46 protein-coding genes (2 of these 46 cut by a window edge) are annotated in these 57,134 nt (G+C 73.1%); 22 read left to right on the top strand and 24 right to left on the bottom strand.

The annotated features are described in order from the left end of the window. Positions 1–3,121: the 3' portion of a DNA-binding protein gene (locus tag Sco07f_RS20310; RefSeq protein ID WP_108988675.1), read on the top strand. The gene continues 1,946 nt to the left of window position 1, outside the view; 3,121 of the gene's 5,067 nt are visible here — the last part of the coding sequence; its start codon lies beyond the left edge, outside the window; it ends in the stop codon at positions 3,119–3,121. Between the two features lie 89 nt (positions 3,122–3,210). On the opposite strand, the gene Sco07f_RS20305 is transcribed toward Sco07f_RS20310, so the two are convergent. After that, a complete protein-coding gene (locus Sco07f_RS20305; RefSeq protein WP_042822628.1) occupies positions 3,211–4,512 on the bottom strand; it encodes an MFS transporter in 1,302 nt (433 codons plus the stop codon). A gap of 171 nt (positions 4,513–4,683) precedes the next feature. Here Sco07f_RS20305 and Sco07f_RS20300 point away from each other — a divergent pair, with 171 nt between their 5' ends. Next, positions 4,684–6,747 (top strand): phosphocholine-specific phospholipase C, encoded by a 2,064-nt coding sequence (locus Sco07f_RS20300; RefSeq protein ID WP_108988674.1) that lies wholly within the window; start codon positions 4,684–4,686, stop codon positions 6,745–6,747. A gap of 68 nt (positions 6,748–6,815) precedes the next feature. On the opposite strand, the gene Sco07f_RS20295 is transcribed toward Sco07f_RS20300, so the two are convergent. Continuing rightward, positions 6,816–7,781, bottom strand: coding sequence for a DMT family protein (locus Sco07f_RS20295; protein ID WP_108988673.1), 966 nt, complete (start codon positions 7,779–7,781; stop codon positions 6,816–6,818). Continuing rightward, positions 7,778–8,593, bottom strand: coding sequence for a phosphatase PAP2 family protein (locus Sco07f_RS20290; RefSeq protein WP_108988672.1), 816 nt, complete (start codon positions 8,591–8,593; stop codon positions 7,778–7,780). Before Sco07f_RS20290 ends, Sco07f_RS20295 begins: the two co-directional genes overlap by 4 nt. A gap of 174 nt (positions 8,594–8,767) precedes the next feature. On the opposite strand from Sco07f_RS20290, the gene Sco07f_RS20285 reads away from it, so the two are divergent. Next, positions 8,768–9,382 carry a TetR/AcrR family transcriptional regulator gene (locus Sco07f_RS20285; RefSeq protein WP_007387310.1) on the top strand — a complete coding sequence of 205 codons (615 nt, stop codon included), beginning with the start codon at positions 8,768–8,770 and terminating at the stop codon, positions 9,380–9,382. Between the two features lie 180 nt (positions 9,383–9,562). Here Sco07f_RS20285 and Sco07f_RS20280 read toward each other — a convergent pair whose 3' ends face one another. Continuing rightward, a complete protein-coding gene (locus Sco07f_RS20280; RefSeq protein WP_108988671.1) occupies positions 9,563–10,615 on the bottom strand; it encodes a DUF2510 domain-containing protein in 1,053 nt (350 codons plus the stop codon). 262 nt (positions 10,616–10,877) lie between these two features. On the opposite strand from Sco07f_RS20280, the gene Sco07f_RS20275 reads away from it, so the two are divergent. Continuing rightward, complete coding sequence (locus tag Sco07f_RS20275; RefSeq protein ID WP_108988670.1) at positions 10,878–13,553, top strand: ATP-binding protein; 2,676 nt, start codon at positions 10,878–10,880, stop codon at positions 13,551–13,553. A gap of 35 nt (positions 13,554–13,588) precedes the next feature. On the opposite strand, the gene pcaDC is transcribed toward Sco07f_RS20275, so the two are convergent. The 7 genes from pcaDC to Sco07f_RS20240 are packed head-to-tail and all read right to left on the bottom strand — an operon-like array spanning position 13,589 to position 20,081. Continuing rightward, positions 13,589–14,719: a bifunctional 3-oxoadipate enol-lactonase/4-carboxymuconolactone decarboxylase PcaDC gene (gene pcaDC / locus Sco07f_RS20270; RefSeq protein WP_108988669.1), complete on the bottom strand. Its 1,131-nt coding sequence runs from the start codon at positions 14,717–14,719 to the stop codon at positions 13,589–13,591. Beyond that, on the bottom strand, positions 14,716–16,074 hold the full coding sequence (pcaB, locus tag Sco07f_RS20265; RefSeq protein WP_108988668.1) for a 3-carboxy-cis,cis-muconate cycloisomerase: 1,359 nt from the start codon (positions 16,072–16,074) through the stop codon (positions 14,716–14,718). Before pcaB ends, pcaDC begins: the two co-directional genes overlap by 4 nt. Further along, positions 16,071–16,676, bottom strand: a complete 606-nt coding sequence (pcaG, locus tag Sco07f_RS20260; RefSeq protein ID WP_007389030.1) for a protocatechuate 3,4-dioxygenase subunit alpha — start codon at positions 16,674–16,676, stop codon at positions 16,071–16,073. The genes pcaB and pcaG overlap by 4 nt, the downstream gene beginning before the upstream one ends. A gap of 6 nt (positions 16,677–16,682) precedes the next feature. Then, positions 16,683–17,456 carry a protocatechuate 3,4-dioxygenase subunit beta gene (gene pcaH, locus Sco07f_RS20255; RefSeq protein ID WP_108988667.1) on the bottom strand — a complete coding sequence of 258 codons (774 nt, stop codon included), beginning with the start codon at positions 17,454–17,456 and terminating at the stop codon, positions 16,683–16,685. Positions 17,457–17,473: 17 nt separating this feature from the next. Further along, positions 17,474–18,676: a thiolase family protein gene (locus tag Sco07f_RS20250; RefSeq protein WP_108988666.1), complete on the bottom strand. Its 1,203-nt coding sequence runs from the start codon at positions 18,674–18,676 to the stop codon at positions 17,474–17,476. After that, positions 18,673–19,326, bottom strand: coding sequence for a CoA transferase subunit B (locus Sco07f_RS20245; RefSeq protein ID WP_108988665.1), 654 nt, complete (start codon positions 19,324–19,326; stop codon positions 18,673–18,675). The genes Sco07f_RS20250 and Sco07f_RS20245 overlap by 4 nt, the downstream gene beginning before the upstream one ends. Next, on the bottom strand, positions 19,326–20,081 hold the full coding sequence (locus Sco07f_RS20240; protein ID WP_108988664.1) for a CoA transferase subunit A: 756 nt from the start codon (positions 20,079–20,081) through the stop codon (positions 19,326–19,328). The genes Sco07f_RS20245 and Sco07f_RS20240 overlap by 1 nt, the downstream gene beginning before the upstream one ends. Positions 20,082–20,305: 224 nt before the next feature. Between Sco07f_RS20240 and Sco07f_RS20235 the strand changes: the two genes are divergently transcribed. Next, positions 20,306–20,770 (top strand): MarR family winged helix-turn-helix transcriptional regulator, encoded by a 465-nt coding sequence (locus tag Sco07f_RS20235; protein WP_007389039.1) that lies wholly within the window; start codon positions 20,306–20,308, stop codon positions 20,768–20,770. A gap of 46 nt (positions 20,771–20,816) precedes the next feature. Here the strand turns inward: Sco07f_RS20235 and Sco07f_RS20230 are convergent, their stop codons facing one another. Continuing rightward, positions 20,817–21,794, bottom strand: a complete 978-nt coding sequence (locus tag Sco07f_RS20230; RefSeq protein ID WP_108988851.1) for a DUF3048 domain-containing protein — start codon at positions 21,792–21,794, stop codon at positions 20,817–20,819. Positions 21,795–22,004: 210 nt separating this feature from the next. Between Sco07f_RS20230 and Sco07f_RS20225 the strand changes: the two genes are divergently transcribed. Next, positions 22,005–23,195, top strand: coding sequence for a zinc-dependent alcohol dehydrogenase (locus Sco07f_RS20225; RefSeq protein WP_087788728.1), 1,191 nt, complete (start codon positions 22,005–22,007; stop codon positions 23,193–23,195). 19 nt (positions 23,196–23,214) lie between these two features. Here Sco07f_RS20225 and Sco07f_RS20220 read toward each other — a convergent pair whose 3' ends face one another. After that, entirely contained in the window at positions 23,215–24,282 is a 1,068-nt protein-coding gene (locus tag Sco07f_RS20220; RefSeq protein WP_042822634.1) for an ATP-dependent DNA ligase, read from the bottom strand. A gap of 74 nt (positions 24,283–24,356) precedes the next feature. On the opposite strand from Sco07f_RS20220, the gene ligD reads away from it, so the two are divergent. Continuing rightward, positions 24,357–25,382 (top strand): non-homologous end-joining DNA ligase, encoded by a 1,026-nt coding sequence (gene ligD, locus Sco07f_RS20215; RefSeq protein ID WP_007389041.1) that lies wholly within the window; start codon positions 24,357–24,359, stop codon positions 25,380–25,382. Positions 25,383–25,397: 15 nt separating this feature from the next. Here ligD and Sco07f_RS20210 read toward each other — a convergent pair whose 3' ends face one another. Together Sco07f_RS20210 and Sco07f_RS20205 are read right to left on the bottom strand one after the other, a co-directional pair. After that, positions 25,398–27,587 (bottom strand): OmpL47-type beta-barrel domain-containing protein, encoded by a 2,190-nt coding sequence (locus tag Sco07f_RS20210; RefSeq protein WP_108988663.1) that lies wholly within the window; start codon positions 27,585–27,587, stop codon positions 25,398–25,400. Positions 27,588–27,601: 14 nt separating this feature from the next. Continuing rightward, positions 27,602–30,079 (bottom strand): ThuA domain-containing protein, encoded by a 2,478-nt coding sequence (locus Sco07f_RS20205; protein ID WP_174855395.1) that lies wholly within the window; start codon positions 30,077–30,079, stop codon positions 27,602–27,604. 200 nt (positions 30,080–30,279) lie between these two features. Here Sco07f_RS20205 and Sco07f_RS20200 point away from each other — a divergent pair, with 200 nt between their 5' ends. Then, a complete protein-coding gene (locus tag Sco07f_RS20200) occupies positions 30,280–31,326 on the top strand; it encodes a multicopper oxidase domain-containing protein (protein WP_108988662.1) in 1,047 nt (348 codons plus the stop codon). Positions 31,327–31,485: 159 nt separating this feature from the next. Continuing rightward, positions 31,486–32,532, top strand: a complete 1,047-nt coding sequence (locus tag Sco07f_RS20195) for a LacI family DNA-binding transcriptional regulator (protein ID WP_087788724.1) — start codon at positions 31,486–31,488, stop codon at positions 32,530–32,532. 152 nt (positions 32,533–32,684) lie between these two features. On the opposite strand, the gene Sco07f_RS20190 is transcribed toward Sco07f_RS20195, so the two are convergent. Then, entirely contained in the window at positions 32,685–33,470 is a 786-nt protein-coding gene (locus tag Sco07f_RS20190) for a VOC family protein (RefSeq protein ID WP_087788723.1), read from the bottom strand. Positions 33,471–33,661: 191 nt separating this feature from the next. Here Sco07f_RS20190 and Sco07f_RS20185 point away from each other — a divergent pair, with 191 nt between their 5' ends. Further along, positions 33,662–33,922 carry a WhiB family transcriptional regulator gene (locus tag Sco07f_RS20185; RefSeq protein ID WP_007442770.1) on the top strand — a complete coding sequence of 87 codons (261 nt, stop codon included), beginning with the start codon at positions 33,662–33,664 and terminating at the stop codon, positions 33,920–33,922. Between the two features lie 40 nt (positions 33,923–33,962). Then, positions 33,963–37,325, top strand: a complete 3,363-nt coding sequence (locus Sco07f_RS20180) for a hypothetical protein (RefSeq protein ID WP_087788722.1) — start codon at positions 33,963–33,965, stop codon at positions 37,323–37,325. A gap of 70 nt (positions 37,326–37,395) precedes the next feature. Here the strand turns inward: Sco07f_RS20180 and Sco07f_RS20175 are convergent, their stop codons facing one another. The 3 genes from Sco07f_RS20175 to Sco07f_RS20165 all read right to left on the bottom strand — a co-directional run bounded on the left by Sco07f_RS20175 (position 37,396) and on the right by Sco07f_RS20165 (position 41,142). After that, positions 37,396–38,370, bottom strand: a complete 975-nt coding sequence (locus Sco07f_RS20175; protein WP_007389046.1) for an acyl-ACP desaturase — start codon at positions 38,368–38,370, stop codon at positions 37,396–37,398. Between the two features lie 205 nt (positions 38,371–38,575). Then, positions 38,576–39,352 (bottom strand): dimethylargininase, encoded by a 777-nt coding sequence (ddaH, locus tag Sco07f_RS20170; RefSeq protein WP_007389047.1) that lies wholly within the window; start codon positions 39,350–39,352, stop codon positions 38,576–38,578. A 155-nt stretch (positions 39,353–39,507) separates the two neighbouring features. After that, a complete protein-coding gene (locus Sco07f_RS20165) occupies positions 39,508–41,142 on the bottom strand; it encodes an ABC-F family ATP-binding cassette domain-containing protein (RefSeq protein WP_108988661.1) in 1,635 nt (544 codons plus the stop codon). 298 nt (positions 41,143–41,440) lie between these two features. Between Sco07f_RS20165 and Sco07f_RS20160 the strand changes: the two genes are divergently transcribed. Next, positions 41,441–42,112: a GOLPH3/VPS74 family protein gene (locus Sco07f_RS20160; protein ID WP_167468162.1), complete on the top strand. Its 672-nt coding sequence runs from the start codon at positions 41,441–41,443 to the stop codon at positions 42,110–42,112. 31 nt (positions 42,113–42,143) lie between these two features. Here Sco07f_RS20160 and ssgD read toward each other — a convergent pair whose 3' ends face one another. Continuing rightward, on the bottom strand, positions 42,144–42,560 hold the full coding sequence (gene ssgD / locus Sco07f_RS20155) for a spore wall synthesis regulator SsgD (protein WP_007390087.1): 417 nt from the start codon (positions 42,558–42,560) through the stop codon (positions 42,144–42,146). A gap of 328 nt (positions 42,561–42,888) precedes the next feature. Between ssgD and Sco07f_RS20150 the strand changes: the two genes are divergently transcribed. The 3 genes from Sco07f_RS20150 to Sco07f_RS20140 all read left to right on the top strand — a co-directional run bounded on the left by Sco07f_RS20150 (position 42,889) and on the right by Sco07f_RS20140 (position 45,169). Further along, positions 42,889–43,935, top strand: a complete 1,047-nt coding sequence (locus Sco07f_RS20150) for a WD40/YVTN/BNR-like repeat-containing protein (protein WP_108988660.1) — start codon at positions 42,889–42,891, stop codon at positions 43,933–43,935. A gap of 83 nt (positions 43,936–44,018) precedes the next feature. Next, positions 44,019–44,348 carry a hypothetical protein gene (locus tag Sco07f_RS20145; protein WP_007389900.1) on the top strand — a complete coding sequence of 110 codons (330 nt, stop codon included), beginning with the start codon at positions 44,019–44,021 and terminating at the stop codon, positions 44,346–44,348. 128 nt (positions 44,349–44,476) lie between these two features. Further along, positions 44,477–45,169, top strand: coding sequence for an endonuclease V (locus Sco07f_RS20140; protein ID WP_007389901.1), 693 nt, complete (start codon positions 44,477–44,479; stop codon positions 45,167–45,169). Here Sco07f_RS20140 and Sco07f_RS20135 read toward each other — a convergent pair. Further along, positions 45,166–45,360 (bottom strand): hypothetical protein, encoded by a 195-nt coding sequence (locus Sco07f_RS20135; protein ID WP_108988659.1) that lies wholly within the window; start codon positions 45,358–45,360, stop codon positions 45,166–45,168. The genes Sco07f_RS20140 and Sco07f_RS20135 overlap by 4 nt on opposite strands. Before the next feature lie 168 nt (positions 45,361–45,528). On the opposite strand from Sco07f_RS20135, the gene mmpA reads away from it, so the two are divergent. Beyond that, positions 45,529–45,675, top strand: a complete 147-nt coding sequence (gene mmpA / locus Sco07f_RS20130) for a morphogenic membrane protein MmpA (protein ID WP_007389902.1) — start codon at positions 45,529–45,531, stop codon at positions 45,673–45,675. Between the two features lie 43 nt (positions 45,676–45,718). Here mmpA and Sco07f_RS20125 read toward each other — a convergent pair whose 3' ends face one another. Next, entirely contained in the window at positions 45,719–46,906 is a 1,188-nt protein-coding gene (locus tag Sco07f_RS20125) for a saccharopine dehydrogenase family protein (protein ID WP_108988658.1), read from the bottom strand. A 207-nt stretch (positions 46,907–47,113) separates the two neighbouring features. On the opposite strand from Sco07f_RS20125, the gene Sco07f_RS20120 reads away from it, so the two are divergent. The 3 genes from Sco07f_RS20120 (at position 47,114) to Sco07f_RS20110 (ending at position 51,787) form a co-directional block, all read left to right on the top strand. Then, complete coding sequence (locus Sco07f_RS20120) at positions 47,114–48,301, top strand: CaiB/BaiF CoA transferase family protein (RefSeq protein ID WP_108988657.1); 1,188 nt, start codon at positions 47,114–47,116, stop codon at positions 48,299–48,301. Between the two features lie 11 nt (positions 48,302–48,312). After that, positions 48,313–49,527, top strand: a complete 1,215-nt coding sequence (locus tag Sco07f_RS20115; RefSeq protein ID WP_108988656.1) for an acetyl-CoA C-acetyltransferase — start codon at positions 48,313–48,315, stop codon at positions 49,525–49,527. A 79-nt stretch (positions 49,528–49,606) separates the two neighbouring features. Beyond that, positions 49,607–51,787: a 3-hydroxyacyl-CoA dehydrogenase NAD-binding domain-containing protein gene (locus tag Sco07f_RS20110; protein WP_007389061.1), complete on the top strand. Its 2,181-nt coding sequence runs from the start codon at positions 49,607–49,609 to the stop codon at positions 51,785–51,787. Between the two features lie 9 nt (positions 51,788–51,796). Here the strand turns inward: Sco07f_RS20110 and Sco07f_RS20105 are convergent, their stop codons facing one another. Beyond that, the gene (locus tag Sco07f_RS20105) at positions 51,797–52,504 is read right to left on the bottom strand and encodes a MerR family transcriptional regulator (protein ID WP_244942079.1); all 708 of its coding nucleotides are present in this window, start codon (positions 52,502–52,504) and stop codon (positions 51,797–51,799) included. Positions 52,505–52,763: 259 nt separating this feature from the next. Here Sco07f_RS20105 and Sco07f_RS20100 point away from each other — a divergent pair, with 259 nt between their 5' ends. The 3 genes from Sco07f_RS20100 to Sco07f_RS20090 all read left to right on the top strand — a co-directional run bounded on the left by Sco07f_RS20100 (position 52,764) and on the right by Sco07f_RS20090 (position 56,752). After that, the gene (locus Sco07f_RS20100; RefSeq protein WP_054101869.1) at positions 52,764–54,233 is read left to right on the top strand and encodes an amino acid permease; all 1,470 of its coding nucleotides are present in this window, start codon (positions 52,764–52,766) and stop codon (positions 54,231–54,233) included. A 42-nt stretch (positions 54,234–54,275) separates the two neighbouring features. Next, positions 54,276–54,761, top strand: a complete 486-nt coding sequence (locus Sco07f_RS20095; protein WP_108988654.1) for a macro domain-containing protein — start codon at positions 54,276–54,278, stop codon at positions 54,759–54,761. 251 nt (positions 54,762–55,012) lie between these two features. Beyond that, the gene (locus Sco07f_RS20090; RefSeq protein ID WP_007389064.1) at positions 55,013–56,752 is read left to right on the top strand and encodes a BCCT family transporter; all 1,740 of its coding nucleotides are present in this window, start codon (positions 55,013–55,015) and stop codon (positions 56,750–56,752) included. Positions 56,753–56,785: 33 nt separating this feature from the next. On the opposite strand, the gene Sco07f_RS20085 is transcribed toward Sco07f_RS20090, so the two are convergent. After that, positions 56,786–57,134: the 3' end of an FAD-dependent oxidoreductase gene (locus Sco07f_RS20085; RefSeq protein ID WP_108988653.1), read on the bottom strand. The gene runs 614 nt beyond the window's last position; 349 of the gene's 963 nt are visible here — the last part of the coding sequence; its start codon lies off the right edge, out of view; it ends in the stop codon at positions 56,786–56,788.

Raw genomic sequence — 57,134 nt, 5'->3', positions numbered from 1 at the left:
CGACGCCACCGACGCGCCGCACATGACGGTCGAGGGCGACATCCACACCTGGTGGCCGAGCGAGACGGACGGGAGCGGAGGAGTCGACGGAGGCATGGCCCCCGCCTCCCTGCTCCTGCCCGGAGGCGGCCGGGCCACCGGATGCGGCGTGCTGCGCCGCGGGGACGCCGTCGTCCCGGGCCGGGAACGGGTGATCGGAGACGGCACGTCGTACTGGGTGTGGGCCGAGGAGGACGGTGCGAACGGCCGGTACACCTGGCACGCGTACGACCCGTTCGACGACACGACGGGCGGGCCCGCGGCTCCGGAGTGGATCGACGGCGCCCTGCGCGCCGCTCCGGAGGGCAGCACCCTGCGCCACGCCTGGCTGCTGCCCGACCCCACCGCCGCACCGGGCCCGATGTCCGCGCCGGTGGACGGGGTGCTCGGCTGGCGGGTCCTGGAGCTCCCCGACGGCTCGCGCCGGGGCGAGGACCTGGCCGGACGCTCGGTCGTCGTGCCGCCCGAGGTGGACGGGGACCCGGAGCACGCGCTGGTGTTCCCCGGCACCGACCGGCCGGTGGCCGTGGTCCACAGGTACCAGACGGTCCAACTGCGCGACGCCGACGGCTCCCTGGTCGGCGAGAGCGCGCACGGCTACAAGGCCGGCCCCTTCACCGCCGGTACGGCCCTGCTTCCGCACCTGCGCTACTGGCACCACCTCCGGCCGCGCGACCCGCAGGGGTCGGCCGCACTCCGCCGGATCGGCGAGGACACCGCGGCGGCACTCCTGGCGGGGGCCGTGGCGACACCGGTCGCCGAGAAGGACGACCAGCCGGGGAAGGAGCGGGCGGAGGCGGAAGCCCGGAACGTGGTGACCGGCCTGGTCCGCACCCTCCTGCCGGAGATCGGCCACGAGGCGCTGCGCGCGGGCGTCACCGGGGTGGTGCGGTACGCCGCCGAGCAGCAGCGCACCCTGGACGCGGCACTGTCCCGGCTCGACTCGGCCGTCGCCGGAGTCGTCCCGCAGGAGCCGCGGCTCAAGGTGGGGGACGAACTGCTCGAGGCGGCGGTCAACGGCGTGGGACTGACCGGTCGCGGCTGGCGCTCCCGCTACTGGCGCAGTGACCACCACCTCTACAACCTGCCGCGGCTGCTCGGCCGGTCGGGGCGGGAGACGGCCGAGCCGGTCCCCCCGGGCCGGACCCACCTCGAACTGGCCGAGCAGGAGCCGCTGGAGAAGATCGACGCCCTGGCCCTGCCCGAGCTGCCCGCCATCGTGGCCCTGCGGGCCGGTTCGGCGCCCACCCCGGAAGAACACCGGCAGGCGCTGGACGCCTACCTCGCGGAATTCGACGCCCAGGGACTCACGGAACCGGACCCCGCCCACTGGCGCCGCGTTCGGCTGCGGCTGGACGAGAGCCTGTTCGAGGGGCCCGGCGCCATCCGGGGCTACCGGGTCGAGACCGTGCTGGACCTCGACGGCGGCGCGTTCCTGCTCTTCCCCCACGGCGCGTTCGACTTCCTCGGTGCGTGGGACTCCGAGGACGACACGGCGGGCAGGCGCTACGGAGCGGTCTTCCACGATCCGTCCGGCCGGTTCGAAGTACCCGCGCCGTACACGCTGATCGCCCAGGGACCGTTCGTGCCGGCACCGACGCGGGCGCCCGGCTGGGCGGCGGCGTTCCGCGCCCGACTGGCCGAGCGCGGCCCGGCACCCTGGTTCCCGGCGGCCGCCGAGGAGTTCGCGCGACTCACCGGAGTCACGCCGACCGCGGCCCGGCTGGTGGTCGCGGGCCTGCCCAGGATCGACGACCAGCGCGAACCGGTGCCCTCCGCGACGCTGAAGGCGATCGGAGTGAAGTCGGCCGACGCGCGCGTGGCCAAGGACGAACTGCGGAGTCTGGACGGGGGAGCCCGGCAGGCCGTCGTGGCGGCGCTGCTCCCCGACGACCCGTCCCGGCTGTGGACGGACGGCCCCGACGCGGCCCGCGCGGCCGAGGTCTGGAACGAGCGGCTGGGCCGGCGCACACCCCTCCCGGAGGAGGTGCTCCACGAAGCGGCCCGTACCGTGGTGTCCCAGGGATGGGCACCCGGCGCGGCGCTGCGGGGTTTCGTCGACAGAGCCACGGAGCCCCGCCTGACCCGCGACCTGACCTGGCAGTTCGGCACGTACCGTCTCGAATCCGCCGAGCGGACGCCCGGCTTCGACAACAGTGTGCTCAAGAGCGCGGTGGCACTGGCCGCGTGGCTCGCCCACCGGCTCCCGTCGGGCGACCCGATCCGCGCCGCACTGCCCGGGGTACTGAGCGCGCTGCGCGAGCGGCTGGCCCACCCCGGACTGTTGCTCGCTCTCGACCGGACGGTCGACCCGGAGGCGCTCGGACGGGCCGCCGGAGCCCCGACGCAGACCGGTGACGGCTTCGAGCGCTACGGCGCGGTGGTGCTGGGCACCACGACCTCCGAACCCGTCGCCGCCCTCCGGCCGGCGTTGCTGGACGCGGCCGGCCACGACCCCCACCTGACGGCCCTGTTCGGCGAAGAGCGGCCGAACGCCCAGGAGAGGGCGCTGCGCCTGGTCCACGACCGGCCGTTCGCCGAACTGCTCGCCGACCCCGGGAACCCGATCGGGGGCGAGCGTGACGCCGACGGGCTGTGGTGGCCCCAGGACCCGGCCCGCTCCGTGCCCGACCTGGTCGGCGAGGCCGCCAAGAGGTACGGGCTCGGCGAGGACGCCGCCGTCCTCTACCTGATGCTGCTCGCCATGCCGGACCCCACCGACCGCAACACAGCGCGCTGGACCGGCTGGGGCGGACAGCGCGGCGGCACCGCCCGGCTGCGGGCCGCCCGCGCCGAACTCGCCGCCACCGACCTCGTGGTCGAGGGCAGCCGCCCCAAGGCCGGCCGCACGCTGTTCCTGCCCGGCGGCTGGACCCAGCCGCCGAACCCGCACCTCCCGCTGGAACGGTGGAAGCTGCCGCTCTACGACCTGCTGGACGGCGAGGCGCCCGTTCTGGGCGTCGTCGTGCCCACCCGGCCCGCCGCCGCGCTCTACCGGGAGGCCTGGCAGCGCGTCCAGGACGGTCACGGTCCGCGCCTGGAGGAACTGGAGGTGCCGCGACCGCGCAAGCGCCGCCGCTGACGTCCACGCGCAACGCGGACGAGGGACGGCCGCCGCCCGCGGCCGTCCCGGACGTCGCGTCCTCCGAGCCGTCCGGGACGCCGTCCCCCTCAGCGCTCCAGTTCCTTGTGCGCCGTCTCCGGCAGCCGTAGGTACACCAGCGAGGACAGCAGGCACAGCACGGCGACGTACCAGGGGAAGAGCCCGGAATGCCCCAGGTCCTTGAAGAGCGTGCCCACGTACGGCGCCGTGCCGCCGAACAGCGCCACCGTGAGCGAGTAGGGGAAGCCGATCCCGGCCGCCCGCACCCGGGGCGGGAAGACCTCGGCGTTCACGGCGGCGCTGATGGAGGTGAAGCCGGTCAGCAGCACCATCCCGGCGCACTGCACGAGCAGCAGCACGACGAAGGAGTCGCGCAGGGAGTGCAGCAGCGGCACGCTCAGCAGCGCGAACCCCACGCCGAAGAAGAGCAGCAGGGGGCGGCGCCCGAACCGGTCGGAGAGCAGGCCGCCGAGCGGCTGGAGCAGCCCGAAGAAGGCCAGCGAGATCGTCCCCGCGAGCAGCGCGTCCGACTTGGCGACGCCCGCGTTGAGTTCGGCGTACGTCGGCAGGTAGGACGTCCAGGTGTAGTAGGCGATCGTGCCGCCCGCCGTGATGCCGCAGATCAGCAGGGACTCGCGCGGATGGCGGCGCAGCGCCTCGAACAGGGCCGGGCGCGGCGCCCGTTGCTGCTCGGCGCTGCGGGTCTCCTGGGCGCCCTGCCGGATCCAGAAGCCGACCAGGCTGAGTACGGCGCCGAAGACGAAGGGGATCCGCCACCCCCAGCCGTTCATCCGGTCCTCGCTCAGCGTGTCCACCAGCAGCGTGGCGAGCCCCGAGGCCACCAGCTGCCCCGCGGTGGTCGAGACGTACTGGAAGCTGGAGAAGAGGCCGCGCCGCCCCGGCCCCGCCGACTCCACCAGGAAGGTCGTCGACGCCGCGAACTCGCCGCCCACCGAAAGACCCTGGAGCAGCCGCGCCACGACCAGCACCACCGGGGCCAGCACACCGGCCGCCCCGTAGGTCGGGGTCAGTCCGACCAGCAGACTGCTGCCGCCCATCAGCAGAATGGTGACGGTCAGCGCGGCGCGCCGCCCCCGCCGGTCCGCGATCGCGCCCATCAGCAGCCCGCCGACGGGCCGCATGAAGAAGCCCACCGCGAACACGGCGAACGTCGACAGCAGCGGCACCAGCGAGTTGTCCGCGCTCTTCGGGAAGACCTGGTCCGCGATGTAGGTGGCCAAAAAGGTGTAGGCGTACCAGTCGTACCACTCCACGGCGTTGCCCACCGAGGCGGCGAGGAGCTGGCGTACGGGCCGTCGGGCCGTGGTCGCCGGTGCTTCCGTGTCCATGCCTGTCATGATCGCGACCATCCCCGTGCGGCGGGCCCGGCACACCTCACGTACCGGTGACTTTCACACGAGAGCCACCGGACCCTTCCCTGACGTTTGCTGCTCCTGGAACACTCCTTTCGCGCGCATTCCGTCATCACCCGGCACCGTCCGGCCGGCTGAACCCCCCCAAGGCGAGAGGTCCCTCACCCCATGGCCGAAGTGAACCGGCGCAGATTCCTCCAACTCGCGGGCGCCACAACGGCGTTCAGCGCCCTCTCCGCGAGCATCGACCGGGCGGCGGCGCTCCCGGCGAACCACCGCTCGGGGTCGATCGAGGACGTCGAGCACATCGTCGTGCTGATGCAGGAGAACCGTTCGTTCGACCACTACTTCGGCAGCCTGCGCGGTGTCCGCGGCTTCGGCGACCCGCACCCGGTGGCACTGGACGGCGGCAGGTCGGTGTGGCACCAGCGCAAGGGCGACGGCACGGAGGTGCTGCCCTTCCGTCCGGAGGCCGACGACCTCGGCATGCAGTTCCTCGAAGGGCTCCCGCACGGCTGGTCCGACGGACAGGACGCGTACCACAACGCCAAGTACGACCGCTGGCTGCCCGCCAAGGGCACCACCACCATGGCGTACCTGACCCGCGAGGACATTCCCTTCCACTACGCCCTCGCCGACACCTTCACCGTCTGCGACGCCTACCACTGCTCCTTCATCGGCTCCACCGACCCCAACCGCTACTACCTGTGGTCGGGACACACCGGCAACGACGGCCGGGGCGGCGGCCCGGTCCTCGGCAACGACGAACTCGGCTACGACTGGACGACGTATCCCGAGCGCCTCGAGGCGGCCGGGATCTCCTGGAGGATCTACCAGGACGTCGGCGACGGCCTCGACGCGGCCGGCCACTGGGGCTGGATCGACGACGCCTACCGCGGCAACTACGGCGACAACTCCCTGCTGTACTTCAACAAGTACCGGAACGCACAGCCCGGCGACCCCCTGTACGACAAGGCCCGCACCGGCACCGACGCCAGGAGCGGCGAGGGCTACTTCGACCGGCTGCGCGCCGACGTCGCGGCGGACCGGCTGCCGAAGATCTCCTGGATAGCCTCCCCGGAGGCGTTCTCCGAGCACTCCAACTGGCCCTCGAACTACGGTGCCTGGTACATCTCCCAGGTCCTGGACGCACTCACCTCCAACCCGGCGGTGTGGGCGAAGACGGCCCTGTTCATCACGTACGACGAGAACGACGGCTTCTTCGACCACGTGGTGCCGCCGCTGCCGCCGAAGTCCGCCGCACAGGGCCGGTCCACCGTCGACGTCTCCCTGGACGTCTTCGAGGGCAGCGCCACCCACCGAGAGGGCTTCTACGGGCTGGGCCCGCGCGTGCCCATGCTGGTCGTCTCGCCGTGGAGCAAGGGCGGCTTCGTCTGCTCCGAGACCTTCGACCACACCTCGGTGATCCGTTTCATGGAGCGCCGCTTCGGCGTCCGCGAACCGAACATCTCACCCTGGCGCCGCGCCGTCTGCGGCGACCTGACCTCCGCCTTCGACTTCTCCCGCAAGGACAGCCGCCCGGCCCGCCTGCCGGACACCGACGCCTACGAACCGCCGGACCGCGAACGCCACCCGGACTACCGTCCGACGCCGCCCGCGGAGCCCGGCATGCCCCGGCAGGAACGAGGGGCGCGTCCCTCCCGCCCGCTGCGGTACGACCCGCACGTGGACGGTGCCGTGGACACGGCGGCCGGGAAGTTCACGCTGGCCTTCGCCTCCGGGGCCCGGGCCGGCGCCGCCTTCCTCGTCACCTCGGGCAACCGCACCGACGGCCCCTGGACGTACACCACCGAGGCCGGCAAGGACATCGCGGACACCTGGAACTCGGCGTACTCCGCCGGCTCCTACGACCTGACCGTGCACGGACCGGCCGGCTTCCTGCGGGTCTTCCGGGGCCCGAACGAGCCCGCCGGTCCCGCGGGGCCCGAGGTCACCGCGCGGCACCGCGGCGACGACCTCCGGCTCACCCTCACCAACAGCGGAACCGGCACGGTCCGGCTCCGGATCGCCAACGCCTACGACGGACGCTCCCGGACCCTTGCCGTCCGCCCCGGCGCCACCGTGCACCACACCGTCGACCTCACGCGCAGCCGGCGCTGGTACGACGTGACGGTGACCTCCGAGGCCGAACCCGCCTTCCTGCGGCGCTTCGCCGGGCACGTGGAGAACGGCCGTCCGGGCGTCAGCGACCCGGCGATCGTCACGGACTGAGGGCGAGGGCGAGGGCGCTGAGGCCCTGAGGCCCTGAGGCCCTGAGACCCGGGGGCCCGGGTCGGGAGTCAGAGCCGGGTGAGGTGGTCCGGTCCCGGCTGCCGGGGCACCAGCCCGGGCCGCGCCGCACCGGGTCCCGCGGGCTCCGGTTCCGGACCCGGACCCGCGGGCACCGGACCCGGACCCGCGAGCGCCGGTGCGGCGGTCCCGGTCCGGCCCGGGGTCGCCCGGCTGAGCTGGAGCACCCCCCAGGCGGCCAACGTCGCACCCGTCAGCGCGAGGAGCACACCGCCCGCGCCGCCCCTGAGCCGCTCCCCGAGCAGGGACAGCCCGATCACGGCGGCGGCCACCGGATTGGCCAGCGTCACCACCGCCAGCGGGGCACCCAGACCGCCCCGGTACGCCGTCTGGGACAGGAGCAGTCCGCCCGCGGCGAAGGCGGCCACCAGCAGGGCCACGCCGACCACCTGGACGCTCAGCAGCGGGCCCGACCGGTCGGTGACGGCCACCGTCACGGTCTGGGTGAGCGCCGAGGCGACACCGGAGGCGATGCCGGACGCCGTCGCGTGCCGCAGTCCGGGCCGGGCGCCGGGCCGGGACAGCACGCCGATCAGCGCCGCCGTCGCGCCGGACACGGTCAGCGCCTCCGGCACGCTCAGCACGTCGTCCGGCGCGGGCCCGGACGCGGTGAGCAGCAGCGCGCCGAGCCCCAGCAGCGTCAGCCCGGTGCCCCGCCACTCCACCGCGCTCACCCTCCGGCCCGCCAGCCGCGCCCCCAGGGGCACCGCCGCGACCAGAGTGAGGGCGCCGAGCGGCTGGACCACGGTGAGGGGGCCGTACTTGAGCGCCACGACGTGCAGCAGCGCGGCCGAGGCGTTGAGCGCGACCGCCCACCACCAGGCGCTCGAGGCCAGCATCCGCAGCGCACCGGCGCCCGCGGCACGCGAGGCCAGCCGCTCCTGGGCGACGGCCGCGGCGGCGTAGGCGCAGGCGGAGACCAGGGACAGCAGTACGGCGACCAGGGCGGCGTTCATCGGCCCGCCCCGACCAGCTCGGGCCGCTCGGCCGGCGACCGGCGCCGGACCTCGGGCCGCCGGTGGGGCAGGGCGCACCGCGGACGCCGAGGCGACCGCGGCAGCCGCAGCACCGCCAGCGCGAGGCCGAGCAGGGCCGCGGCCACGACGACGTCGAGCCAGTAGTGGTTCGCGGTGCCCACGATCACCAGCAGCGTCACCAGCGGATGCAGCAGCCACAGCAGGCGCCACCGCGTGCGCGTCGCGACGATCAGGCCGATCGCCAGCATCAGGGCCCAGCCGAAGTGCAGCGAGGGCATCGCCGCGAACTGGTTCGACAACGAGTCCGTGCGCGGCGGGCCGTACACCGAAGGCCCGAAGACGTGGGCCGTGTCGATCAGGCCGGCGGCGCCCAGCATGCGCGGCGGGGCGAGCGGAAACAGGAGGTGCAGCACGAGTGCGGCGCCGGTCACGGCGGCCAGGACACGGCGGGCCCAGACGTAGTGCGCCGGCCGGCGCAGGTAGAGCCAGACCAGGAAGGCCAGGGTGGCCGGGAAGTGGACGACGGCGTAGTACGTGTTCGCCACGTGGACCAGCGTGTCGCCGTGCAGGAGCAGGGACTGCACCGCGCCCTCGTCGGGCAGCCGGAGCATCCGCTCCCAGTCCCACACGTGGTGTGCGTTGCGGAACGCCTCGGCGGTGTGTCCCGTCGCCAGTTGGCGGCCGAACTTGTACACGAGGAAGAGCCCGGCCACGAGCAGCAGCTCGCGGACGAGTGGTGGGCGCGCGGGCGCGTCCGGCCCCGCTGGTGCAGGCTCGCTGCGGGCGTTCATCCCCCGGCCCCTTCGCTGACGGTTGGTGCGTGTGGCTCGTCGGAGAAGGGCCGTGTGACGGTTCTCATCGATACGACCCCGTTCCGATACGCCAGTGTACCGATACGGTGGTGTACCGGTACACTGGCGTATCGATAGACATAGGACACACCGGAGAGAGAAGGAGCAGGGCCGATGACGTCGCAGGACGCGGACCGACCGGAAACGGTCGGCACCTCGCGCCGCTCCAAGATCACGCCGGAGCGTGAGCAGGAGTTCTACGACGCCGTGCTCGACCAGCTCCGCTCCTGCGGCTACGACGCCGTGACCATGGAGGGCATCGCCGCCAGCACCCGGTGCAGCAAGTCCACGCTCTACCGGCAGTGGAAGACCAAGCCGCAGTTCGTGGCGGCGGCGCTGCGCTCCAACAGCCGGGTGCGCTTCGCCGACATCGACACCGGGTCGCTCGCCGAGGACCTGCGCCGGGCGGCCGCCGCCGCGGGCGAGGGGGCGGGCAAGGACACCGGGCTGCTCCAGGCGCTCGGCCACGCGGTCATGGAGGACCCGGAGCTGAAGTGCGCGCTGCGCGAGGCGCTCGTCGAGCCGGAGATCGCCGCGCTCCGGGCGATCCTCGCGCGCGGCGTGGCGCGGGGCGAGGTTCCGGCCGGCCATCCCGCGCTGGAGTACGTGCCCGCGCAGCTCTTCGGCATGCTGCGGATGCGCCCCGTCCTGGAGGGCGAGCAGGCCGACGCGGCGTACCTCGTCCGGTTCGTGGAGGCCGTCGTGCTGCCGGCCCTCGGCCTCCCCTGAAGACCCAGGTCGCCGTCCACGGGATGACTGGACGGTGGCCTGCCCGCGCCGCACCGTGGGGACGGGGGCGGCGCGCACCCCCGGCCGGGTGGTGCGCCCTCTGAGCGGAAGGGCGCCCCACCCGGCCGACCGTTTTCCGGCCCGCCCCTCTGGACGGGGCTGAGGGCCGGGGCCGACGCGTCAGACGTCCTGGCCGCTGCCGCCCCCGCCGCCGGAGGTGTCCGCCTCGATGCCCTTGGTTATCTCGTCGATGACCGTCTGCTTCTGGTCGACGTCGACACCGAAACGGACGAGGACGATCTGCGAGGGCCGGGCGGGCGAGGGGAACGCCAGCGACTCGACGAAACCGTCGGAGCCCTTGGCGGTGACCACCTTCCAGCGGACCAGGTAGCCCTTCTGCCCGGCAACCGTGACCGCCTTGGAGGCCAGCACGTCGTGCGAGGTGATCTTGCCGTAGGAGTCCTGGCCGTAGGACTGCTCGGCGTTCGCCGCGATGTCGGCCTTCGCGACCTCCTCGGCGGTGTCGCCCTCGGACTGGAGCAGCCTCGCCGGAGCCGAGTAGGCGCCGCCCTTGGTGCAGGACTTGGAGGTGTCGCCGGGGCACTTGTAGGCGTCGTCCGACGTGATCTGCGCGCCGATCTCCAGCTCCTGCCCGTACCAGCCGTCCGGAATGGGCAGGCTGATCCCGCTGAGCGGGTCCGTCACCGAGCCGCTGTCCACCTCGGGCGGCTCCGAGGAGTCCGGGGACCCGGGCGAGGGCAACGGGCCGTCCTCGCCGCCGTCCTGGTCGTCCTTGCCGCCGCCCGAGTCGCCGAAGGGGTCGTTCCGGTCGCCGGGACCCGACCGGTCCTGCTGCGAGCCCGCCGCGCTGTTGCCGCCCGAACCGTCGTCGGTCAGCGCGTACACGCCGACCCCGATACCGGCCAGCACCGCCACGGCCGCCGCGACGGCTATGCCGGCCCGCAGGCGCCGCCGTCGCGCCGACGGCGGCGGCTGGACCGGAAAGCCCGCATAGCCCGGGTGCACGGGATACGGACCGGGTACGGCGCCGACCACCGGTGGCTGCACCGGCGGATGTCCCGGCGGCTGCGCGGGCGGGGCCCAGGCGGCGGCCGCTCCCGCCGGGCGCACCTCGCCGGTCCACGCCGTGCCGTCCCACCAGCGTTCGGTGGCGGGACCGTCATTCTTCTGTCCGGGGTCCGGGTACCACCCGGGAGGAGTCGCCTGCGTCATGTGCACACCGTATGAGGCGTCGGTGAAAGCCGGATGAGAGGCCCGGCCGTAGCACCGGACCGGCCGGTACGGCACCCCGGACCGCGAGAGGTTGACGGGCGCCCGGACGCACCGCCGCTGATGACGGGCCCGGCACGTCGTTCACGCTTTACCGCATGTCACCCGTCACGGCAACTGGTCGGCGGAGCGCCCACCACTTGCGCGATCGGAGGGCTAGGCTCAGGCTCTGTACGTCATTCGGGCGACTCGGGGAGGTAGCGGGATGACGGAGGTACGGCGGACGGGCGCCGCCTCGGCCTCCCTCTGGGAGCGGGACGAGGAGGTCGCGACCATCACGCGCGCGGTCGACACCCTGTGCGCGGACCGCTCGTCCCCCGGCACCCTGCTGGAGGCCCGCGGCGAGGCCGGGGTCGGCAAGACGGCACTGCTCGCCGAGACCCGCCGCATCGCCGAGGCCCGGGGCTGCACCGTCTGGTCGGCACGCGGCGGCGAGACCCTCAGGTCGGTCCCCTTCAACGTGGTGCGCCAACTCCTCCAACCCGCCCTGGTCTCCATGCTCCCCGAGGAGGCCCGCGAGTACCTCGGCGACTGGTACGACATCGCCGGCCCCGCCCTCGGCATAGCGGACCCCGGCGAGCGGCAGGCCGACCCGCAGGGCGTGTGCGACGGCCTCGTCGCCGCCGTGCGCCGGCTCGCGCGCCGGGAGTGGCCGCTGGTGCTGATGATCGACGACGCGCACTGGGCCGACCAGGAGACCCTGCGCTGGCTCGCCGCCCTCGCCGAACGGCTCGACGAGACCTCCGTCCTGGTCGTGATCGCCCGCCGCCCCGGCGACGTCAGCGGTGACAACGCCCGCCACCTGGAGGCGGCCGGCGCCATGGGCCGGCCCCTCGGCCCGCTGAACGCCCTCACCCCCGACGCGACGGCCGGACTCACCCGCGCCACGCTGGGCGCACACGCCGAGGCCTCGTTCTGCCGCGAGGTGTGGGCCGTCACCGGCGGCAACCCGTACGAGACCGTCGAACTCCTCGCCAAGGTCCAGGACAGCGAACTGCAGCCCGTCGAGGCGGAGGCCGCCGAACTGCGTGACCTGAACCGCTCGGCCCGCGGCGGCGGTCTCGTCGCGCGCCTGGAGCAACTCGGCGTGGACTCCACCCGGTTCGCCTGGGCGGCCGCCATCCTCGGCGGCGGCATCACCGTCGACATGGTGGCCAGGCTCGCCACCCTCGACCGCGCCGACGCCGCCCGCTGCGCCGAACGGCTCCGGGGCGCCCGGATCCTGTCCGTTCCGGACTCCGCCGGGAAACCGGGCGCGGACGACCTGGAGTTCGTCCACCCGCTGATCGCCACCGCCGTCTACAACTCCATCCCCGACGCCCTGCGCACCGCGATGCACGGCATAGCGGCCCAGCTCGTCACCGACTCCGGACTCGGTGCCGCGGCCGCCTCCCGGCATCTGCTCAAGGTGCACCCCGACGACGACCAGGAGGTCGTGTTCCAGCTGCGCGAGGCCGCCCGCGAGCACCTCGCCGTCGGCGCTCCCGACGCGGCCCGCCTCTGTCTCGAACGAGCCCTGCGGGAACCGCCGTTGCCCGAGTCCCACGCACGCGTGCTGTTCGAACTGGGCTGCGCCACGCTCCTCACCGCGCCCGCCACCACCATCGGCCACCTGCGCACCGCGCTCGCCATGCCCGGGCTGGACGGCGAACAGCGCGTGGACGCCGTCTTCCGGCTCTCCCAGGCCCTGCTCCACAACGACCAGCTGGAGGAGGCCGTCCGCACCGTCGAGGCGGAGGCCGCCCGCAACCCCGACCCCTCCGCGCGCCTGCGGCTCCAGGCGGCCCAGTACATGTGGGAGGGCATCCACGCGGGCGAGACCTCCTCGCCCCACCGCTCCGCCCGCCTGGCCGAACTGGCCGCCACCTGCACCGGCCGCGACAACGCCGAGCGCGCTCTGCTCATCCTGCGCGGCTTCGACGCCATGACCCACGGCGAGAGCGCCGAAGAGGTCGTCGAACTGTGCGACCGCGCCCTCGTCAACGGCCGCCTCGCCCCCGGACTCGGCTGGACCGACACCGAGTGGGGCCTGGAACTGCCCATGATGCTGGCCAGTTCCTACGCCTACGCCGACCGGCTGGACCGCGCCGAGGCACTGTTCACCGAGGCCCTGCGCGCCTACGAGAGCGCCGGCTGGAGCGGTGGCCACCTCGCCCTCGCGCACGCCTACGTCGGCCTCGGCCACCGCAGGAGGGGCCGCCTCAGGGAGGCCGAGGAATCCCTGCGCGAGTCCCTGCGCATCGCCGAACGCGTGGGCCGCGGGCTGCCGCTGTACTGGTCGGCGACCTGCAACCTGGTCGACACCCTGCTCGCCCGCGGCCATGTCGAGGAGGCCCGGACCGTCGCCGACCAGTACGGCTTCGCACCGCCGTACCCGTCGACGATCGTGCTGCCCGACCCGCGCCCGGTCCGCGGGCGCCTGCTGCTCGCCACCGGCCGCACCGAAGAGGGCGTCAACGAACTGGAGGCCGCCGAGAAGGCGGCGTCCGCCCGCGGCCGGCACAACCCGGTGGTAGTCCCCTGGGCGACCGAACTGGCCCGGGCACTGGCCGGCGAGGACCCCGGCCGCGCCGCCCGGCTGGCCGCCGACGCCCGCCGCCAGGCCGAGCGCTTCGGCACGGACACGGCGATAGGAGAGGCCCTGCGCTGCGCCGCCGCGCTCGAGACCGGTCAGCGCGCGGTCCGGCTCGCCGCCCAGGCCGTCACCTACCTGGAGGCATCGCCCCGCCAGTACGAACACGCCGCCGCCCGCGTGGAGTACGGCATCGCGGCCCGCTCGTCGGCCGAGCTGGAGCGGGGCCTGGCGCTGGCCGACTCGTGCGGCGCCGACGGACTCGTGGCCCGCGCCCGCGAGGCCCTCGCGGTGGGACTCGCGGGCTGAAGCCCCGTCGGGGCCCGCCGCGGGACCGTGCGACGTCACCCCGCGGCGGGGCCGTCCGCTTCCTCGGCCAGCACCCGCTGGGCCGTCGCGAACGCGGAGTTCGCGGCCGGCACCCCGCAGTACACCGCCGTCTGGAGCAGGACCGCGCCGATCTCGTCCGCCGTCAGCCCGTTGCGCCGCGCCGCCCGCACATGCATGGCGAGCTCCTCGTAGTGGCCGTGCGCGACCAGCGCCGTCAGCGTGACCATGCTGCGCTCACGGCGCGAGAGCGTCTCGTCGGTCCAGATCTCGCCCCACGCGTAGCGGGAGATGAAATCCTGGAAGCGGGCGGTGAACGGCGTCTGCCGCCCCTGCGCCCGGTCCACGTGCGCGTCGCCCAGCACCTCGCGCCGCACCGCCATGCCGCGCCCGGCATCGCCGTCGAAGTGGGCCCGCAGCGCCGTCAGCACCGGCTCGGGCCGCTCGGCCGGCGCCAGGTGCGACGCGCCCGGGATCTCCGTCAGCGTCGCGCCGGGCACCGCGTCGGCGAGCTCCCGCAGATGCGCGGGCGGCGTGGCCGGGTCCTCGCGCCCGGCGATCAGCAGCGTCGGCGCGGAGATCTCCCCGACCCGGTCCCGCAGGTCGAAGGCGGCCAGCGCGTCGCAGCAGGCGGCGTACGCCTCCGGGTCGGCGTCCCGGTGGTCCCGGACCAGCCGCGGCACCGTGAACCCCGGGGTGAACCACCGCGCGTCCGCGCTCTCGGCGAGCCGTGCCAGCCCCTCCTCGCGCACCCGCGTGGCCCGCTCCTGCCACGGCTTCGCACCGTTGAAGTGCGCCGACGAGCAGACGACCGCGAGGGACGACACCCGCTCCGGGCGGTGCACGGCCAGGTGCAGGCCCACCGCGCCGCCCAGGGACACCCCGGCGTAGGCGAACCGTTTCACCCCGAGCGAGTCGGCGAGCGCGAGCACCAGCTCGGCCAGGTCCGCGACGGTGGCGCCGGGCCCGATCAGGTCGGCCGGCGAGCCTCCGTGTCCCGGCAGGTCCCAGCGGATCACCCGGTGCGCCGCGGACAGTTCGGGCGCCACCGCGTCCCACAGGGCGTACGAGGTGCCCAGCGAGGGTCCGAGCAGCAGTGGGGGAGCGGAGGCGGGGCCTTCGGACAGATGGTTGAGCAGATTCGTCAACGTCGCTCCAGAGCACGGTCGGTGAGTGCGGCGGCGGCACCCGTGTAGCGGGCGGGGTCGGTCGGGGTGGCCAGGTCGACGCCCCGCAACTCCGGCACCTCGGCGAGCAGTTCGCCAAGGCTCCGCCCCTCGGCGTACGTACGGGCCGCCAGCTCGGTGAGCAGCTCCTTGGCGCGGGCCCGCCCGAGCGCCGGGGCCAGTTCTGCGGAGAGCCGCTCAGAGACGATCAGCCCGTGCGTCAGCCCGAGGTGCGCGCGCATCACGTCCGGGCGCACGCGCAGCCCCTCGGCCAGTTCGGCGGCGTCACGCACGGCGCCGCCGGTCAGGCGCAGCAGGTCCCGCAGCGGTTCCCACTCGGCGTGCCAGGCCCCGGCCGGCCGCTCGTCCTCGGCGACCAGCGAGCCGTACAGCGTGGCCGCGAGCTGCGGAGCGCGCCGGGCGGCCGCCGCGATCAGCGTGGACCGCACCGGGTTGGCCTTGTGCGGCATCGCCGAGGAACCGCCGCCACCGCCCTCGGCGACCTCGCCGATCTCGGTGCGGGACAGCGTCAGCACGTCCGCGGCGATCTTCCCGAGCGCCCCGGCGGTGAGGGCGAGGGCGCCGGCCAGGTCGGCGACCGGAGTGCGCAGGGTGTGCCAGGGCAGCTCGGGTGGCCGCAGGGCCAGTTCACGGGCGTACGCCGCCGGCAGCGCGGCCGGGTCCGTCGCGCCGTACGCCTCGAAGGCGGCCAGGGTGCCCGCCGCGCCGCCGAGCTGGGCGGGCAGCGCGGCACGCACCGTCGCGATCCGGTCCCGGGCGTCCAGCACCAGCGAGCGCCATCCGGCCGCCTTGAGCCCGAAGGACGTCGGCACGGCGTGCTGGGTGAGGGTCCGGCCCGGCATCGGCGTGTCCCGGTGCCCGGCGGCCAGCCGGGCGAGCGCCCGTTCCGTGCGGGCGAGGTCGGGCAGCAGCAGGTCCAGGGTGCGGGCGGCGACCAGCATCGTGGCCGTGTCCAGGATGTCCTGGCTGGTCGCGCCCCGGTGCACATACGGCCCGTAGGGCTCGCCGACCGCCTTCGTCAGGTCGGCCACCAGGGGAATGACCGGGTTCCCGCCGTCCCGGGCGCGCTCGGCGAGGGAACGCGCGTCGAAGGCGGCCGGATCGGCTGCGGCCGCGCCCACCGCGTGAGCCGCCTCGGCCGGGGCGAGCCCCAGCGCGGCCTGGGCACGCGTGAGCGCCACCTCCGCGTCCAGCAGGGCCCGCAGATACGCGCGGTCGGCGGTCGCGGACGCGGCCGGCGAGCCCGCCCACCCGGGGGCGAGCAGGCTCGCGCCGGCGGCGGTGCCGGCGTCGGCGGGTTCGGCGGATGATGTCACTGGAACTCCAGGAAGACCGTCTCGCCCTCGCCCTGAAGGCGGATGTCGAAACGGTACGTCCCGTGGCCCTCGTCCGCCGCGACCAGCGTGTCGCGGCGCCCGGCCGGCACCCGGGACAGCAGCGGGTCGGCGGCGAGCGCGGCCTCGTCGCCCGGCAGGTAGATCCGGGTGAACAGGTGTACGAGCAGCCCGCGCGCGAACACGCACACGCTCATGTACGGCGCGCCCCGCCCCCGCGCCCCCGGCCGCAGCGTCCGCGCGTACCAGTGGCCGTTCGCGTCGGTCTGGATGCGTCCGAAGCCGGTGAACTCCACGCCGTTGCGGCCCAGGAAGCCGCCGGAGGCCGGGTCGCGCCGCATCGAACCGTCGGCGGTCGGCACGTTGCCGTCGGGGTCGGGCCCCCACAGCTCCAGCAGGGCGTCGGGCAGCGGTTCGCCCTCGCCGTCGTACACGTACCCGTGCACGGTGACCGTGTCGGGGTGCCCGGCGGGCGCGATGTCCTCGCCGCCGCGGAAGGGCAGCGCGTACCCGTAGAACGGGCCGACCGTGTGCGACGGCGTGGGCAGCACCTGCTCCGGCGTGCTCGTGTCGATCTTCGTCATGGCGGGTCAGCGTCCTTCTTCGATCCAGGTGGCGTTGGGGCCGTCGAGCACGATGTCCCAGTGGTAGCCGAGCGAGAACTCGGGCACGGACAGGCTGTGGTCGTACGTCGCGATCAGCCGCTGCCGTGCCGAGTCGTCCGTCACCGACTGGAGGATCGGGTCGTACGCGAACAGGGGGTCGTTCGGGAAGTACATCTGCGTGACCAGGCGCTGCGTGAACGCCGAGCCGAACACGGAGAAGTGGATGTGCGCCGGACGCCAGGCGTTGACGTGGTTGCGCCACGGGTAGGGGCCGGGCTGCACGGTGGTGAAGCGGTAGAAGCCGTCGTCGTCGGAGAGGGTGCGGCCCACGCCGGTGAAGTTCGGGTCCAGCGGCGCGTCGTGCTGCTCGCGCTGGTGCGCGTACCGGCCGGCCGAGTTGGCCTGCCAGATCTCCACGAGCTGCCCGCGCACCGGCCTGCCGTTCCGGTCGAGCAGGCGCCCTGAGACGGTGATGCGCTCGCCGACCGGCTCCCCGGTGTGCTGCCGGGTCAGGTCGTTGTCGATCCCGGTGATGTCCCGCTCCCCGAAGGCGGGGGAGGACAGCTCCACCAGCTCCGGGTCCTTGGCCACGTCGATGGCGATCGGCGGCTGCTTGGGGTGGCGCAGCACCGAGGAGCGGTACGGGGCGTAGTCGCGGCGCGGGTGGTGCTCTACGGGCGCGCCGTCGGCGACCCGCTTCTCGTAGGCGGCGTGCTCGGCCGCGATCTCCGCGTCGATGTCGTGCTGGGTGAGAGTCATGGGGATTCCCTGGGTGACTAGCGGTCGAGGACCAGGGCGAGGCCCTGGCCGACACCGATGCAGAGGGTGGCGATGCCGGTGCCGCTCCCCTTGCGGGCGAGCTGGTGGGCGACGGTGCCGGCGAGGCGGGCGCCCGAGGCGCCGAGGGGGTGACCGAGGGCGATGGCGCCGCCCCGCGGGTTCAGGATCGCGGGGTCGAACTCGGGCCACTCGGCGACGCAGCCCAGCACCTGGGCGGCGAAGGCCTCGTTGAGTTCGAGCACGTCCAGGTCGGCGAAGCTCCGGCCGGCCTTGGCCAGCGCGCGGTTCACGGCCTCGACGGGGGCGAGTCCGAAGTACTGCGGGTCGGTCGCCGATACACCGGTCGCCGAGACCCGGGCGAGCGGCTCGCGGCCAGTGGCCCGCAGCCCCTCCTCGTCGACCAGGAGCAGCGCGGCGGCACCGTCGTTGAGCGGGGAGGCGTTCCCGGCGGTCACCGTGCCGTCGGTCTTCCGGAACGACGGCCGGAGCTTGGCCATCGCATCCAGTGACGCGTCCGGGCGTACGCACTCGTCGGCGGCGAAGTCCACCGGGTCGCCCTTGCGGCGCGGCACGGGCACGGGCACCAGCTCGGCGCCGAACAGGCCGTCCCCCTGCGCGCGGGCGGCCTTGTGGTGCGAGGCGAGGGCGTACTCGTCCTGCCGCTCGCGGGTGATCCCGTGCTTGTCCGCGATCAGCTCCGCCGACTCGCCGAGCGGGATCGTCCACCGCGGGTCCATCGCCGGGTTGACCATGCGCCAGCCCAGGGTGGTCGAGTACATCTCGGCGTGCCCGGCGGGGAAGGGCCGGTCCGACTTGGGCAGCACGTACGGCGCCCGGGTCATCGACTCCACGCCGCCCGCGAGCGCGACCGAGGCGTCGCCGACCGCGATGGCGCGGGCGGCCTGGATCACCGCTTCGAGGCCGGACGCGCACAGCCGGTTCACCGTGACGCCGGGGACGGTGGTGGGCAGGCCGGCCAGGAGGGCGGCCATACGGGCGACGTTGCGGTTCTCCTCGCCTGCGCCGTTGGCGTTGCCGAAGTACACGTCGTCGATCCGCGACGGGTCCAGGTCGGGGGTGCGGCCGAGGAGTTCACGGATCGCGTGCGCGGCCAGGTCGTCCGGCCGTACGCCCGCCAGGCCCCCGTTGTACCTGCCGAACGGGGTGCGCACCGCGTCGACGATGTAGACGTCCTTCACTTCAGTCCCTCCGCGCTGTTCGCAACGACGAGTCCGGCGCCGGTCCTGGCGACGACGTCGTCGACGCTCACGCCCGGGGCGGTCTCGACCAGGACCAGGCCGTCGTCGGTGACGTCGAGGACGCCGAGGTCGGTGATGACACGGTTCACGCACGCCTTGCCGGTGAGCGGCAGCGCGCACTCCTCGAGGATCTTGGGGGAGCCGTCCTTGGCGGTGTGGGTCATGACCACGATGACCGTGCGGGCGCCGTGGACGAGGTCCATCGCGCCGCCGATGCCGGTGATCATCTTTCCGGGGACGGCCCAGTTGGCCAGGTCGCCGCCCGCGGAGACCTGCATCGCGCCGAGCACCGCGACGTCGATGTGCCCGCCACGGATCATGCCGAAGGAGAGGGCCGAGTCGAAGAAGGCGGCGCCCGGCCGGACCGTGACCGTCTCCTTGCCCGCGTTGATCAGGTCGGGATCCACCTCGGCGTCGGTGGGGTACCGGCCGGTGCCCAGGATGCCGTTCTCCGACTCCAGGATGACCTCGACGCCCTGGGGGAGGTGGTTCGGGATCAGTGTGGGCAGACCGATGCCGAGGTTGACGTACTGGCCGTCCGCCAGCTCCAGCGCCGCCCGTGCGGCCATCTGTTCACGCGTCCACGCCATCAGGAACTCACCGTCCGCCGCTCGATCTTCTTGTCGGTGGCCTGCTCCGGGGTGAGTGCCACCACCCGCTGGACGAAGATCCCCGGCAGGTGCACCGCGTCCGGGTCGATCCCGCCCGGCTCGACCAGCTCCTCCACCTCGGCGATCGTCACCCGTCCGGCCATCGCGGCCAGCGGGTTGAAGTTCCGGGACGACTTCGCGAAGACCAGGTTCCCGTGCCGGTCGCCCTTCGCGGCGCGGACCAGGGCGAAGTCCGTGCGGATGCCGCGCTCCAGGACGTACTCCGTCCCGTCGAACTCGCGGACCTCCTTCGGCGGCGAGGCCAGCGCGACCCCGCCCGACCCGTCGTACCGCCACGGCAGCCCGCCGTCGGCGACCTGGGTGCCGACCCCGGCGGGGGTGTAGAAGGCGGGTATCCCCGAGCCGCCGGCCCGCAGCCGCTCGGCCAGGGTGCCCTGGGGGATCAACTCCACCTCCAGCTCCCCGCCGAGGTACTGGCGCGCGAACTCCTTGTTGGCGCCGATGTAGGACCCGGTCACGCGGGCGATGCGCCCGGCGGCCAGCAGGACGGCCAGCCCGGAGTCCATCGCCCCGCAGTTGTTGGAGACCACCGACAGCCCGCCGGTCCCGCGCTCGTACAGCGCCTGGATCAGCACGTTCGGCACACCGCTCAGCCCGAAACCGCCCACCGCGAGCGACGCGCCGTCGGGCACGTCGGCCACCGCCGCACCGGCCGCGGCCACCACCTTGTCCATCCGAGGAGCCCCATCTCTTCCGTGCGCCCGGGACAGATAGTCAGGGCACTGAGTATTTCGGCGAGGTTGCCCACACGCTGCCACCGGACGGCCGGGGCGTCAAGACCCACAAAACGCGAGGTAGATCGTATGAGGCGTTGCCGGATGCCGAAACTCGGCGCCATGTATCGTCAGTGCACCTACGAAAGATTCAGTGCACCTACGAAAGACGACGGGGAGTGCACATGGCAGCGGTCGATCTGGCCACCCACCCCGGCCACCTGGCCCGGCGGCTACAGCAGGCGCACTACCTGCTGTGGAACACGATGGTCTCCGAGGAGACCACGTCGCCGCAGTACGCCGTCCTCAACGCACTCGTCGCCGAGCCGGGGCTCGACCAGCGCACCGTGGGGGAGCGGGTGGGCCTGGACCGGTCCACCATCGCGGAGGTGGTCAGCCGGCTCGGCCGTCGCGGGCTGCTCGACAAGGTCCGCGACCCGCAGGACGGCCGCCGGTCCCTGCTCCGGCTCACCGACGAGGGCCTGCGCGTCCACCGCAGGCTGGGCGTGCGCATCGCCCGGATGAACCAGGTCTTCCTGGCCCCGCTCGCCGCCGACGAGCAGGCGGTGTTCATCGATCTGATCCGCCGGGTCGCGGACGCCGCGGAGGGGCTCCGCAACCCGGCCGAGCCGACGGCGGCACCGGGCTGACCGGGGACTGCCCCCGTCAGGAGCGCCCGGCTCAGGAGTGCCCGGCTCAGGAGTGCCCGGCGAAGACGACCCACACCTGGCCCTCGGCGAAGTTCAGCGGCTTGCCGTCCTCGGTGGTGAAGGTCGTGCCGTCCGCGGCCGCCTCGCGCTTCCAGCTCGCGTCGTACGCCCGCCCGTCGCGCAGCACCTCCGCCTCGCCCGAGCCCACCGACTCGACGTAGGGCGAATTGCTGCCGCGGAAGTCGCGGAAGTCCGACTCGCGCACCGTCACGTGCTGCACGACGACCGTGGCCGGTGCCAGCCGCCCGCCGTCGGCCGTGCGGGCCGGGCTGCCGTCCATGGAGACCAGCCACCGGTCCCGGCTCTCGGACCAGGTGAAGGCGAAGCTCGCCGAGGGGTAGCGCACCGTGTGCGAGGGCTCCGCCCGGCCGCCCGCGGGGGCCTTGCCGTAGGTGAACCCGGTGGTGAGGGCCGCGGCACCCGACGGCTTCCCCAGCAGCTTGTCCGGCCGCAGGTAGAGGTTGTGCGGGGCCTGCCGGTCCCCGGCGCGGACGTAGATGTCGGAGTCCTCGCTCGCCGGCTCCGCGCGCAGCGGCGCCTTGTCGATGAGCGGCAGCAGTTTGCTCTGCGCTCCGGAGAAGGCCAGCACCGGACGGTCGAACTGGCCGAGCAGCTCCAGGTCGGACTCGCGGGCGCTGCGCACCGGCCCCACCGACTCCGGCAGCTCGGTGGCGTAGACCGCCATCAGCCGGCTCAGCCCGGCCTCCACCGGCTCGGCGTAGACGACGTCCGCGTCCTCCAGGCCCGTCTGGGGGCGGGCCGCGCGTACGTTGTCGACCTTCACGGCGAGCACCGGTCCGGACGCGGGGGCGGCGCTGTGCGTCCGCTCCGGTCGCGGCGCGTGCGACGCCCGTCCGTCGTCCTTCGCGCCGGGCCCCGCCGTGCAGCCCGCCGCCCCCAGCGAGACCGCCACCGCCGCCGTCAGCAGCGCGGCGCGACGCCTTCTGCGCGTTCCTCTTCGCATCCCGGCCATCCGTCCACCCATCCCGTGTCATTGATTGTGCGCTTCTTGAAGCATTTAGTGCCATACCTGAATGAATCCGATACGGCACACGGAACGGGGCAGATAATCCGCTGTTCGGCCGAAAAGACCGCCGGGTTCGGCGACGGGAGCCCGGGGGTACCCGGCGGGCACGCAGAACCGACGCGCACGGCGACGGAGGGAGCGCGGGCGATGAAGGCAGTGACGTGGCAGGGCAAGCGGGACGTGCGGGTGGAGGAGGTGCCCGACCCCAAGATCCAGGAGCCGACGGACGCCGTCATCCGCGTCACGTCCTCCGGGCTGTGCGGCTCCGACCTGCACCTGTACGAGGTGCTCACGCCGTTCATGACACCGGGCGACATCCTCGGCCACGAGCCGATGGGCATCGTCGAGGAGGTCGGTCCCGAGGTGACCAATCTGAGGCCCGGAGACCGGGTGGTGGTGCCGTTCCAGATCGCGTGCGGCCACTGCTGGATGTGCGAAACCGGGCTGCCGACCCAGTGCGAGACCACCCAGGTCACCGGCGAGGGCATGGGCGCCCCGCTGTTCGGCTACACCCGCCTGTACGGCGCGATCCCCGGCGGCCAGGCCGAGTACCTGCGCGTGCCCCAGGCCCAGTTCGGACCGGTCAAGGTGCCCGAGGGGCCGGCCGACGACCGCTTCGTCTACCTCTCCGACGTGCTGCCCACCGCCTGGCAGGCGGTCGAGTACGCCGCCGTCCCGCAGGGCGGCAGCCTCGCCGTGCTGGGCCTCGGCCCGATCGGCGACATGGCGTGCCGGATCGCCCGCCTCAAGGGCGTCGACAAGGTGTTCGGCGTGGACCTCGTGCCGGAGCGGCTGGAGCGGGCCCGCGAGCGGGGCGTGGAGACCTTCGACCTGCGGTCCTTCGACAACGAGAAGGAACTCGTCTCGGCGATCCAGGACCGGACGGGCGGTCGTGGCCCCGACGCCGTGATCGACGCGGTCGGCACCGAGGCGCACGGCGGCGCCGTGGCCAAGCTGGTGCAGCAGACCGCCGCGGTGATGCCCCGGGCCATCGGCGGGCCCCTGGCGGAGCGGTTCAGCATCGACCGGCTCGCCGCCCTCTACACCGCGATCGACCTGGTGCGCCGCGGCGGCACCATCTCGCTGTCCGGTGTGTACGGCGGCATGGCCGACCCCATGCCGATGCTCACCATGTTCGACAAGCAGATCCAGCTGCGCATGGGCCAGGCCAACGTACGCCGCTGGAGCGACGAGATCGTCCCGTACCTGACCGACCAGGACCCCCTTGGCGTCGACGGCTTCGCCACCCACCGGGTGCCGCTGGCAGACGCGCCGCACGCGTACGAGATGTTCCAGAAGAAGCAGGACGGCGCGGTCAAGGTGCTGATGAAGCCGTAGGTGCCGTCGGGCCGGTGCGTCAGGGCCCGCCCAGGATCTCCGCCAGGTCGTAGCGGACCGGCTCCTCCAGCTGCGCGTAGGTGCAGCTCTCGGGGGTCCGGTCCGGGCGCCACCGGCGGAAGCGGGCCGTGTGCCGGAAGCGCGCGCCGTTCTCCATGTGGTCGTACGCGACCTCGACGACCCGCTCGGGACGCAGCGGCACCCAGGACAGGTCCTTCTTGCCCGACCAGCGGCTCGGCGCGCCCGGCAGCCGCGCCGACTCGTGCGCGGCCTCCTCGGCCCACTTCGCCCACGGATGGCCGCCCGCGTCGTCCATGCGCAGCGGCTCCAGCTCCTCCACCAGCTCGGCCCGGCGCTTCATGGTGAAGGCCGCGCACACCCCCACGTGCTGGAGTACACCCCGGTCGTCGTACAGGCCGAGCAGCAGCGAGCCGACCACGGGCCCGCTCTTGTGGAAGCGGTACCCGGCGACGACGACGTCCGCCGTCCGCTCGTGCTTGATCTTGAACATGGCCCGCTCGTCCTGCCGGTAGCGCAGGTCGAGCGGCTTGGCGACGACCCCGTCGAGCCCCGCCCCCTCGTACCGTTCGAACCACTGCCGTGCCACCTCGATGTCGTCCGTCGCCGGCGCCACGTGCACGGGCGGCGTCACCCCGCCCAGCGCCCGCTCCAGCAGCGCCCGCCGGTCGGCCAGCCCCACGTCGAGCAGGGACGCGTCGTCCAGCGCCAGCAGGTCGAAGGCGACCAGCGAGGCAGGGGTGCGCTCCGCCAGCGTCCGCACCCGGGAGTCCGCCGGATGGATCCGCTCGGTCAGCGCGTCGAAGTCCAGGTGCCCGTCCCGCGCGATCACGATCTCCCCGTCCACCACGCACCGCTCGGGCAACCGCTCCCGCACCGCCGCCACCAGCTCCGGGAAATACCTGGTCAACGGCTTGCCCGTACGGCTGCCCAGCTCCACCTCGTCGCCGTCGCGGAACACGATCGCCCGGAAACCGTCCCACTTGGCCTCGTAGTGCATCCCCGGCGGGATCTTCGCCACGGACTTGGCGAGCATCGGCTTCACGGGCGGCATGACGGGGAGGTCCATGGTCCGATTCTGTACGCCCTCGCCCCGGGGCGCCTGATGTGCGAAGCTCCCGCGCTGCGCCTACCGTGGCTCGCATGGCGGAAGCGGTGGAGCTGGAGGCGGGCGGCCGGACCGTGCGGTTGTCCAGTCCGGGGAAGGTGTTCTTCCCGGAGCACGGGTACACCAAGCTCGACGTGGCCCGGTACTACCAGGCCGTCGCCCCCGGCATCCTGCGCGCCCTGCGCGACCGGCCGACGACCCTCCAGCGCTACCCCGACGGGATCACCGGCGAGTGGTTCTACCAGAAGCGGGCGCCCAAGGGGATGCCCGACTGGATCCCGACCGCGCACATCACCTTCCCCAGCGGGCGCAGCGCCGACGAGATGTGCCCCACCGAGGAGGCGGCCGTGCTGTGGGCCGCCCAGTACGGCACCCTCACCTTCCACCCCTGGCCGGTGCGCCGCGACGACGTCGACCACCCCGACGAACTGCGCATCGACCTCGACCCGCAGCCCGGCACCGACTACGACGACGCCGCCCGCGCCGCCCACGAACTGCGCGCCGTGCTGGAGGAGTTCGGCGGGCTGCGCGGCTGGCCCAAGACCTCCGGCGGGCGCGGCATCCACGTCTTCGTGCCGATCGAGCCGCGCTGGACCTTCACCCAGGTGCGGCGCGCCGCCATCGCCGTGGGCCGTGAGATGGAACGGCGGATGCCCGACCGGGTCACCATCAAGTGGTGGAAGGAGGAGCGCGGCGAGCGCATCTTCATCGACTACAACCAGACCGCCCGCGACCGCACCATCGCCTCCGCCTACTCCGTGCGGCCCCGCCCGCACGCGCCCGTCTCCGCCCCGCTGACCTGGGACGAGGTGGGGGTGGCGCACCCGCAGGACTTCGACATCACGACCATGCCCGCGCGCTTCGCCGAACTCGGCGACGTGCACGCGGGCATGGACGACACGAGGTACTCCCTCGACGCGCTGCTGGAGCTGGCGACGAAGGACGAGCACGACCACGGGCTCGGTGATCTGCCGTACCCGCCCGAGTATCCGAAGATGCCGGGCGAGCCGAGCCGGGTCCAGCCCAGCCGGGCCAGGAAGAGGACTCCCGGCCCGGACTGAGTCAGGACGTGACCCCTAGAGGTCCTTGATGCGGACGTCGCGGTACGAGATCACGTCCGACGTGCTGTGCACCTGGAGTCCGACGTAGCCGGAGGCGAACCGCCGCCCGTCGGTGCCCGGGTCGTCCGAGCGCTCGGGGTAGAAGGTCTGCCCGCCGAAGTTGTCGAACTCGTTGATCAGCACACCGTTGCGGTAGATCGAGTAGTGCTGGTCCACCACCCGGATCTCGTAGTCGTTCCAGGTGCCCTTCTCGGTGACGCCCGCGCCGGCCAGGCCGACCCGGTCGAAGCCGTAGACGGACCCGGACTTGTACATGTCGCCGGTCGGGCTGTCGAACGCCTGGATCTCGTGCCCGTACTTGATGGCGACCCACTCCGGACGCGACTCCTCCGGGTGGTCGTGCACCTGCGGGAAGCGCACGAAGACGCCGCCGTTGGTGTTGGTAGTGCCCGCCGCGTCGTCACGCCACTGGAGCTTCAGCGAGAAGTCCCCGTACTTGCGCTCGGGGAACCACAGCATGCCCATGCCGGGCGTGCTGGTGCTGGAGGTGATCGACCCGTCCGCGTTCAGCGCGAACGAACCGCCGCCCACCTGCTCCCACTTGGCGAAGGACTCCTGGCTGCCGTCGAGGATGTTGCGGTAGCCCTCGGTCTGACCGGGCCGGCCGATCTTCGACTGCTTGGCGGCCTTGTTGATCGCCCGGTACTCCCGCTTGTCGACGACGCCCTCGTCCAGGAGCGCGTCCATGACCTCGCGGACGTGCTTGAGGAACAGCGCCTGGGACGTCCACTCCTTCTCGTCCTCGATCATCTCGTTGATCCGGCACCGGTTGTTGGTGACCCGGTTCGGCACCCCCGAGTCGACCGTGCCGACGATCACCGTGAGGCGCTCGTCGTACTCCGGGCAGGGCGGCGGCGGCACCTGGCCCGCCACCACCGTGAAGCTCACGGTCAGCGGCTCGGAGGTGTTGCCCGCCTTGTCGCTGGCCCGGTAGGCCACGGTGTGCCGGCCCACGCGGTCCACGACCACCGGGTCGGTGTACGCCAGGTAGGGCCCGGCGTCCAGCGAGTACTCCACACCGGCGACGCCGGAACCGCCCTCGTCCGCGGCGTTCACGGTCACCTTCGCGCTGCCGACGTAGGCGCCGTCGGAGTTCTTGGTGCCGTCCACGGTCGCGCCGGTCACCGGCGGGGTGGTGTCCTGCGGGGGAGCGGCCGCCACGGTGAAGGCGACGCTCTTCTCCGCGGCGACGTTGCCCGCCTTGTCGGTGGCCCGGTAGCGGACGGTGTGCTCGCCGACCTCGTGCACCATGACCGGCGCCGTGTACGCCGTCCAGGCGCCGTCGCCGACCGCGTACTCGATGGTGTTGACGCCGGAACCGGTGTCGGAGGCGGTGACGGTCACCGTCGCCATGTCGATGTACGCACCGTCCGCGTTCTTCTCACCGCTCACCGTTGCCGAGGTCTCCGGCGCGGTGGTGTCGTCGGTGTCCGGCGCGGCCACGGCGAACGTGACGCTCTTCTCCTCGGCAGCGTTGCCCGCCTTGTCGAACGCCCGGTAGCGCACCGTGTGCTCGCCGACCTGGTCGACGACGACCGGCGTGGTGTACGGCTGCCAGGCGCCGTCGGCACCGAGCGCGTACTCGATCCGCTCGACGCCGGAGCCGCCCTCGTCGGTGGCGGCGAGCGTCACGGTCGCGGAACCGACGTACGCGCCGTCGGCGTTCTGCGTGCCGCCCACCTCGGCCGAGGTCGCCGGCGCCGTGGTGTCCTCGCCACCGCCGCCCTCGGTCACCACGAGCACGCCCGTCATCTGGCCGTGGCCCGGGATCGTGCAGTGGTACATGTACGTGCCGGGGGTGAGGGTGACCTCGGCGGTGTGCTTGCCGCCCTGGTCGTCGTTCGGGTTGGCCAGGATGTTCAGCTGGACGTCCTGGTTGTACTCGGGATCGCTGGTCACGAACGTCAGCGTGTGCGGCATGCCGGTGGTGTTGCCGGTGGCCTCACTGTTCTCGAAGACGATCGTGGCCGGACCGGCCACCGCCGTCTCGGGCGCCGACGTGTACTTGGTGATGTCGTCACCGGCCGTCCAGGTGAGCACCTGGTCGGCGGCGGCCGCGGTGGGCGCCGCCGCGGGCTGCCCGGAGGCGGACGTCGCCTGCAGACCGAGGACCATCAGCAGGCCGGCCAACAGGGCGGCCCACATTCTTCGTTGGCGTATCACTCGGACCCCCTCGCCAGCTGTCCGGCGGCCGGCGTCGGCCCACCGCCCTCGTAGGTGACCCTCCACAGGGCCGACTTGGAGTCCGAGGTGAAGAAGCCGCGGCCGTAGTCCAGGACGTACAGCGCGCCGTCCGGGCCGAACTTCCAGCCCATCAGGTTCTTGATGCCGTCGTTGCCGATCGGCACGATCTTCTTCAGGGACTCCGAGTGCACCGGCAGACCGCCGTCGCCCTGCGTCTTCGGGTCCATCAGCACCGCGTTGCGCGGCTGGTCGGAGTCGTAGAAGTCACCGACGAACCACTTGCCGTCCCAGTACGCGGGCCACTTGGTGTCACTGGTGCTGTCGGCGTCGTAGCGGTAGACCGGGCCGTTCATCGCGGCCTGGCCGCCGCCCTTGAGCCAGGGCAGCTTGTACGTGGCCTCGTCCTGCTCGTACGACGGGACGCCGTTCTCGTCGCGCGGGTAGTCGGGACCGCCGCCCTGCGGCGAGTACCAGATGTTGTTGCCGGTCACCGGCGGCAGGTTGACCAGGCCGTCGTTGTTCGGCGACTCGTTCTTCGGGTGGTCGCAGTCGTACCAGCCAAGCGGCTTCGACGGGTCCGGCAGGTTCCGGTCCCGGTACGGCTGCTTGTTGCCCATGCAGTACGGCCAGCCGCGGTTGCTCGCCTTGGTGATGGTGGCGAACGTGTCGTACTTGGCCGGACCCCACGTCGGCGACGGAGCACCGGCGTCCGGGCCGACCCAGCCCGCGTAGAGGGTGTCGGTCTTCTTGTCGACGGAGATGCGCGCCGGGTTGCGCACACCCATCACGTAGATCTCGCCGCGCGTCTTGCCACCGCCCTCGGCGGTCTCCTTGCCGGTGAAGAGGTTGCCCTCCGGGAGTGTGTACGTCCCGTCCGGCTCCGGGTGGATGCGCAGGATCTTGCCGTTGAGGTTGTTGGTGTTGCCGGCGGTGCGGCGCGCGTCCGCGAAGGACACGCCCTTGAAGTTGGGCTCCGGGTTGTTGCCGGAGTAACCGTCGCTGAAACCGCTGGAGTTGTTGTCACCGGTGGCGATGTACAGGTTCCCCTTGGAGTCCCAGGCCATCCCGCCGCCCGCGTGGCAGCAGCTGTGGATCTGCACCGGCCACTTCAGCAGCACCTTCTCGCTGCCCAGGTCCAGCTTGTTGGTGGCCGGGTCGAGGGTGAAGCGGGAGACGCGGCGCTCGGCCATGTGCGTGTCCCGGTTGATCTCGGAGTGCGGGGTGTAGTGCAGGTACACCCACCCGTTCTCCGCGAACTCCGGGTCCAGCTCGATGCCGAGCAGGCCCTCCTCGACCTTGGTCAGCTCGTCGCCGCCGCCCTTGTTGCCGAAGACGGTCAGCGCGCCCGCGAGGGTGACCTTGTCGGTCTTCGGGTCCCAGACGTGGATCTCGCCCGTGCCCTTGCCGACGTCCGGGTCGTTCCAGTCGGTCACCACCGGCTGGGACGAGTCCGCGCCGCCGCGGCCGATGTAGAAGACGCGGCCGTCGGGGGCGGTGACCAGGCCGTGCGGTTCGCCGATCTGGTCGTTCTGGCCGGGCTGGTTGGGCTCGGTGAGCCGCTCGGCCTTGTAGTTGCCGTCGATGGTCGCCTTGCAGTCGGCCTGCGACAGCCGGGTCGTCCACATCAGGGCGCCGCGCAGATGGGTGCGGAAGTCGGTCTCGTCGTACGACGACACCGTGCCGCCCATGCCGGTGTAGAAGGACCGGCCGCCGTCGTAGTCGCGGCACCAGCTGACCGGGTGGTCCCAGCCGTTGGCGCTCGCGCCGGGCGCGTACGTCGACTCGCGCACCCGGGCCACGGTGTGCACGTCGCCGGACGGGTTCTCCTTCCAGTTCAGCCACTGGTCGGGGCGCTTCCACTCCATCGGCAGGTCCTTGGTGGCCGGATGCCGCCGGTCACCGACCTCCACCGTGGCACGCTGGACCTTCGTCGGACTGTCGGCGGCCGGACGCGCGCCGACCAGACCGGTGAACCAGTCCGAGTACGGCTCCGCGCGGGCCGCGTCGTGGACGCCGAGGAATCCGCCCCCGGCCTCCATGTAGGCCTCCAGGCCCGCCTCCTGGGCGGGCGTCAGGACGTCGCCGCCGCCGGTCAGGAACACGACCGCGTTGAACCGGCCGAGCTTCTTCCCGTTGGTGAAGACGTCGGCGTTGTCCGTGGCCTCGACCTTGAAGCGTTCCTTGGCCGGGCCGGACAGCCCGATCCGCTCGATGGCCGCGATCCCGGCGTTCACGACCGGAGACTCGTCGCCGGCCGCGGCGGACCCGTAGAAGATCAGCACCCGTACGTTGGCGCCGCCCGGCGGCGACTTGATCGACATCGTTGTCAGGGATGGGTCCGGCGCCGGACGTGCGCTGGCGGCAGGGCCGGCCAGCAGTCCCGCGGCGACGAAAGCGGCGGTGGCGCACGCCGCCCAGCCTCTACTTCTCGCGCTCAACCCTCTTAAGGGCATGGGCACCTCCTCGGTCACGGCAGCAGCGGAAAGGAAGCTAGACCTCTTTGCGCGGTACGCCAATAGGTATGACCGGGATCGAACGAACTTTGTCCTGAGTGTGGATAAACGCGGCGGCAACCGGTACGGTCCCACAGGTTCGTCACAGCCAATCAGGTCCTGGGTGCGCGCACATTCCGTATCGGCGTGGGGAGTTGGGCATGGACAGGCGAGGCTTCAACCGACGGGTACTGCTGGGCGGCGCGGCCGCCGCGACATCGTTGTCCATCGCCCCGGAGGCCGTGGGCGCGCCGCCCGCGGCCAAGGGGATCACCGCGAGGACGGCGCCGGCCGGGGGCGAGGTGAGACACATCAAGATGTACGCCGAGAAGCTGCCCGACGGGCAGATGGGCTACGGCCTCGAGAAGGGCAAGGCCTCCGTCCCGGGCCCGCTGATCGAGCTGAACGAGGGCGACACGCTGCACATCGAGTTCACCAACACGATGGACGTGCGGGCCAGTCTGCACGTCCACGGCCTGGACTACGAGATCTCCAGCGACGGCACCGCGATGAACAAGAGCGACGTCGAGCCCGGCGGCACCCGCACCTACACCTGGCGCACCCACAAACCGGGGCGCCGCAGCGACGGCACCTGGCGGCCGGGCAGCGCGGGCTACTGGCACTACCACGACCACGTCGTCGGCACCGAACACGGCACCGGAGGCATCCGCAAGGGCCTGTACGGTCCGGTGATCGTGCGCCGCAAGGGCGACGTGCTGCCGGACGCCACGCACACGATCGTCTTCAACGACATGACCATCAACAACCGTGCTCCGCACACCGGTCCCGACTTCGAGGCCACCGTCGGCGACCGGGTCGAGATCGTCATGATCACGCACGGCGAGTACTACCACACCTTCCACATGCACGGTCACCGCTGGGCGGACAACCGCACCGGCATCCTCACCGGGCCCGACGACCCGTCCCGGGTCATCGACAACAAGATCACCGGCCCGGCGGACTCCTTCGGCTTCCAGATCGTCGCCGGGGAGGGGGTGGGCGCCGGGGCGTGGATGTACCACTGCCACGTGCAGAGCCACTCCGACATGGGGATGGTGGGTCTGTTCCTGGTGAAGAAGCCGGACGGCACGATCCCCGGGTACGAGCCGCACGACCACGGCGGGACGGCCACGAAGAGCGGGACGGCCACGAAGAGCGGGGCGGCGGGGGGCGAGGCGCCCGCGGACGACCACGTGCACGAGCACTGAGCCGACGCCGGCCGGCCGGTCGCGTCACCGACGGGCCGGCCGGCCGCACACCCGCCCGAGCCGACCACCGCACCAGCACGTTTCCCGCCCCGAGAGGGCTCCCTCCCGTGCCGCGGCCTGCCGCTATCCTGAGCCGCAGCCGCCGAGGAGGAGCCGCCCGTGACCGAGACCGCGCCGCGCCCCACGCTCGAGGCCGTGGCCGAGCGCGCCGGGGTCTCGCGGGCCACCGTGTCCCGCGTGGTCAACGGCGCCCACGGGGTGCGGGACGCGCTGGCCGAGCGGGTCAGGCGTGCCGTGGAGGAACTCGGATACGTGCCCAACCAGGCCGCCCGCTCCCTGGTCACCCGGCGGCACCAGGCCGTCGCCGTCGTCGCCGCCGAACCGGAGACACGGGTCTTCGCCGACCCCTACTTCGCCCAGCAACTGCGCGGCATCAGCAAGGAACTGACGGCGCACGACAACCAGCTCGTGCTGCTGCTCACCGAGGGACGCGAGGACCACGCCCGGGTCGGCCGCTACCTGGCCGGCGGGCACGTCGACGGCGCCCTCGTCTTCTCCCTGCACCTCGACGACCCGCTGCCCGGCCTGGTCCGCGGCGCCGGTCTGCCGACCGTCTTCGGCGGGCGCCCCGACTGGGAGGACGGGCGGGGCGAGGTGGTCTACGTGGACAGCGACAACCGCGGCGGCGCCCGCTCGGCCGTCGAGCACCTGGCCGGGCTCGGCCGTACCCGTGTCGCGCACATCACCGGCCCGCTCGACCAGACCTCCGCGGCCGACCGGCTGGCGGGCTTCCGCGATGTCCGGCCCGACGCCGACCCGGGGCTCGTCGCGCCGGGCGACTTCACCTCGGGCGGCGGGGAACGGGCGATGCGGGAACTGCTCGACCGGTGCCCCGGCCTGGACGCCGTGTTCGCGGCCAACGACCTCACCGCGGCGGGCGCCCTGCGGGTGCTGCGCGAACGCGGGCGGCGGGTGCCGGACGACGTGGCCGTAGTGGGCTTCGACGACATGCTGCCCGTCGCCGAGGAGACCGACCCGCCGCTGACCACCGTCCGCCAGGACATCGAGGGCATGGGCCGGCTGATGGCCCGCCTGCTGCTGCGCGGCCTGGACGGCGGCCCGGCCGACGACGTCCCCCGGGCCCCGGCCGCCACTGGGCCGGGCGTGATCCTGCCGACCACCCTCGTGCGCCGCGCCACGGCGTGAGCCGGTCGCGCCGCCGTGTCGCCCGCGCCGCGCTCCCGGCTCGGACGCGGGGCACGCCCGCGCGCGAGCCGGGCACCGTCCCGCGAGAGCGCGACGTGCCGGTACGCGAACCCCGCCCTGGTGCCGGGCCGTGACGTGAGCGCCCCCGCCCCCTACCCCTGGCGAGGTGCCGGCCTGAGCACCGCGAACCGGGCGCCGTACGGGTCGGCGAGCCGTGCCACGCGGCCGACGCCCGGGATGTCCGTCGCGGGCACCCCCACCGAGCCGCCCAGCTCCGTGGTCCGGGCGACCACGGCGTCCGCGTCGTCGACCGCGATGTACGGCAGCCACCCAGCGTTCGTGCCGGCCGGGTCCTCGGTGAGCGGGACGATGCCGCCGAACATCGCCTCCTCGCCCTCTCCGGCCGGATTGACGCAGGTGTAGGAGCCGCCGGGGAAAGAGACGGCGGAGGTCTCCAGGCCCAGCACCGCCCGGTAGTACGCGGCGGCGGCCGCGATGTCCGCCGTGTGCAGCTCCACCCAGCACAGGGCGCCGGTCTCGCCGGCCGCGTCCAGACCGGCGCGCTGCTCCGGCTGCCAGATGCCGAACGGCACCCCGGCCCGGTCGCTGAGGATCGCCACGGTGCCCTGGTCCATGACCTCCGCAGGCTGCACGACGACGCCGCCGTGCGCCTGCTCGGAGGCCTTGGCGGCGGCCCGGGCGTCCGGGGCCTGGAAATACACCGTCCAGGACGGCGGGCCCTGCTCCTCGGTCGTCTCCATACCGCCGGCCACGATCCGGCCGTCCAGCTCGAAGAAGCCGTAACCCCCGGCCTCCGGTCCCGCCGACCGGAACCGCCAGCCGAAGAGGCCGCTGTAGAAGGACGTGGCGCCGTCGAGGTCGGGGGTGCCGACGTCGAGCCAGTTCGGAGCGCCGGTGACGAAACGGGTGGTGAGCATGATCGCCCTCCTCGGAAGGGTCCCGTTGCCTGCACTGACGAGTCTTTCACCGACCACTGACAATCGCTTCCGCGCGCCGCCGTGTGCCGACGTGCGCGGCGGAGGACGATCTGATCGGCTGCGGGTGCCGGACGCCCGGCGTTGATGACGTGTTGATCGAACGTTTTTCGCCTCCCGGCACGCTGCTGCCCATGCACATCGAGACCATCGCGACGCCCGACCTCAGCTGGCAGGAGCAGGCGTTGTGCGCGCAGACCGGGGGCGACTTCTTCTTCCCCGAGCCCGGCAGCTCCGTACGGGACGCCAAGCGCATCTGCGCCCTGTGCCCGATCCGCTCGGCCTGCCTGGAGTTCGCCATCAGCAACGACGAGCGCTTCGGCGTGTGGGGCGGGCTGTCGGAGAAGGAGCGGCTGGCCCTGCGGCGCACCGCAACCGGAGCGCGGCACCGGTAATTCGCTGTGCCGCAGCCGCCGCACCGGGCAGAATCCCGGCATGCCCCGACCCGCCGCACAGCACGAGGCCGAAAGCCTGCTGCACGCCCTCGATCCGCTCGCCCACCCGCAGCGCATGCGGGAACTCGTGGCGCGCACGCGCCGGTCGGCGGATCCGCGGCCGCTGCTCGCCGAGCTGGAGCGGCACGGAGCGTACGGACGCCGGCTCGCCGTCGTCGCCGCGTCCGCCGTCCGCGACACCGAGTGGATCGCGGACCGGATCGCCGACCCCGACCCGTACGTGCGCGGCCATGCCCTGCGGATGGCCGGCACGCTGGGCGTGCCCGACGCCGCCTTCGAGGCGGGACTCTCCGACGCCCCCGAGGCGGTCCGCCGGGGTCTGCTGCGTGCCGTCGCAGGCGGCGGACGCCCCGGCCTCGCCGACCGGCTGGTCGACGGAGTGCGCCGCGACTGGGGCGACACCGAGGCGACCCGTCTGCTGCCCGGCTGCACCGCGCCGACGGTCGCCCGTCTGCTGCCCGGCCTCCTGCACGCCGTCCAGTCCTGGAACGCGCTCGCCGGGCGGCACCGCACGACGCTGTTCGACGCGCTGGAGACGGAGCTGGCCGCGCGGCCCGAGTCCCTGCGCGACGCCTGGTGGAGCCGGTACGCGCCCGCGGTGGCCGCGCTCGCGCCCGCCGAGCCCGCGCGGGTACTGCGGCTGCTGGAGGAGCGGGGACCGAGCCGCCTGCCGCACGAACTGCGCGGTCACCTCCCCGCGTTCGCCGGCGCCGACCCGCGGCGCGTGCTGCGCCTCCTGCACACGCCCGCCTGGACCGGTGCCGTCGGCGTCCGCGGGCTGGGACGCACGGTGCTGTACCGGCTGACCCGCACCGACTCGCCCGAACTCCACGCCTACGCCAGGTCCCTGCTCCCCTTCGGCGACCTGCCCCAGCTGCTGAAGGCACTCCCGCCCGCCCGGCGCCACGCCCTGTGGACGGCCGTGCGCGAAGGGCGGGGGACCGGCGCCACCACCGGCGTCGACCAGGCGCTCCTCGAAGTGCTGCCGCGCCGCCACGCCGCGCACGAGGCCCGGGAGGCCGCCGCACGCGCACGGGAGGCGGGCGCGCACGAGAACACGGTCCTCCTCGCCGAGTCCTTCCTCCCCGTGGCCGAGGCCCACGACCGCCTGCTGGCCGCCACCCGGCGTCCGGACGCCGACGACCGCGCCCGGGCCTGGCTGCTGCTGACCGGCAACGCCGCACGCTCCGGCGACCCGGCCGCCGTCACCGCCGTACTGGAGGACATGGCGCGGCTGCGCAACGAGCAGGACCCGGTGCGGAGCACCGCGCTCCGGGCGGCGCGCGGCATCCCGCCCGGGCTGTTCACCGAGGAGGCCGCACCCCACCTGGCCCGCCTCGCCACCGACGCCGTCGAGGCCCGCGACTCCTCGCCCCAGACCCGCCGGGCCCTCGGCGAACTGGCCCTGGCCGTGCTGGGCGAGCACGCGGCGGGCGGCACGCGCACGCTGGTGAACTGGGCGCTGCGCACCCTCGTCCGGATATCCGGCACCACGGGCGGCGCCGACCTCGGCCGCCTCGACCGCACCCTGCGGCGCGGCCAGGAGCACCAGGTGTACGAGGCGCTGCGCCCGTGGATCGAGGCGGGCGCCGAGAAGGCCGACTACGGCCTCGCCTTCGCGCTGACCCGCGCGGTGGGCCGGCGAGCCGCCGGCATGGCCGAACTCCAGGACCTGCTGTGGCAGGCCGTCCGCTACGGCAACGACACCACCGCGCGCACCGCGATCGGCCTGTGGCTCGAACCCTCCGCCACCCGCGACGAACGCGTGGCCCGCGTCCTCGCCCGGGAACCGTCGGCGGCCGCGCTGGCGCCGGTGCGCGCCGTGGTCGTCCGGCGCCGCACCGACCTGCTCGACCCGCTGCTCGCCGAGACCCCGCCCTACGGCCGCTTCCTGACCAAGGGCACCCCCTGGTCCGTGCCCGCGACCGCGCACGAGGTGAGCCGGTGGGTGCCGCGCCAGCAGGCGGCGCTGCTCCGGCAGTGCGCCACCCTGGCCGCCGACGCCGGACTGCCCCTGCACGCCCGCGCGAACGCCGTCACGCGGGCCGCGGCCGTGCCCGGGGAGGGCGCGGGCCTCGTACGCCGCTGGACCGGATCGCCGGCCGTCGTCCTCGCCGAGGCCGCGCTGGCCGCCCTGGCCCGCACCGACCGGGCCGCCGAGGCGGTGCCCGAGCTGCTGGCACACGCCGGCGGCGACCGGGCCCGCGTCGCCGTCTACGCGGTCGGCCAGGCCTCCCGGCAGGCGCGCCCGTCCCGGCTCGCGGGTGCCCTGCGGGACGTACTGGAGGCCCCGGACGCCAAGGTGACCAGCCGCAAGGAAGCGGTCCGGCTCGCCGCGGTCCGCCTCCCGGTGCCGGACGCCGTAGCCCTGATCACCGGGGCCTACGCCCGCCCGGGGACCCACCCCGACGTACGCGCCGCCTGTGTCGCCCGCACGACCGGGCTGCTCGCGCGGGAGGAGGCCTGGGACCTGCTGCACGACGCCGCGGGTGGTGCTCCGGTGCTGCGGGCCGCCCTGCTGCGGGCCGTGCCGCAGGACCTGCCCGAGGACCGTCGCGCCCGGTACGCCCGCCTGGTGTGCGAGGTAGCGGGCACCGACGACCGCGCCACCGCGCTCCTCGCCTTCCACGCCCTGGGCCTGTGGGCCCCGTGGTCGGCCGAGGGCGCCCGGACCCTGGCCGGGGCCGTCACGGACCTCACGAACCGCGGAACCTGGCACGCGGCGGCGAACGCGCTGATCAACGCCGCGTCGAGCGCTCCTGAGGGACTCTCCGCCCTGCTGGACACCCTGCGCACGCTGGCCGCGACGGACGCCGGCGCGGACGACGACGCGGGGGAGCGGCGGGACCGCCCGGCCCGGCAGCGCGTCGAGTACCTCGCCGTCGGTCTCGGGGCGCACGGCTTCCGTCCCCGGGCGGCCGTCCGCCCGGCCGCCCGGGCCGCCGCCGAACTGCTCGCGGGGTACGACGCCCACGTGGCGCAGGCGGCCGTTCTCGCGGCCGGCCACGCCGACCTGACCGCCGTACCGCCCCGCCTGGACCGGGTGGCCGCCCTGGTCGGCACCGACCGCCCGGTACTCGCCGCGCGGATCGCCGGTGAGATCGGTGACCGCCTGCGGAGCCGGGAGTCGCCCGGCGACGCCGCGGCGCTGCTCGCCGAGGCCGGGGAGCTGGCCGGGCACGGCGGCCACGCCCAGGGACTCCTGGCCGTCGCCGTCACCGGCGCGCTCGGCGAACGCGAGGACTGGCCCGCGCCCTGGCGCGAACTGCTGCGCACCCTGCGCCGCCACCCCGTCCCCGACGTACGCGACGCGGCACTGGAGGAGACGACGGTCCACGAATGACGCCGGCCCCCGCGCGCCGGGAGGGGCGTGCGGGGGCCGGATGCGGAGGGTGCGAGGGGACCGGGCTCGGTCAGCGCGCCCCGCGGGCCGCCATCCGCGCCTTGCGCGCCGCCAGCTTCTCGTCGAACTTGGCGGCCTCGGCGTCCAGCCCGCCCATGTACAGCCCGAGCTCGTCCTGCGCCTGCTGCCCCTCGGGGCCGAGGCCGTCGATCTCCATGATCTTCAGGAAGCGCAGCACGGGCTGGATCACGTCGTCGTGGTGGATGCGCAGGTTGTAGACCTCGCCGATCGCCATCTGCGCGGCGGCCCGCTCGAAGCCGGGCATGCCGTGCCCCGGCATCCGGAAGTTGACCACGACGTCCCGGACCGCCTGCATCGTCAGGTCGGGGGCCAGCTCGAAGGCGGCCTTGAGCAGGTTCCGGTAGAAGACCATGTGCAGGTTCTCGTCGGTCGCGATGCGGGCCAGCATGCGGTCGCAGGCCGGGTCGCCGGACTGGTGGCCCGTGTTGCGGTGCGAGATGCGGGTGGCCAGCTCCTGGAAGGCCACGTAAGCCACCGAGTGCAGCATCGAGTGCCGGTTGTCCGACTCGAAGCCCTCACTCATGTGGGCCATGCGGAACTGCTCCAGCTGGTCCGGGTCGACCGCGCGCGAGGCGAGCAGGTAGTCGCGCATCACGATGCCGTGCCGGCCCTCCTCCGCGGTCCAGCGGTGCACCCAGGTGCCCCAGGCGCCGTCGCGGCCGAAGAGGCTGGCGATCTCGTGGTGGTAGCTGGGGAGGTTGTCCTCCGTCAGCAGGTTCACCACCAGGGCGATCCGGCCGATCTCGGTGACCTTCGACTGCCCCTTCTCCCAGGCCTCGCCGTCCTCGAAGATCCCCGGGAAGTTCCGCGCGTCGCTCCACGGCACGTACTCGTGCGGCATCCAGTCCTTGGCGACCTTCAGATGCCGGTTGAGCTCCTTCTCGACCACTTCCTCCAGCGCGTACAGCAGCCGGGCGTCGGTCCAGTCGGCGGAGGTGCCGAGGTGCGGGGAGACGATCGTCACGGAGAACTCCAGGGGACGTGCGACAGTGCGGAGCAGCCGGCGAGCGGTGCCGGGAACCTACGGGATCGTAGGCTACGAAACCGTAGGTTACGAGGGCGTAGGTTAAACGCACTGTAAAGGTCGCTGATCAGCAGCCGTCCGGCGGGGTGCGGCAAGGCTCCGAGACCCGCAGGTCCGGGCCGGGGAGCCGTCCTCCGCGCCGTGCTCAGACGTACAGCTCCCGCAGCCGGACCGAGAGGCACGTCACACAGCCCTCCAGCTTCTCGAACTCCCCGATGTCGACGAGCACCGGCTCGTGACCGAGGTCGGCGAGCAGCTCCGCCGTCTTCGGCGCGCTCGCCGCCATCAGCAGCCTGCCGCCGCCGAGCAGCACCACGTGCGCCCCGGACTCCTCCGGCACCGGCAGGAAACGGGGGAACAGCGACGGCACGTCCGTCATCGGGATGTGCCCGATCACCGTCCCGTCCGGCAGCGCGGTGACCGCCGACTTCAGGTGCAGCACCTTGCTCACGGGCACGGCGACGACCCGGGCGCCCAGCGGCTCGAACGCCTCCCGCAGCTGCTGGACACCGGCCGCGTTGGTGCGCCCGCCGCGGCCCACGTAGATCGTGTCGCCGATCTTCAGCACGTCGCCGCCGTCCAGCGTGCCCGGCTCCCACACCCAGTTGACCGAGCAGCCGAGCCGGGCCACGGCCTCCTCGACACCGGCCGTCTCCGCGCGCCGCGACTCGGCGCCGGGCCGCGTGATCAGCGCGACGTTGCGGTACATGACGACCGTGTCCTCGACGAACACCGAGTCCGGGCAGTCGTCGGCCGGATCCACCTCCAGCGTCTCCCAGCCGTGCGCTCCGAGGGCCTCGACGTAGGCGTCCCACTGCTCGACGGCGAGGCCGTGATCGACCTTCTCCCGCTCGATGTGCGTCACCAGCCCTTCGGCGAGCCGGGGACCGGGACGGCGGACGAGAGCCTTCTTGCTGGGCACGCGGGACCTTTCGCATCGGTGCGCACGCGGCGCGGATCGTGGCCGGGGGACCGGCGCCCCCTGCGCGGCGCCGGTTTCGCCATCATGCAGCGGGGACCCGGCCCGGCGGAACCCCCGTCGGCCCCCTCGTGGCCCTCCTGAGACGCTCGGGGACGCTAGGCCGGACGTCCGACGGATTCCGGGGTGGTCTCCCTCAGTTCTCCCTCCTCGAACAGCAGCCAGCGGGTGATGCCGAGCGACTCCAGGAACGGCAGGTCGTGGCCGGCCACGATCAGCGCCCCCTCGTAGGACTCCAGTGCCGTGGTGAGCTGCCGCACGCTCGCCATGTCCAGGTTGTTCGTCGGCTCGTCCAGCATCAGCAGCTGCGGCGCGGGGTCGGCCAGCATCAGCGCCGCCAGCGCCGCCCGGAAGCGTTCGCCGCCGGACAGGGTCGCCGCCTGCTGGTCGGCGCGGGTGCCCCGGAACAGGAAGCGCGCCAGTCGCGCCCGGATCCGGTTGTTGGTGGCGCCCGGCGCGAACCGGGCCACGTTCTCGGCGACGCTCAGCTCGCCGTCGAGGACGTCCAGGCGCTGCGGCAGGAACCGCAGCGGCACGTGCGCCGTCGCCTCGCCCGCCACCGGCTCCAGTTCCCCGGCGATGGTGCGCAGCAGCGTGGTCTTGCCCGCGCCGTTGCGTCCGAGCAGCGCGATCCGCTCGGGGCCGTGCAGATCGAAGCCGCCCTCCACGCGGGCGCCGTGGGCCAGCTCCAGGTCCCGCAGCGTGAGCACGGTCCGGCCCGGCGGCACGGCCGTGTACGGCAGGTCGACGCGGATCTCGTCGTCGTCCCGCACGGCCTCCACCGCGTCGTCGAGCCGTTCCTTCGCCTCGGCCAGCTTCTCCTCGTGCATGATGCGGTACTTGCCGGCCGACTGCTGCGCCGTACGGGCACGCAGCTTCATGACCGCCCGGGGTTCGCGCTTGGTGTCGTACATCTTCTGTCCGTAGCGTTTGCGCCGGGCCAGGACGACCTGGGCGTCGGCCAGTTCGCGCTTCTGCTTGCGCAGATCGGACTCGGCGACCCGCACCATCCGCTCGGCCGCCTCCTGCTCCACGGCCAGCGCCTCCTCGTACGCCGACAGGTTTCCGCCGTACCAGGTGACCGAGCCGGAACGCAGGTCGGCGATCTGGTCGACCAGTTCCAGCAGCTCGCGGTCGTGGCTGACCACGACCAGCACGCCCGGCCAGGACCGCACGGCCGCGTACAGCCGCTTGCGCGCGTACACGTCGAGGTTGTTGGTGGGCTCGTCCAGGAGCAGGACGTCCGGCCGGCTCAGCAGCAGCGCGGCCAGGCGCAGCAGCACCGACTCGCCGCCCGAGACCTCGCCGACGGTGCGGTCGAGCCCCAGGTGGCCGAGCCCCAGCTCGCCGAGCGCGGCCAGTGCGCGTTCCTCGACGTCCCAGTCGTCGCCGACGGTCTCGAAGTGCTCCTCGCTCGCGTCGCCCGCCTCGATGGCGTGCAGCGCGGCGCGCGGCCCGGCGATGCCGAGCGCCTCGTCGACCCGCAGCGCGGTGTCGAGCGTGACGTTCTGCGGCAGGTAGCCCACCTCGCCGGCCACCCGGACGGTGCCCCCCGCAGGGGTGAGCCGTCCGGCGATCAGCTTCAACAGGGTGGACTTCCCGGCTCCGTTGACACCGACGAGGCCGGTCCTGCCGGGGCCGAAGGCGACGTCGAGCCCGTCGAAGACGGCGGTGCCGTCGGGCCAGGCGAAGGACAGGGACGTACAGGCGAGGGAAATGGGGGAAGTAGACATACGGGGTCTCCGCGGTTGCTCGAAGCGGTCAGGGGCAAACGCGTATCGAGACACCGGAAGCGGGCGGCCACCGTCGGACGAGGGAGGGCACGAAAGAAGCCCTGCTCCGCAAGGAGGCACGGACGGCTCGAACGCCGAGGTCGCACGCGGCGCCCACACGTGAGATACGTGTGAGGCGGTGTCTCAGGACCTCAGACGAGCAACGTCCTTCTCCAATCGGCGGCAACAGAAGCGCTGTCGAAACTAAAAGACACCGATCGGCCTGTCAACGCATTTACGCGGACCCCGAGGAGGCCCCGTGCCCAACGGCTCGCTCTCACTGCCGGCCCGGCTCTGCCTGCTGGCCTGGGACCCCGCACGGACCACGGCCGCCGACACCGCCCGGGTCCACCACCTGGTGCGCGCCGGCGCCCTCACCGAACTGGCCCGGCGCGGCCTGCTCACCGACGACGAGGGCATCGTGACGCCCGCCGACCTGGACTCCCGCACCGGCGACGCCGTCCTCGACGGCCTCCTGGAACTCGTCCGCGAGTCGATGCCGCACCGGTGGCGCACCTGGGTGCGGCTGTACGCCCGGGTCACCTACGAGGCCGCGCGGGAGCAGCTCGTGGCCGAGGGGTACGTGCGTGCGGAGCGGAAGCGGGTGCTCGGCGTGTTCCCGTCGGTGGACTACGTGCTCGAGCGCGTCGCCGTGGCGCGGGCGTTGCGCGAGGAGGCGCGGCACGTCCTGGAGGGGACGCTGCCCGCCGGTCGGCTGTCCGAGCGGGACGCGGCCACGGCCGTGCTGGCGGCCGCCGCCGGACTGGGCGTCCCGGAGGGTGCGGGGAGCGCGGCCCGCGACCGGGACCGGATCGCGGAGCTGACCGGACGGTGCGGCAGCGCGGCGCCCGGCATGCGGAGGATCGTGGACGAGGTGTGGGGCGCGGTGAGCGACGAGACCGCGCGGACGTCGGCGCCGGCGGGCGGCTGAGCGTCCGCCGACGCGGAACCCGGCACGGTGGTCAGCAGCTCCCGCGCATCAGCTCCGCGAGATCGTGGTCCAGGTCCAGCTGGAGATGCTCCAGACCCACCGGCACCAGCTCGCCGGCGGCGTGCAGGAACCGGCGCAACTCGCCCGAGCGCACGTGGATCACGGCGGTCCCCTCGGGCGCGTGGAACTCCAGGACGGTGCGGTCGTACCCGTAGGGACGCACCCGGACGTCGCCGTGCCCGTTCGGCTCCCGCATCCCGGCGATGAGCAGCTCCCGGGAGAAGGTCCAGCAGACCTCCACGCCCTCGAGGGTGGCCGGGGCGGGGAAGGTCATACGGACGGCGAACGGGTCACTGCGGTCGTAGTGCAGGGTGGCGGGGATGCTCGGCATACGCGGCGCGGCGGCGACGAGACGCGCCTCGACGGGCTGATCGATGACGGTGGACAACGCCTTGCTCCCTCGTGACGGCTGGACGGGCTTCGGGGGTGGTGCGGGCCGGGCACTGGAAGAGACGTCGGAATCAGCCCATCCGTGCACACGAGGAGCGAGTGACCTCTGTCACCGCGTTCATGCGCGGCTGTGACCCGGCTCTCCCCGCTTGCCCCGAAGGGCACTTGAGTCACCCGGGCGCCACGCGCGCGTAGCGCCCGGGTACTGGCCGACGCCCTCTGGACGGCGCCCGGGAGGTGGGCTAGCTTCGCCCGCCATGAGGCGCTTGGGAAGCACGCGACGCACGGTACGGTCCGGTCGAACCGGCGGCAGGCGTACGGGGCGGGTGGCGCTCGCGGCGGCGGTCTGCGCGGCGGCGCTGGCGGCGCTGACGGCCGTACCCGCCCAGGCGCACCAGCGACCGCAGTGGGACGTGAAGGACACCGGGGTGTCCGAGGTCCGGTTCCGGGGGCTCGCCGCCGTCAGCCGGCACACCGCCTGGGTGGCCGGCACCCGGGGCACCGTCCTGCGTACCACCGACGGCGGCCGCACCTGGCGCGACGTCTCCCCGCCGGGCGCCGGCGACCTGGAGTTCCGGGACATCGAGGCCTTCGACGCCCGCCGGGCCGTGGCCCTGTCCATCGGCGAGGGCGAGGCGTCCCGGGTGTATCGCACCGAAGACGGCGGCGCGACCTGGACCGAGTCCTTCCGCAACACCGACGTACGGGCCTTCTACGACTGCCTCACCTTCTTCGACCGCCGGCACGGCCTCGCCATGAGCGACCCGGTGGACGGGAAGTTCCGCATCCTGTCGACCAGTGACGGCGGCCGCTCGTGGCAGGTGCTGCCCGACGCCGGGATGCCGGCCGCGCAGGCGGGGGAGGCCGGGTTCGCCGCCAGTGGCCAGTGCCTGGTCTCCGCCGGGCCGAGGGACGTGTGGCTGGCCACCGGCGGGGCCGCACGCGCGCGCGTGCTGCACTCCGCCGACCGCGGGCTCACCTGGACGGCCACCGACGCCCCGGTCCCGGCCGGCGACCCCGCCCGCGGCGTCTTCGCCCTCGCCTTCCGCGACCGCGCCCACGGCCTCGCCGTCGGCGGCGACTACCGCCCCGATCAGGCCTCCCCGCGGGCCGCCGCCCGGACCGCCGACGCCGGCCGCACCTGGCGCCCCGCCGACCGGCCGCCGCCCGCCTACCGCTCCGGCGTCGCCTGGCTCCCGCACAGCCGCACCGCCGCCCTCGCCGTCGGACCCACCGGCACCGACCTCACCACGGACGGCGGCCGCACCTGGCGCACCGTGGACACCGGGTCCTACGACACCGTGGACTGCACCCCGGACCTGGGCTGTTGGGCCGCGGGCGAGCAGGGCCGGGTCGCCCGTCTGGAGCGCTGACACCGGGCGGGCCGGGGTGTTTGTCCGTAACGTGGGTAACCGTTCGCTGTACGTGAGCCGTGCACGAGAGGAAGTGAGCGGACATGCCGAGCGGTTCGAACTCCAAACGGGAGCGGCAGTACGAGCACATCAAGAAGAGCGCCAAGGACCGCGGCGAGAGCACCGGCCGCGCCGAGGAGATCGCCGCGCGGACGGTGAACAAGGAGCGCGCGCAGTCCGGCGAGTCGAAGACCGCCAGCCGCACGTCGACACAGGACAAGTCGCCGAGCAAGCGCGGCGGCCAGCGGTCCGGGAACCGCCAGGGACCCCAGGGGCCCACCTACGACCAGCTGTACCAGGAGGCCAAGCGCCGTGACGTCCACGGCCGTTCGAGCATGAACAAGGGCGAGCTGCGCAAGGCGCTGGGCAAGTGACGCCGGGCAAGTGACGCCGGGAAAGTGAGCCGCGCCTGACGCGTCGGCCACTCCCGGCAGCGCTCCGGCGCGCGCGTCGTCGTCGTGGCGAAGGGCCCGGTGCGGGCTCCCGTAGGCTTGCGGCCACCATGACGACCGTGACCGTGCAGATCCCCGCCGACTGGCCCACGACCGAGGAGCGGGCCCGTGCCGTTCAGGACGAACTGCGCGCACGCGTGGTGCTCGACGAGCCCGGACCGCCGCCCGGCACCGGCCGGGTGACCGGAGTGGACGTCGCCTACGACGACGAACGGGACGTCGTCGCGGCGGCGGCCGTCGTGCTGGACGCCGCGACCCTCGCCGTCGTCGCCGAGGCCACGGCCGTGGGGCGGATCTCCTTCCCCTACGTGCCCGGTCTGCTGGCCTTCCGGGAGATCCCGACCGTGCGCGCCGCCCTGGAGGCGCTGCCCTGCCCGCCCGGCCTGGTCGTGTGCGACGGGTACGGACTGGCCCACCCGCGCCGCTTCGGCCTCGCGAGCCACCTGGGCGTGCTCACCGGCCTGCCCACGATCGGCGTGGCCAAGAACCCCTTCACCTTCACCCACGACGACCCGGACGCGCCGCGCGGCAGTACGTCCCCGTTGCTCGCCGGCGCGGAGGAGGTCGGCCGTGCGCTGCGTACCCGCGACGGCGTGAAGCCGGTCTTCGTCTCCGTCGGGCACCGGGTGAGCCTCTCCAACGCCTGCGCCCACACACTGGCCCTGGCGCCCGCCTACCGGCTGCCGGAGACCACCCGCAGGGCCGACTCACTGTGCCGCGCGGCCCTGCGGGCGGCCACCTAACCGGCCTGATCCTCAACGGTCCAGCGGCCCACCTCCCGGTACGCCGAGTCGTAGATCGGCGAACCGTCGCCGGGCCGCATGTCGTAGTGCTTCAGGTTGCCGCCCCAGTACCGCAGGATCCGCTGCAGTTCGCCCGCGGGGTCCTCGGTGAGCGCGCCCTCGTCCATGGTGACTTCGAGAAGGAACTTCATGCCTTCAAGGGTTTCATTGAACTCCTTGTTGGCACTTGGCGGTGCGTTGGTGCCGTCCGCACCGGGGAGAGTGCGGGAAAGTCTCAAATCATCCGTTCTGAGCGCTCAGGCGGATCTGAGTATCCGGACGGATGTGCCGCCGTTCGCGGCCCCGGCAGGGTGGGCGGCATGACGACACACCGCGCACCCCAGCACCGGACAGAGCCCGGACGGCCCGTGGAGCGAGCCGTGGTCGCCGGGCTGGTGCTGGCGGTGGGCGCGGCGCTGGCCTGGATCGGCGGGATGATCTACACGATCGCCGGGTGGTCCGGGTAGGCCCCGGCCGCCGGACCGCCGCAGCCCCTCCCGGGGCGGCCCGTCAGCGGGTCGCGGCCACCCGGAACCCGATGCCGGCCGCCCGCAGCCGCTCGATCAGCGCGTCACCCATCGCCACCGCCGTCGTGACCTGCCCCGCCACCGGCGGAAGGGCGTCGAGGGCGAGACACAACGCCGCCTCGGCGAACATCTTGGCCGTCTCGTCGTACCCGGGGTCGCCGCCCGAGACCTCGGTGAACACCTTCCGGCCGCCGCCCTCGCCCACGAAGCGGACCGAGAACCAGCTCCTCGCCCGCCGCTCGGCGCTCGGCCCCTGGCCCGGCGCGAGCCGTGCGGACAGCCGGCGCCGCGCGGGCGGCACCTGGGCCGCCGCCACCAGGGCGCCCACGGCCGCCACCCCGCCCACCGCGACGGGCAGCCGCCGCACGGCCGCGTAGTGGCGGTAGCGGAAGTCCGGGCCGTAGCGGTCCAGGGCCTTCGCGGACCGGCGCACGACCTGCGCGTCGACCGTCGGCAGCGGCAGCGCCCACGCCCCCACCTCCCCGGCGAACCGCGGCGCTCCCGTCGGCGTCAGCACGCGGCGGCCCACCAGGCGGGGCTCGTGCCGGCGGCGCTCCACCGCGGCGGCCCGCAGCGCGCGGCCGCGCGCGAACTGGCCCAGCGCCGAGGCGAACGTCCCGCCCGAGAACGTGGCGCTGACGGTCACGAAGCCGTCCACGCTCAGCGGCACGCCCTCGGGCAGCTGCCGCACGGTGAAGTACACGCCGAGATCGTGCGGGACGGAGTCGAAACCGCAGGCGTGCACCAGCCGGGCGCCGGTCTCCCGCGCGCGGGCGTCGTGGCGGACGTACGTCAGGTCCACGAACTCGGGCTCCCCGGTGAGGTCGAGGTAGTCCGTGCCCGCGTCCGCGCAGGCGGCGACCAGCGCGTCGCCGTAGCGGACGTAGGGGCCGACCGTCGTGGCCACCACGCGCGCGTGCCCGGCGAGTTCGCGCAGGGATCCGGGGTCGGACACGTCCGCGACCAGCATGCCGACCTTCGGGGCGGGGGCCGCGCCGGTCAGCCGGTCGCGCAGGCGGCGCAGCTTCTCCTCGCTGCGTCCGGCGATCGCCCAGCGCAGTCCGTCCGGCGCGTGCGCGGCCAGGTACTCCGCCGTCAGTTCGCCGACGAACCCCGTCGCCCCGAACAGCACGAGGTCGTACGGCCGGCCGGCCGTCTTCAGCCTGCTCATGACATACCTCCGTCACCCGTCGGCAACCTCTGGGTCCGCAGCACGCGCCGTTGCCGGTGGCTGAGGCTAGCGTGAGGATCGCGCGGCCCGGCGAGGAGCCTGCACCAAAATGGGCTAAGCGCTTGCTCGCCCGGGTCTTGTGCCCAGTGGAACACGTTCTTAGCATCACTGGTGTTACATCGGTTGTGTCACAGAGCTGGGGGCCGGATGCCGGAAGCGAAGACGACGACGCGGGAGCCGGGCGCCGAGGGCCCGCTCTCCGGTGTGCGCGTGGTCGAACTGGCCGGGATCGGCCCCGGGCCCTTCGCCGCCATGCTCCTGGCCGACCTGGGCGCCGACGTCGTCCGCGTCGACCGCCCCGGCGGACCTGGCCTCGGCATCGACCCGGCCCGCGACGTCACCAACCGCAACAAGCGCTCCGTGGTCGTCGACCTCAAGGCACCGGACGGACCGGCCCGCGTCCTCGACCTCGCCGAACGCGCCGACGTCCTGATCGAGGGCTACCGCCCCGGTGTCGCCGAACGGCTCGGCGTCGGCCCCGGGGACTGCCACGCCCGCAACCCGCGCCTCGTCTACGGCCGGATGACCGGCTGGGGCCAGGAGGGCCCGCTCGCCCGGCGTGCCGGGCACGACATCGGGTACATCGCGCTGACCGGCACCCTCGGCATGATCGGCGCCCCCGGCGAACCCCCGGCGGTCCCCGCCAACCTCCTCGGCGACTACGCGGGCGGTTCCCTCTACCTGGTCGTCGGCATCCTGGCCGCCCTGCACCACGCGCGCGCGAATGGCACCGGGCAGGTCGTGGACGCCGCGATCGTCGACGGCACCGCCCACCTCTCGGCGATGATCCACGGCATGCTCGCCGCCGGAAGCTGGCAGGACCGGCGCGGCGCCAACCTCCTCGACGGCGGCTGCCCCTTCTACGGCACCTACGAGACCGCCGACGGCCGCCACATGGCGGTCGGAGCCCTGGAGCCGCGGTTCTACGCCGAGTTCATGCGGCTGCTCGGCCTCACCGACCTGGCACCGGCCCGCGACGACATGTCCCGCTGGCCCGAACTGCGCGCGGCCGTCGCCGCCCGGTTCAAGACCCGTACCCGCGACGCGTGGACGGCCGTCTTCACCGACTCCGACGCCTGCACGGCGCCCGTCCTGTCGCTGCGCGAGGCCCCGCACCACCCGCACCTCGCGGCCCGCTCCACCTTCACCGACCACGACGGCCTCACCCAGCCGGCCCCCGCACCCCGCTTCTCCGCGACCCCCACCGCCGTACGCACCGGGCCCGCCCTGCCCGGCGACGGCGCCGAGTCCGTGACCCGGGACTGGGACCTGCCCCGCGAGCCGGGCCCGTCCCCGGCGTCCCTCCCGAACCCCGCAGTGCACAACCCTCAGTGAAAGGCCTGCCAGTGAGCACCGAAGCGTACGTGTACGACGCGATCCGCACCCCGCGCGGACGCGGCAAGGCGAACGGCGCCCTGCACGGCACGAAGCCCGTCGACCTGGTCGTGGGCCTCATCCACGAGATCCGCGCCCGGTTCCCCGGCCTGGACCCGGCCGCCGTGGACGACATCGTGCTCGGCGTCGTCGGCCCCGTCGGCGACCAGGGCTCGGACATCGCCCGCATCGCCGCGATCGCCGCCGGACTGCCGGACAAGGTGGCCGGCGTCCAGGAGAACCGCTTCTGCGCCTCGGGCCTCGAGGCCGTCAACATGGCCGCCATGAAGGTGCGCTCCGGCTGGGAGGACCTGGTCCTCGCGGGCGGCGTCGAGTCCATGTCCCGCGTCCCGATGGCCTCGGACGGCGGCGCCTGGTTCAACGACCCGATGACCAACCTCGCCACCAACTTCGTCCCGCAGGGCATCGGCGCCGACCTGATCGCCACCATCGAGGGCTTCTCCCGCCGCGACGTCGACGAGTACGCGGCCCTCTCGCAGGAGCGCGCGGCGACCGCCTGGAAGGAGGGCCGCTTCGAGCGCTCCGTCGTCCCGGTGAAGGACCGCGCCGGTCTCACCGTCCTCGACCACGACGAGCACCCGCGCCCCGGCACCACCGCCGACTCGCTGGGCAAGCTCAAGCCCTCCTTCGCCGACATCGGCGAACTGGGCGGTTTCGACGCCGTGGCGCTTCAGAAGTACCACTGGGTGGAGAAGATCGACCACGTCCACCACGCGGGCAACTCCTCCGGCATCGTCGACGGCGCCTCCCTGGTCGCCATCGGTTCGAAGGACGTCGGCGACCGCTACGGCCTGCGCCCGCGCGCCCGGATCGTCTCCGCCGCCGTCTCCGGTTCCGAGCCCACCATCATGCTCACCGGACCCGCCCCGGCCACCCGCAAGGCCCTCGCCAAGGCGGGGCTGACCATCGACGACATCGACCTGGTCGAGATCAACGAGGCCTTCGCGGCGGTCGTCCTGCGGTTCGCGAAGGACATGGGCCTGTCGTTGGACAAGGTCAACGTCAACGGCGGCGCCATCGCGCTCGGTCACCCGCTCGGCGCCACCGGCGCGATGATCCTCGGCACCCTCGTCGACGAACTCGAGCGCCAGGACAAGCGCTACGGCCTCGCCACCCTGTGCGTGGGCGGCGGCATGGGCATCGCCACCGTCGTCGAGCGCATCTGACCCCTCCCGACGGACACGACGGATACGGCCGGCCACGGCCGCCGCGACGGCCACGACGGATCACCTGGAGCACACCCTCATGAGCACCGAGCCCACCACCATCCGCTGGGAGCAGGACGACACCGGCGTCGTCACCCTCGTCCTCGACGACCCCGACCAGTCCGCGAACACCATGAACCAGGCGTTCCGCGACTCCCTGGCGGCGGTCACCGACCGCCTGGAGGCCGAGAAGGACGCCATCCGCGGCATCATCGTCACCTCCGCCAAGAAGACCTTCTTCGCCGGCGGCGACCTGCGCGACCTCATCCGCGTCACGCCGGAGACCGCCCAGGACCTCTTCGACGGCGGCATGGCCATCAAGCGGAACCTGCGCCGCATCGAGACCCTCGGCAAGCCCGTCGTCGCCGCGATGAACGGCGCGGCCCTCGGCGGCGGCTACGAGATCGCGCTCGCCTGCCACCACCGCGTCGCCCTCGACGCGCCCGGCTCCAAGATCGGCTGCCCCGAGGTCACCCTCGGCCTGCTCCCCGGAGGCGGCGGCGTCGTCCGCACCGTCCGGATGCTCGGCATCACCGACGCCCTGCTGAAGGTCCTCCTCCAGGGCACCCAGTACAACCCGCGCCGCGCCCAGGAGAACGGCCTGGTCGACGAGGTCGCCGACAGCCCCGAGGACATGCTCGCCAGGGCCCGCGCCTTCATCGACGCCCACCCGGAGTCCGCCCAGCCCTGGGACCGGCCCGGGTACCGCATCCCCGGCGGGACCCCGTCCCACCCGAAGTTCGCGGCCAACCTGCCCGCCTTCCCGGCCAACCTGCGCAAGCAGACGAACGGCGCCCCCTACCCGGCGCCGCGCAACATCATGGCCGCCGCCGTCGAGGGCTCCCAGGTCGACTTCGAGACCGCGCAGGTCATCGAGGCCCGCTACTTCGTCGAGCTGGCCGCCGGGCAGACCTCGAAGAACATGATCCAGGCGTTCTTCTTCGACCTCCAGGCCGTCAACTCCGGGGCCAACCGCCCCAAGGGGGTCGAGCCCCGCAAGGTCACCAGGGCCGCCGTGCTGGGCGCGGGCATGATGGGCGCGGGCATCGCCTACGCGTGCGCCCGCGCGGGCATCGACGTCGTGCTGAAGGACGTCTCGCTGGAGTCGGCGCTCAAGGGCAAGGCGTACTCCGAGAAGCTGTGCGCGAAGGCCGTGGCGAAGGGCCGTACGAGCCGGGAGAAGGCCGACGCGCTGCTCGCGCGGATCACGCCGACCGCCGAGGTGAGTGATCTGGCGGGGTGTGACGCGGTGATCGAGGCGGTGTTCGAGGACACCTCGCTCAAGCACAAGGTGTTCCAGGAGATCGAGCACGTCGTCGCCCCGGACGCGCTGCTGTGCTCCAACACCTCCACACTGCCCATCACCGCGCTGGCCGAGGGCGTCGAGCGGCAGGGTGACTTCATCGGGCTGCACTTCTTCTCGCCCGTGGACAAGATGCCGCTGGTGGAGATCATCAAGGGGGAGCGGACGGGGGAGGAGACGCTGGCGCGGGCCTTCGACCTGGTCCGGCAGATCAAGAAGACGCCGATCGTCGTCAACGACTCGCGGGGCTTCTTCACCTCCCGGGTCATCGGCCACTTCATCAACGAGGGCGTCGCCATGGTGGGGGAGGGCATCGAGCCCGCGTCCGTGGAGCAGGCGGCGGCCCAGGCGGGCTACCCGGCCAAGGTGCTCTCCCTGATGGACGAGCTGACCCTCACCCTCCCGCGCAGGATCCGCGAGGAGACCCGCCGTGCCGTGGAGGAGGCGGGCGGCACCTGGACCGCACACCCCGCGGAGTCCGTCGTCGACCGCATGGTCGACGAGTTCGGCCGCCCCGGGCGCTCGGGCGGCGCCGGCTTCTACGAGTACGGCGAGGACGGCAGGCGGGCCGGACTCTGGCCGGGCCTGCGTGAGCACTTCACCGAGCCGGGACACGAGATCCCGTTCCGGGACATGCAGGAGCGCATGCTCTTCTCGGAGGCGCTCGACACCGTCAAGCTCCTGGAGGAGGGCGTCCTGACCTCGGTCGCCGACGCCAACATCGGCTCGATCTTCGGCATCGGCTTCCCCGGCTGGACCGGCGGCGTCCTTCAGTACGTCAACGGATACGAGGGGGGCCTGCCCGGCTTCGTGGCGCGCGCCCGCGAACTGGCCGACCGGTACGGCGAGCGCTTCACGCCGCCCGCCCTGCTGGTGGAGAAGGCGGACAAGGGGGAGGTCTTCACGGACGGCCGCTGAGCCGCCGGATCATTCACCGGCCTCCTTGTCGAGCCACTCCCGCAGCTCCTCGCGCAGCGACCGCTGGAACGTGGTGAGCAGCGCCTGCACCACCAGCGGGTGCATGTGGGCGGACAGGGACCGCACCTCCGGAGCCTCCCGTTCGGCGACCGCGTCGCGCAGCAGCCGCGACAGGTCGCGCGCGGCGGCGCGGGAGTGCTCCAGGAGGGCGGTGCGGGCGGCGAGGACCGTCTCGGGGGAGAAGGGCACGTCGAGCAGCTCGACGCCGAGCCGCAGCAGCCCGACGTCCACCCGGTAGGCGTCGCCGTCGGGCACCACGACGTCCATCGCCCCCAGCCGCTCCACCTCCTCGTCGGTGAGCGGCCGCCCCGCCCGCCTGCCCAGCTCCTCGCGGGTGACGCGCTCCACCGCCTCCGGCGCCCAGGAGGCCACCACCGCGCGGTGGAGCGCCAGGTCGTGGGGGCTCAGGTCGTCCGGCAGCCGCTTGAGATACCGCTCGATGGCGGCCAGCGTCATGCCCTGGTGCTGCAATTCCTCGATCAGCGCCAGTCGCGCCAGGTGCTCCCGGCCGTAGTGCCCCACCCGGCGGGGACCGAGCACCGGCGGCGGCAGCAGTCCTCTGGTGCCGTAGAAGCGGACCGTGCGGACCGTGACGCCGGCCCGCGCGGCCAGCTCGTCGATCGTGAGGGTCGGCTCCGCGGTGTCGGTCGTCGTCATGTGCAGCAGTATCGCTGTCTCACCAGTGCTGTGAAACCTCTCGCGCACCTGTCGCACGCCTCTTGCCCGACCTGTGCGGACCGTCGGTGGATCTTGTGAGAAGTCACGCTGTGTGACATGAACCACCGCATGCCCACGCAGCGTCGTGGGAAGGTGCCGTCTTGGTCTGTGCCGCGTCATTGGGTGGTGCGGGCCCGAGACACACGTACGGACGACTCGGGCGCACCCCGCCCGAGCGCACCAGAGAGTGGAACCACCCGTGAGCAAGGACGCCGTCGACACGGCACAGGTCGCCGCCCCTCCCCAGGCGACCGGGACCATCCCCGCGGACGCGGGCGACGCCGGTTACAGCAAGGACCTCAAGGCCCGTCACGTCAACATGATCGCCATCGGCGGCGCGATCGGCACCGGCCTCTTCCTCGGCGCCGGCGGGCGCCTGCGCGACGCCGGACCGGCGCTCGCCATCGCCTACCTCGTCGCCGGCGTCTTCGCCTTCTTCGTCGTCAAGGCACTCGGTGAGCTGGTGCTCTACCGGCCCTCGTCCGGATCCTTCGTGTCGTACGCGCGCGAGTTCCTCGGCGAGAAGGGCGCCTACGTCGCCGGCTGGATGTACTTCCTGAACTGGTCGACCACCGGCATCGCCGACATCACCGCGATCGCGCTGTACACGCACTACTGGAGCATGTTCACGAGCATCCCCCAATGGGTGCTCGCGCTGATCGCCCTCGCCGTGGTCCTGGCCGTGAACCTCATCTCGGTGAAGATCTTCGGCGAGATGGAGTTCTGGTTCGCGATCGTCAAGGTCGCCACCCTCGTCGGCTTCATGCTGATCGGCATCTTCCTGCTCGCCACCCAGCACGAGGTGAGCGGCCAGACCCCGGGCATGGGCATGATCACCGATCACGGCGGCATCCTCCCGCACGGTGTGATGCCGGTGGTCCTCGTCATGCAGGGCGTGATCTTCTCCTACGCGGCGCTGGAGCTGGTCGGCGTCGCCGCCGGCGAGACCGCCGAGCCGCACAGGATCGTGCCCCGCGCGGTGAACTCGATCATGTGGCGGGTCGCCCTGTTCTACGTCGGCTCGGTCGTCCTCCTGGCGCTGCTGCTGCCGAGCTCGCTCTACTCGGGCGACGAGAGCCCCTTCGTCACGGTGCTGTCGGGCATCGGGGTACCGGCCGCCGGTGACGTGATGAACCTCGTCGTCCTCACCGCCGCGATGTCGTCCCTGAACTCCGGGCTGTACTCCACCGGCCGCATCCTGCGCTCCATGGCGATGGCGGGCTCCGCGCCCAGGTTCACCGGCGTGATGAGCCGCAGCCAGGTTCCCTACGGCGGCATCCTGCTGACCTGCGCGGTCTGCGTCCTCGGTGTCGGGCTGAACTACCTCGTGCCGAACAAGGCCTTCGAGATCGTCCTGAACGTGGCATCCCTGGGCATCATCAGCACGTGGGTGATCATCATGATCTGCCACCTGGTGTTCGTGCGCCGGGCGCGTGCGGGCCTGGTCGAACGGCCGCACTTCCGGCTGCCCGGCAGCCCCGTCACCGAGATCGTCACGATCGCCTTCCTGCTGGCGGTCATCGGCCTGATGTGGAACGACGCGGAGGTCGGCCGCAAGACCGTGCTGCTGGTGCCCGTGATCGCCGTGCTGCTGGTGGCCGGCTGGTTCGGCGTCCGGCGCCGGGTGGCGGAGAACGCCGAGCAGGAGCCGTCGGCACTGCGGAAGTAGCGGCCCGGGGCCACTGTCAGTGGTGGCCCGTACGGTGGCGTCATGTCGGAGATCAGCTATGTCCGGGGTGACGCCACCGCGCCGTCGGTCAAGGGCGTCAAGGTGATCGCCCACGTCTGCAACGACCTCGGCGGCTGGGGCAAGGGCTTCGTCCTGGCCGTCTCCCGCCGCTGGCCCGGGCCGGAGGCGGCCTACCGCGCCTGGCACCGCGACCGCGCGACCAACGACTTCGGTCTCGGCGCCGTCCAGTTCGTCCAGGTCGATCCCTACGTGTGGGTGGCCAACATGATCGGCCAGCACGGCATGCGGACGGGCAGCAAGGGCGTCCCCGTGCGCTACGAGGCCATCGGCATCGCCCTCGGCCGCGTCGCCGACCGGGCGGCCGAGCTGGAGGCGTCCGTGCACATGCCCCGCATAGGCTGCGGCCTGGCCGGTGGCAAATGGTCCCGGGTGGAACCGCTCATATCCGACCGACTCGCCCGGCGCGGCATCCCCGTGACCGTCTACGACCACGGGGACACCCCCTAGGACGCCAAGTCGTCGGGGCGCGGAGTCTGTTCGGAGCCCGTCCGGCCCCGGGCGCACCGCCGTGTCCACGGCCACTCCGCCACACGACCGTCACCCGGTCGTCATGAGTCACCCGCGGTGCCGGGTCACGGTGCCGCCCGACGCCCGGTCGCCCCCGATACCCGCCGCCGATGAGGTGAGTTCCGCGTCTTACGTGGTATGGGCCTAGCGGACGGGTAGTTTCGGCCTCATCGACTGGAAAGGTGCCGCCTGTGACGCAGGACCGACCAAGCGACAAGGAAGAACACGAAAGAAGCACGCTCCCGGGTTCGGAAGCGGGCCTGCCGGGGCACGAGCACAAGCCCCGGACCGACCGCGTCGTCTTCGGCGTCACGGCCGTCCTGACCCTGGCGTTCGTCATCTGGGGCGCCGCCGCCACCGACTCGCTGGAGGACGTCTCGAGCTCCATGCTCGGCGGCCTGCTGCACAACGGGGGCTGGGCGTTCACGCTGGCCGCGTCCGGCTTCGTGGTCTTCGCACTCTGGCTCGCGGCCAGCCGCTACGGCCGCATCCACCTCGGCGCCGAGGGCGAGGAACCCGAGTTCCGGACCGTGTCCTGGGTCGCCATGATGTTCAGCGCGGGCATGGGCATCGGCCTGATGTTCTACGGCGTGAGCGAGCCGCTCGCGCACTACTCCACGCCCCCGCCCGGGACCAGCCCGGCCGACTCCGGCGACCGCATGGCGACGGCCATGGCCACCACCCTGTTCCACTGGACGCTCCACCCGTGGGCGATCTACGCCGTGGTCGGCCTCGGCATCGCCTACAGCACCTTCCGCAGGCGCCGCAGGCAGACCATAAGCGCCGTGTTCACCCCGCTCATCGGCGAGAAGCACGCCAACGGCTCCGGCGGCCGGGTCATCGACATCCTGGCCATCATCGCGACGATCTTCGGCTCCGCGGCCTCGCTCGGCCTCGGCGCGCTCCAGATCGGCTCCGGCATGGAGAAGCTCGACTGGATGGACAAGGTCAGCACCGGACTGCTCGTCGGCATCATCGCGGTGCTGACGGCGGCGTTCGTGGCCTCGGCCATCTCCGGCGTCGAGAAGGGCATCCAGTGGCTGTCCAACACCAACATGGTGCTGGCGCTGCTGCTCGCCGTCTTCGTGTTCGTCGCGGGCCCGACCATCCTCATCCTCGACCTGCTGCCGACCTCCGTCTTCGCCTACCTCGGCGACCTGCCCCAGATGGCCGGCCGCACCGAGATCAGCGGCGGCAAGGGCGTCGCCGACTGGCTGGGCAGCTGGACCGTCTTCTACTGGGCGTGGTGGATCTCCTGGACGCCCTTCGTCGGCATGTTCATCGCCCGTATCAGCCGGGGCCGGACGATCCGTCAGTTCATCGGCGGCGTCATCCTGGTGCCCAGCACGGTCAGCCTGATCTGGTTCGCGATCTTCGGCGGCTCGGCGATGCGGCTTCAGGAGCAGAACCGGCTGGGCGACGACTCGACCCCGGAGGGGCAGCTCTTCGGCGTGCTCCAGGAGTACCCGATCGCCACCGCCACCAGCCTGCTGGTGATGATCCTCGTCGGCATCTTCTTCGTCTCGGGTGCCGACGCGGCCTCCATCGTGATGGGCACGCTCTCGCAGAAGGGCGCGCTCGAACCCAGTCGCTGGGTGGTCGTCGTCTGGGGTGTGGTGACCGGCGCCGTCGCGGCCATCATGCTGCTGATCGGCAGCGGCGAGGGTGACGCGCTGACCGGTCTCCAGAACCTGACGATCCTCGCGGCGGCGCCCTTCGTCATCGTGATGATCTTCATGTGCGTCGCCCTCATGCGCGACCTGCGCCGCGACCCGCTCATGGTGCGCGGCGAGATGGCCAACGAAGCCGTCGAACTGGCCGTCATCGAGGGTCACAAGCAGTACGAGGGCGACTTCGAGATCCGGATCGGACCCGGCCCCGGCACCGACGTGGAGGGCGACCCGATCGGCAAGCACCACCACCAGGACTGACCCCCGGGAGGCCTGCCGACCGGGACGGCGGCGTCAGGAGGCGAGCCGGGCCGCCTCCTGCGCGCAGCCCCAGGCCACGGTGACGCCCGCGCCGCCGTGGCCGTAGTTGTGCACGAGCCGCCGCCCGTCCGGCAGCGTCCCCCGCTCCAGCCGGACCGCGTCCCGGGCCGGCCGCAGCCCCACCCGGTGCGCGAGCACCCGCGCCCCGGCGATCTCGGGACGCAGGGCCGCGCACCGCCGCACGATGGCCTCGGCGACCGCCGGGTCCGGCTCGTCCGACCAGACGTCGTCCTCCGCCGTCCCGCCCAGCAGGAGCCGGCCGGGCTGCGGCAGGAAGTACGTCGTCTCCCCGGACCCGGCGCCCGCCGAGACCAGCCAGGTG

Source organism: Streptomyces coelicoflavus (assembly GCF_003112555.1).
In the GTDB taxonomy this organism is placed as follows: domain Bacteria; phylum Actinomycetota; class Actinomycetes; order Streptomycetales; family Streptomycetaceae; genus Streptomyces; species Streptomyces coelicoflavus.
Note: the sequence above shows the minus strand (reverse complement) of the source record. Positions and strands in the feature narration are given on the sequence as shown.

Excerpts from the sequence above, each read along its gene's own strand:
- Sco07f_RS20305 (WP_042822628.1), bottom strand. The coding sequence starts at position 4,512 with ATGGTCGCGATCATGACAGGCATGGACACGGAAGCACCGGCGACCACG.
- Sco07f_RS20300 (WP_108988674.1), top strand. The coding sequence starts at position 4,684 with ATGGCCGAAGTGAACCGGCGCAGATTCCTCCAACTCGCGGGCGCCACA.
- Sco07f_RS20295 (WP_108988673.1), bottom strand. The coding sequence starts at position 7,781 with ATGAACGCCGCCCTGGTCGCCGTACTGCTGTCCCTGGTCTCCGCCTGC.
- Sco07f_RS20290 (WP_108988672.1), bottom strand. The coding sequence starts at position 8,593 with ATGAACGCCCGCAGCGAGCCTGCACCAGCGGGGCCGGACGCGCCCGCG.
- Sco07f_RS20285 (WP_007387310.1), top strand. The coding sequence starts at position 8,768 with ATGACGTCGCAGGACGCGGACCGACCGGAAACGGTCGGCACCTCGCGC.
- Sco07f_RS20280 (WP_108988671.1), bottom strand. The coding sequence starts at position 10,615 with ATGACGCAGGCGACTCCTCCCGGGTGGTACCCGGACCCCGGACAGAAG.
- Sco07f_RS20275 (WP_108988670.1), top strand. The coding sequence starts at position 10,878 with ATGACGGAGGTACGGCGGACGGGCGCCGCCTCGGCCTCCCTCTGGGAG.
- pcaG (WP_007389030.1), bottom strand. The coding sequence starts at position 16,676 with ATGACGAAGATCGACACGAGCACGCCGGAGCAGGTGCTGCCCACGCCG.
- pcaH (WP_108988667.1), bottom strand. The coding sequence starts at position 17,456 with ATGACTCTCACCCAGCACGACATCGACGCGGAGATCGCGGCCGAGCAC.
- Sco07f_RS20245 (WP_108988665.1), bottom strand. The coding sequence starts at position 19,326 with ATGGCGTGGACGCGTGAACAGATGGCCGCACGGGCGGCGCTGGAGCTG.
- Sco07f_RS20240 (WP_108988664.1), bottom strand. The coding sequence starts at position 20,081 with ATGGACAAGGTGGTGGCCGCGGCCGGTGCGGCGGTGGCCGACGTGCCC.
- Sco07f_RS20235 (WP_007389039.1), top strand. The coding sequence starts at position 20,306 with ATGGCAGCGGTCGATCTGGCCACCCACCCCGGCCACCTGGCCCGGCGG.
- Sco07f_RS20230 (WP_108988851.1), bottom strand. The coding sequence starts at position 21,794 with ATGCGAAGAGGAACGCGCAGAAGGCGTCGCGCCGCGCTGCTGACGGCG.
- Sco07f_RS20225 (WP_087788728.1), top strand. The coding sequence starts at position 22,005 with ATGAAGGCAGTGACGTGGCAGGGCAAGCGGGACGTGCGGGTGGAGGAG.
- Sco07f_RS20220 (WP_042822634.1), bottom strand. The coding sequence starts at position 24,282 with ATGGACCTCCCCGTCATGCCGCCCGTGAAGCCGATGCTCGCCAAGTCC.
- ligD (WP_007389041.1), top strand. The coding sequence starts at position 24,357 with ATGGCGGAAGCGGTGGAGCTGGAGGCGGGCGGCCGGACCGTGCGGTTG.
- Sco07f_RS20210 (WP_108988663.1), bottom strand. The coding sequence starts at position 27,587 with ATGTGGGCCGCCCTGTTGGCCGGCCTGCTGATGGTCCTCGGTCTGCAG.
- Sco07f_RS20205 (WP_174855395.1), bottom strand. The coding sequence starts at position 30,079 with ATGCCCTTAAGAGGGTTGAGCGCGAGAAGTAGAGGCTGGGCGGCGTGC.
- Sco07f_RS20200 (WP_108988662.1), top strand. The coding sequence starts at position 30,280 with ATGGACAGGCGAGGCTTCAACCGACGGGTACTGCTGGGCGGCGCGGCC.
- Sco07f_RS20190 (WP_087788723.1), bottom strand. The coding sequence starts at position 33,470 with ATGCTCACCACCCGTTTCGTCACCGGCGCTCCGAACTGGCTCGACGTC.
- Sco07f_RS20185 (WP_007442770.1), top strand. The coding sequence starts at position 33,662 with ATGCACATCGAGACCATCGCGACGCCCGACCTCAGCTGGCAGGAGCAG.
- Sco07f_RS20180 (WP_087788722.1), top strand. The coding sequence starts at position 33,963 with ATGCCCCGACCCGCCGCACAGCACGAGGCCGAAAGCCTGCTGCACGCC.
- Sco07f_RS20165 (WP_108988661.1), bottom strand. The coding sequence starts at position 41,142 with ATGTCTACTTCCCCCATTTCCCTCGCCTGTACGTCCCTGTCCTTCGCC.
- Sco07f_RS20145 (WP_007389900.1), top strand. The coding sequence starts at position 44,019 with ATGCCGAGCGGTTCGAACTCCAAACGGGAGCGGCAGTACGAGCACATC.
- Sco07f_RS20140 (WP_007389901.1), top strand. The coding sequence starts at position 44,477 with ATGACGACCGTGACCGTGCAGATCCCCGCCGACTGGCCCACGACCGAG.
- Sco07f_RS20135 (WP_108988659.1), bottom strand. The coding sequence starts at position 45,360 with ATGAAGTTCCTTCTCGAAGTCACCATGGACGAGGGCGCGCTCACCGAG.
- mmpA (WP_007389902.1), top strand. The coding sequence starts at position 45,529 with ATGACGACACACCGCGCACCCCAGCACCGGACAGAGCCCGGACGGCCC.
- Sco07f_RS20125 (WP_108988658.1), bottom strand. The coding sequence starts at position 46,906 with ATGAGCAGGCTGAAGACGGCCGGCCGGCCGTACGACCTCGTGCTGTTC.
- Sco07f_RS20120 (WP_108988657.1), top strand. The coding sequence starts at position 47,114 with ATGCCGGAAGCGAAGACGACGACGCGGGAGCCGGGCGCCGAGGGCCCG.
- Sco07f_RS20110 (WP_007389061.1), top strand. The coding sequence starts at position 49,607 with ATGAGCACCGAGCCCACCACCATCCGCTGGGAGCAGGACGACACCGGC.
- Sco07f_RS20105 (WP_244942079.1), bottom strand. The coding sequence starts at position 52,504 with ATGACGACGACCGACACCGCGGAGCCGACCCTCACGATCGACGAGCTG.
- Sco07f_RS20095 (WP_108988654.1), top strand. The coding sequence starts at position 54,276 with ATGTCGGAGATCAGCTATGTCCGGGGTGACGCCACCGCGCCGTCGGTC.